We start from the raw sequence: 57,671 nt of genomic DNA on the forward strand, positions 1-57,671 counted from the left end.
GCGCACGCCGCGCGAGGTCAGGACGGGCAGCACCCAGTCGGCGCCGGGAATCGTCGCGGCCCGCAGCAGCAGGTGCACCTCGCGGCCGAGCCCGCCGCTGGAGACGAGCACGAGCCGCTCGCAGCGCTCGGGGAACTGGTAGGCGAACTGCATCGCCACGCCTCCGCCGAGGGAATGGCCGACGACCGTGACCCGATCGTGACCGAGGGCGCTCAGCAGGTCGCGCACGCCGCTGGCGTGCGCGCCGAGCGAGTAGTCGCCGCGCGGGGTCGCGGAGTGGCCGTGGCCGAGCAGGTCCGGCGCGACGATGGTGAACCGGCCGGCCAGCGCGTGCACGATCGGCTCCCACGTCTCCGACGAGTTCGTCACGCCGTGCAGCAGCAGCAGGACGGGCCCTTCACCGGCGGTGCGGTAGGTGACCGTATGCCCATGGACGGCCATCTCCCGGCACTCGAGCTCCACGCAGAGAAGTACACCCGGGCGGCAGGAGGTGACGCGGAGCCGTCGGACCCCGGACCGTGAGCGGGGTCTGCCCGCTAGCTTCGACGTCGAGATGCGCGGGGCATGGCGGCTGATCACGCCGGGCCGGAGATACCACCCGCCGGTGGCGGCAGACGATCCGGTGGCGCGCGAGCTGCGCGCGCTGGCCGAGCGCGACCGCGCCGCCGGGACGACGATCGGCGACTGGTCCCAGCAGGAGCGGGAGCGCTGGCTGAAGGGGTTCGCCGGCTGGCGGCTGGTGAGGGCCCACTACGACCCGGTGCGCCACCCGGAGAAGCTGGATGCTCCGCCCGCCTGGACGGACGAGCTCGTGCTGCTGCTCGTCGTGACGCTGGTGGCCGCGTACACCGACCGGCTTCCGGACGCCGCTTGGACGATGGTGGTCTTCGGCCCGCTCTGGCACGCGATGACGGCGCTCGAGGAGGCGGCGCGCCGGCGCAGCGCGCGGCGGCTCGGGCTGACGCCGGAGACCTTGCCGCGGGCCGCCACGGTCTCCGGCGCGGCGTTCTTGGTGCCGCTGACGTTGGGGCCGTGGACGTGGCGCAAGCTCCGTGGCGAGTCCACACGGCGCGACCGCCAGACGTGGGCGTTCTATCTGGCCGCGCGGGTCATCGCCGTCGTCAACGAGCGTCGCTCGTGGCGTCAGGCGACGCGCCCGCGGTGAGCCGCGCGAGCGCGGACAGCAGCGTCTCCCGCTCGTCCGCGCCGAGGACGCTCAAGATCTCGTCCTCGACGCGCCGCACGTCCCGCTGGATGGCGGCGTGCTTGGCGCGGCCCTCCGGCGTGAGCTCGATCACCCGCGCGCGGCGGTCCGCGGGATCGGGCGCGCGGGAGATCAGGCCGTCGGCCTCCAGGCCGTCGAGGATCTTGATCAGCCGCGACTTGTCGTAGCCCATCGCCTCGGCGAGCGCGAGCTGCGTCGGCGCCGAGCCGCGCGCGAGCAGCGTGAGCGCCACGTAGGCCCACATGCTCACGCCGTGCGCCGCCAGCAGCGGCCGCTCGGCCTCCATCATCCGCCGGGCGCCGCGGGCGAACAGCGCACCGAGATCCTCACGATCCATGCGCTGAGAGTACGCGTGGACAAATCGTATGTAACTGCTTATGATCTACGAATGCATACGAATCGGTCGGTCACCAGCTCGATCTCCATCCGCGCGACGCCGGAGGCGGTGCTGGATCTGGTGGGCGACGCGCACGCGCTGCCGCGCTGGGCGCCGGGCTTCGCCCGGTCGGTACGCGCGGCCGGCGAGCACTGGGTGGTCGACACGGGCGCCGGGGAAGCGCTCATCGACCTGCGCGTGTCACGCGAGCGCGGCACGGTGGACATCGTGTCGGTCGATCAGCCCGCACGTGCCGTCTTCACGCGCGTGCTCGCCAACGGCGAGGGCGCCGAGTACCTGTTCACCCAGTTCTTCCCCGAGTCGGTGAGCGAAGCCGACCTGCGGCGCCAGGTCGGCGTCGTCGAGGGCGAGCTGGAGACGGTCCGGCGCCTCGCCGAGGCCTGAGGCGGCTACTCGAACAGCTGGCGGCCCTCTTCGATCAGCGTGATCACCGACAGCACGCCGAAGAACCCGGCGGAGAAGAGCAGGACCACGACGCGGGCGCCGCGCACGCGGATCGCCTCGGGCAGCGAGCGCCGGTTCATGATCAGCAGCAGGATCGAGTAGACGAACATCATCACGCCGCCGACGCAGGCCGAGATCACGAGCAGGATCAGCGGCTGGTCGAGCCCGACGAGCAGGATCAGGCAGCCGATGATCACCAGGCCCCAGACGAGCCCGAAGTACAGGCGGCTCTCGCTGAGCCCCGAGTTGCGGAAGTAGTTGACCTTGAGCGTGTCGGCGGCGACGCGGCTCGTGTAGTCGACGATGCCCATCGACGCCGCGAGCAGCGAGAACGCGCCGATGCCCCAGAACAGCGGCCCCATCCACGAGCCCGCGAGCTCGTTGAGGCGGTTGCCCTCGACCTCGAGGAAGCTGATGTCGTCGGTCAGCCCTTCCTGGCCGAACACGGTCGAGTAGGCGAGCATCGACGTGAACGTGATCGTGATCACCGTGATGGCCACGAACGTGCACAGCTGCTCGAGGTTCGCGAACCGCCACCACGCGCGCCAGCGGGAGAGGTTGCGCTCGGTCGGCTCGAACACGAAGCCCGTGCTCGGCGCCGCCTCCTCCTGGCCCGTGACCGGGCTGACCAGGCGCGGGACGTACTTGCCCATGCCGAAGCCCTTGTCGCGGATCCAGTTCGACTGGCACAGGTTCTGCCCGCCGCCGGCGCCGGCGAAGGCGAGGGCGCCCAGCAGGACCGCGAAGTCGAGCTCGCCCGGGAACGTGCCGAAGCTCGTCACCACGTTGCTGACCTCGCCGGCGGCCTCGCCCGAGATGGCGGTGAAGGCCGCGACGCCGAAGAAGATCACGATCAGCGCGACCTTGAGGAAGATCACGCGCTCGACCGCGTCATAGACGACCGGGGCGAGCGTCAGCGACAGGCCGACGAGGACGAGGATGCCGATCGCGATCGGCACGGGATCTCCGCCGCCGAACAGGTAGGTCATCAGCGTCGCCGAGCTCGTCGACCAGCCCGGCCACAGGTTCGCGAAGTAGATGAGGATCACGAAGAACAGGCCCCAGTGCCGCCAGAGGCGGCTGAAGCCGGTCAGCGCCGTCTCGCCGGTCGCGAGCGTGTAGCGCTCGATCTCCATGTTCAGGAAGAACTGGACGATCACGCCCACGAACGCGGCCCACAGGAACACGAGGCCGACCTGCGAGGAGATGTACGGCCACAGGATGAACTCGCCGGACGCGAGGCCGACGCCGGCGCCGACGACGCCCGGGCCGATGATCCGCCACATCGACTTCGGCGGCTCGGGCAGCTCGCGGACCTCGACCTCGGGCAGGTGCGCGCTGGCGGGCGGGGAGGTGAAGGCGCGATCGCTCATCGCCTTCGCATACCCGGGATCACGCAGAGAGAACGTCCATGAGGTCGAACGGCTCCGGGCGATCGAGCTGCGCGTAGCCGCACGTCTGCGGGTCGCGGTCCGGGCGCCAGCGCACGAACTGCGGCGGATGCCGGAAGCGCGCGCCCTCGAGGTAGTCGTAGCGGACCTCGACCACCCGCTCGGGGCGCAGCGGCACGAACGACAGGTCCTTCTTCGGGTTCCAGCGGCTGCCGCCCTCCGGTGCGACGGCCAGCTCGGCGGCCCAGTGCCACGGGTGCTCGGCGAAGTCGACCACCAGCGGCTGGAGCTCGGCGAACAGCGCCCGCCGGCGGGCCATCGGGAACGCACCGATGACGCCGACCGAGGCGAGCCGGCCGTACTCGCTGCTCCAGGGCGAGGGCGGCGCGGCCTCGTCGATGTAGAGGCCGAGCAGCAGCGAGCCGATCGCGTCCTCGGCGCGCTTGTGCACGCGGTAGCCGGCGAGCACGCAGTCCGCGGTGCGCACGTGCTTGACCTTGGTCATCACGCGCTTGTCGGGCTGGTAGGTGAGGTCGGGATGCTTGGCGATCAGCCCGTCGAGCCCGGCGCCTTCGAAGCGCTCGAACCAGGCGTGCGCCGTGGCCTCGTCGGCCGTGATCGGGGTGACGTAGACCGGCGGCGCGGCGTCCGCCAGAGTCGCTTCCAGCCGCGCGCGGCGCTGCGCGAACGGCTCGCCGGTCAGGTCTTCGTCGCCGAGCGCGAGCAGGTCGAAGGCGATGAAGCTCGCCGGCGTCTCGCCCGCCAGGCGGGTGACGCGGCTCGCGGCGGGATGGATGCGCTGCTGCAGCGCCCAGAAGTCGAGCCCGCCCTCACCCGCGATCACGATCTCGCCGTCGATGATCGCGCGCGACGGGAAGTTGGCCTTGACCGCCTCGACGATCTCCGGGAAGTAGCGCGTCATCGGCCGCTCCTTGCGGCTGCCGATCTCCACCTCGTCGCCGTCGCGGAACACGATCGAGCGGAAGCCGTCCCACTTGGGCTCGTAGAAGTGGCCCGGCGGGATCGTCGCCGCCGGCTTGGCGAGCATCGGCGCGACGGGCGGCGTCAGCGGCAGCTGCACCTAGCGACGCCGATGACGGCGCAGCTGCTCGGCCTGAGCCCGCAGCGCCTGCGCATCCGAGCGGCGCTCGGCGGCGGCCTCGCGGGTCATCCACAAGTCCGCGCGCCGTATGTCGAGCACCATCCGGTGCATCGAGAGGCCGCTGAGGATCGCTCGGCGATGCGCGAGGATGCTCGGCGGGCCGTCCGGGGCACCGCGCATGGCCCGTGCCTGCTCTCGCAGAAGGGCGGCAGCCCGACGCGTCTCGGTCGTGCGCAGGCGCAGCTCCAGGACGCGGCGGGCGGGGCGGCCGGCGGCGAAATCGGCCGCGTCGGCGGTCTCGGCGGCGTCGGCCAGGCAGCGCAGCATGATCTCGCGGTCGAGCAGCGCGCGGGCGGGGAGCGGCTCGGTGACAGGCACGTGACTGACGCTAGGACGGGCGCGCGTGCCGTTCAACCCGGGTGGGGAGGAATCGGACCATGGCATCACAGCTGAGCGCCGAGCGCGCGGCCCGGAACGAATCAGTCTTCCGCAACGCGAACGAGCGGATCGAGCAGCGGCTCGGCGAGCTCTCGCTGCTCGACGGCCGCTCACCGTTCCTGTGCGAGTGCGAGGACCCGTTGTGTGCGAGCCCGGTGCGGCTCTCGGCGGAGGAGTACGAGGCGGTCCGCGCGCACCCGCAGCGCTTCATCGTCGTGCCGGGCCACGGTGCGGGTGAGGCCAAGGTCACGCGCTCCGAGGGGTACGACATCATCGAGAAGCACGGCGCCGAGGGCCGTGTGGCCGCGGACCTGGATCCACGCCAAGGAGGAGCCGATGAGTGACCGCGCACGCCGGATCGCCGACAACGAGCGACGCTTCCGCGTCTTCAACGAGCAGGTGCGCGAAGTGGGGGCGCAGCTGCGGACCGCGCCCGCCTTCATGTGCGAGTGCGGGGACCCGCAGTGTCAGGCGGCCGTCACGCTCAGCGCCGAGGAGTACGCGCGCGTGCGAGCGGACCCACGCTGGTTCGTCGTCCTGCCCGAGCACGAGCGGCTCGGCGTCGAACGCGTGGTCGCGTGCCACGACCACTTCCGGATCGTGGAGAAGATCGGCGAGGGCGCGAAGCTCGTCACGTGACCCACACGGCCTTGATGCCGCCGCCCGCGGACGTGTTGACGATCGCGGCGCGCGGGTCCGTCGGGTAGCGGCTGACGCCGCCGGGCGGGACGACCCAGCCGGCCGGGGTGCGGACGGCGAACGCCCGCAGGTCGACGGGCCGGAGCTCGAGCGCCGGGCCGGTCGGGTGCAGCGACAGCGGCAGGTAGCGCTGCGCGACCCAGCGGTGCGGCGCGCGCCGGAGCTCGGCGGTCACGGTGGCGATCGCCTCTGACGACGCGGCCGGGCCGACCACGACGCCGCGGCCGCCCGCGCCGTGGCTGGGCTTGAAGACGAGCTCGCGCGGGTCCAGCTCGAGGGCGTCGGGGCCGAGGAACGTCTCCGCGGTGGCGAGCCTCGGTGTCTCGCCGAGGAGGTCGCGGATGAGCGGCTCGGCGTCGGCGAGCAGCCGCTTGTCCTCGACGACGCCGCAGCCCGGGCGGTTGAGCACGCGGACCTCGCCCGCGAGCAGCGGCTCGAGCAGCCGGTCGCCGAGCGGGGTGCGGTGGCCGGCGTCGTCGAACACGCGGTCCTCGGCGGTGCGGTACCAGACCGTGCGCGGGAGCGGGTCGTGGGGCTCGAGCAGCGGGAGGCCGAGGAAGCGCGCGAGCCACGCGGTCTCCCAGCTCGGCGGGTCATTGGGCAGGATCGCGGCGTCCTCCCCGAGTGCCGCCTTCAGCGCATCACGCAAGGGCGCCGCCGTGTCGCGCGGCGCGTGCGCGACGTGCTCCCACAGGCGCGCGACCTCACGCGCGGCGGGCAGGGCGACGTGGCCCGGCGTGAGGACGTTGGCCTCGAGCAGGACGAACGCCCCGTCCGGGCCGCGCGCGACGTCGAAGCCGACGACCGCGAGCGGTGGCCCGGGCAGCTCGACGCCTTCGAGCAGGCGCTCGCGGTAGTGCGACGTGGCGGTCACGGGGTGCGCGCCCGGGCCGGCGAGCAGCAGCGCTTCCAGCAGGCGCGCGCGCTGTTCCAGGCCGGCCGCGAGCGGCTCCCACTCGGCCGCGGTGAGGATGCGCGGAAGGCCGTCCACCGGAAGCGGGCGCGCCTGGGCACCGCCGCCGATCGCGATGCTGGTGTCGTGCAGGCACGGGCCGTGCTCGGCGAACGCGTCCAGGGCGGGCGCGTAGGCGGCGCGAGGGGAGCCGTCGGGCGCGAACGCCTCGTCGTAGGCGGCGGTGGCGAGCGCGGTCACGCCGGGACCCAGGTGTCCTTGCCGCCGCCGCCCTGGGAGGCGTTGACGATCAGGTTGTCGCGCTCGAGCGCCACGCGCGTGAACGCGACCGGGAGGACGACGTGTCGCTCGCCGTCCCAGCAGGCGAACGGGCGCAGGTCGACGTGCCGCGGCTCCAGCCGCCCGCCGACCACCGTGGGGTGCGTGGAAAGCGCGACCGGCTCCTGCGCGATCCACTCGCCGGGGTCGCGTTCGACCGCGGCGCGGACCTCGTCCAGCTGGTCGCGCGTGGCGTGCGGGCCGATGCACACGCCGTAGCCGCCGGAGCCCGAACGCGGCTTGAGGACGAGCTCGTGCGCGCGCTCGAGCGTTGAGGCGGCGTCGAAGGTCGGTACCGAGCGCAGCAGCGGCTCCTCGCACAGGAAGAAGCGGATCACGTCCTCGACGTAGGGGAAGACGCGCTTGTCGTCGGCGATGCCCGCGCCGAACGCGTTCACGACGGCGAGCGTCCCGGCTTCGATGGGACCCAGCAGCGCGCGGCCGAGCGCGTTGAGCTCGCCGGCGTCGTCGCGCAGGCGTTCCTCGGACGTGCGCCGCCACAGCACGTCGATGGCCCGACCGTCGGGGCCGATCAGACGATCGCGTTCGGTGCGGACGTCGTCGAGCTCGAGCAGCGGGACGCCGAGCAGCTCGGCGGTCGCACGCAGCTCCCACCGCAGCGCGCTCCGGCCCAGGTCGCCGAGCACCGCGACGTTCGGATCCGGCGCGGGCGACGCCGCCCGCAGCATCCGCCACAGCGTCTCGCGCACGCGGGTGGCGAGCGCCTGCGGGTCGGGGCCGCCGTCGACGTGGCGTGCGACGAGTCGCCGCAGCGCGAGCGCGAACAGCACCATCGTCGGTGTGCGCACGTTGTCCTCGAGCACGACGAGCCGTCCCTCGCCGTCGCGCACGACGTCCGGGCCGGCGAAGCCGATGTACCGGTGCGGGACGGGCAGCGCGGGCTCGAGATAGCGGCTCGTCGCCAGCACGTCCGCGGGCACCACGCCGGCGTGGACCGCGTGGCGCCCGCCGTGCGCGTCCGCCGCGAACGCCTCCAGCGCCCGGACGCGCTGGACCATGCCCCGGCTGAGCGTCTCCCACTCGTCCACGGCGAACGCGCGCGGGACCGGGTCGACGTGGAACAGGTGCTCGTCGGGGCCGGCGCCGTGCACGATTCGCTCGCGGGCGACGTCGGCGCGGAGCGCTGCCGCCGCGGCGAGTGCCCGCCGCGGCTCGACGGCCGAGGGCTCGGCGATCACGCGGCGACGCGGGCTCGTCGCAGGGCCGCGGCGGCGACGAACTCGCCCTGGGCGGGATCGGTGACGTCGAACCCGAACGGCGCGTTGGCTTCCAGCGCGAGCAGCCGCCCGTCCTCGGCGATCAGCACGTCCACGCCCATCAGGCCGCCGCCGAGCGTCTCGACCATCCGCTGCGCCAGCGCGGCCATCTCCACCGGTGGCTCGTACACGCGCGGATAGACCGTCCCGTGCGTGATCAGCGCACCCGGCTGCCGCGCCTTCTCGTATGCGAGCGAGGTCCGCTCCGGCGTGGCGAACAGCCGCACGCAGCGCGGCTCGGGCACCCACTCCTGCAGCAACGCCGTTCCGCGTCGCTCCCCGCCGCGCGCCTCGTCCTCGCGCCAGGCCCGCACGTGCGCGCGCGCCTCCTCGAAGGAGTGCACGAGCGCGATGTGGCGCGCCCCGTCGCACAGCGCGGGCTTGAGCACGAGCGGCCCGTCCGGCCACTCCGGCAGCTCGTCGAGCGCCCACGTCGCCGGCTGGGGCACGCCGTGCGCGGCCCAGATCGCGTGCGTGACCAGCTTGTCCGCTGACGCGACGATCGCCGCCACCGGGTTGGTCAGCGGGACGCCGCACGCTTCCAGCAGCGTGGCCGCCGCGAGCGTCGGCGCGAACGCCGCGACCTCCTCGACCAGCACGTGCGCCACCGCGAGGTCGTACGCCGGCGGTCCGCTCATGCCCCATCCCGGCGGCACCTGAGCGACCCCCTCGACGCTCGCCCCGTGTTCTTCGAGCGCGCGCGTCCACGCCTCGGCGAACCCGGTGCCCGCGTAGAAGTCCGCGTCGGTCATGACGAGCGCTACACGCACGCCGGCTCCTCGACCACCGCGCGCGGGCGCGCGGCCGCTTCGAGCGCGGCCAGCACCGCCGCGTGCGACTTCGCCGCCGGGAACGCCGCGGCGGTCTTACGGCCCGCCGCCACGAGCGCGCGGCGCAGCGGCGCGTGCTCGGCCAGCGCGCGGACGGCGGCGGCGGTGGCGGCGACGTCGCCGGACGGGGCGAGCAGCGCGTTCTCGCCGTCGCGCAGGTACTCGGCCGAGCCGCCGCGGCCCGTGGCGACGACGGGGCGGCCGACGGCCATCGCTTCCAGCGGCACGAGGCCGAACGGCTCGTCCCAGCGGACCGGGAACAGGACGGCGTCGGCGGCGGCGTAGCGCTCGCGCAGGGCCTCGCGCGGCACGGACGCGGCGAACCTGACGCGGCCCGCCACTCCCGCCGCGCGGGCCAGCGCGCGCAGGTCGGCGAGGTAGTCCGGCGCGCCGTCGCCGACGATGTCGAGCCGCATCCCGGGGAGCTGCGCGAGCGCGCGGATCGCAACGTCGATGCCCTTCAGCGGCGAGACGCGGCCGGCGTAGAGCAGGCGGCCGTCCCACGCGCGCTCGTCGGCGGGCGCGAGCGGCTCGATGCCCGCGTGCACCACGCGCCCGTCGCCGCCGACCCGCGCGCGCAGGTGCTCGGAGACGAACAGCCAGCGGCTGCGGTGGAACGCGGGCGCGCGCCGCGTCATGCGGGCCCATGGATCGCGCTCGGGGCCGTCCAGCATCCAGCCGTCGCACACCACGCCGACGGTGGGCACGTCCGCGCGGCGCAACAGTGACATCGACAGCTCGCCGAGCCGCCACCAGCACACGACGTCCGGGCGCACCCGCTCCAGCTCGCGTTCGAAGGCGCGGGCGTTGTGCGCCTCGGCGCGCCAGGCCTCCTCGGGCGAGGTCGGCTGGGGGACGACGGGGAACCGCCGCAGCGTCCGTGCGACGTCGCCGTCGCGCTCGCCGCGCCCCGCGCACAGGACGCGCGCGACGTGGCCGTGCGCGCGGGCGTGTGCGGCGAACCCCGCGCACTGTAGCTCGTACCCGCCGCGCCGCTCGGGCGGGTAATCGGTCCCGACGCACAGGATCCGCATCAGGCGACGGCCACCAGCTCGGCCGCGGTGGGCTCGAAGCCGAGCGCGGCGTCGTAGACCTCGAGCACGCGCTCGGCGAGCCCGTCCCAGCCGTAGGCCCGCGCGCGCTCGCGCGCCAGCGCGCCCAGGCGCTCGGCCTCGTCGCGATCCTCGAGCACGCGGTTGACGCCCGCCGCGAACGCGACCGGATCGCCGGGCGCGACGAGCACGCCCGCGTCGCCGAGTGCGCCCGGGATGCCGCCCGTGTCGGACGCGACGATCGGGAGCCCGGCCTGCATGCCCTCGAGCACGACGGTCCCGAGCTCCTCGTACACCGACGGCACGACGAGCACGTCGGCGTGCCGCATGATCGCGCCGATCGCGTGGTGCGGCCGGAAGCCGGCGAAGTACACGCGGTCTCCGATTCCCGCCGCGCGCACCGCGGCCTCGGCCGCCGCGCGCTCCGGTCCGTCGCCGACCACCACCAGCGGCCCGCGCAGCGCCGCAGCCGCCTGGATCAACGTCTCGATCCCCTTCTGCCGGTGCAGCCGTCCGACGAACAGCGCGCGCGGCCGCGGCACCTGCGGAAACGGGTCGGCCACGTCGCCGGCGAACTCGGCCGGAACGACCCCCGACGGGATCACCCGCACCCGCTCGGCCGCAACGCCGCCGTCGATCAGCCGCTCCGCCAAGCGCGGCGTGAGCCCGATCACCTGCGCGCAATGCCGCTCGGCCCAGTCCTCGATCCGCCCGCCGACGGCCTTCAGCGCCCGGGCCCGCAGCCCGGCGGCGACGAACGTGTGGTGCAGGCTCGTGTGGACCGTGATCACCAGCGGCGCGCCCGCGCGCTCGGCCGCCATCCGCGCGAGCGGCAGCACCGCGAGGTCCTCGCCGACGTGCGCATGCACCAGGTCGAGGCCTGGCGCGTGCCGCCACGCGGACCGCGCGGCACCCACGCAGTAGAGCTGCCGCGCGGCGCGCAGGCGCAGGCCGTGGCGCAGCACCACGACGCCCGGCGACGGCGCGTCGCGCCGCGGCGCCCCGGGCGGGCGGCCCGTCACGACGGTCTGCCGCACGCCGCGCGCCGCCAGCGCGCGGGTGAGCTGGCCCGTGTGGTTCTGCATCCCGCCGATGGGGTCGAAGCGCGCCCCGTGCGCGAGCACGGCGTCGGGCGGCTCGAACACCGAGCACAGTCGCAGGACGTGTGGACGCTTCACCGCAACGCCTTACCCCCGCTGTCCGCGAGCCGGATTTCCGACCCGTCCGGGCTCTGACGGTTGCCTCCCCGCCGCCAGACCCGTGGGTAGGGGCGCAGCAATGACGCCCCTGGGCACCGTCGAATCGGTCGCGATCCTGCGGGCTCGCACCGGTCTCGGCGACCTGCTGTGCGGGGTTCCGGGGCTGCGCGCGCTGCGGGCGCGGCTGCCGCACGCGCACATCACGTTGATCACCTACGCCGAGATGGCGCCGGTCGTCGAGCGGATGCGCACCTACGTCGACGAGCTGCTGCCGTTCCCGGGCTGGCCGGGCATCCCGGAGCGTCCCGTGGACGAGCAGGCGCTGCCCGCGTACCTCGCGGACGCCCGCGCTCGCCGCTTCGACCTCGCGCTGCAGGCGTACGGCGCCAACCCCGCCGCCAACGAGGCCACGGCCGCGCTCGGCGCCCGCCGTACGGGCGGCTTCTTCATCACCGGCACGATCGAGCCCGACCTCGCCGTGCACCTGCCGTACCCCGAGCACCGGCACGAGATCGACCGCCACCTGGACCTGATGGCGCACCTCGGCGCGCCGCCCGCGGGCCGCGCGCTGGAGTTCCCGCTCACGCCCGAGGACGAGGCGAGCGCCGCCGCGGTCAAGCCGGACGGGCCGTACGCGCTGGTGCACCCGGGCGCGACGTCGCCGAGCCGCCGCTGGCCGGCGGAGCGCTTCGCGCGCGTCGCGGACGAGCTGGCACGCCGCGGGCTGCAGGTCGGCATCACCGGCGTGCCGTCGGAGGCCGAGCTGGTCGCGGAGGTGCGCGGGCACATGCGCGCGCCGTCGCTGGACCTGTGCGGGCGCACGTCGCTCGGTGGCTTCGCGGCGCTGCTGCGCGACGCCGAGCTGATCGTCTCCAACGACACGGGCGCGGCGCACCTGGCGGCGGCGGTGGACACGCCGTCCGTGACGCTGTTCCTCGCCGGCGACCCCGTCCGCTGGGCCCACCCGCGGCCGCACGCGGTCGTGCGCGTGCAGGTCGAGTGCAACCCGTGCCGGCACCTCGTGTGCCCGATCGACCACCGCTGCGCGCAGCGCCTCGAGGTCGCGCACGTCCTCGCCGCCGTAGACGCGTTGTGATCTCGGTCCTCATGCCCGTGTACGCGCAGGCGGCGTTCCTGCCGCGGGCGCTCGCGTCGCTGCACGCGCAGGACCACACGGACTGGGAGCTGGTCGTGATCGACGACGGCTCGCCCGAGCCGGTCGACGTGGACGGCGCACGGCTCATCCGCCACGTGGAGAACCGCGGGCTGGGCGCCGCGCTCAACACCGGCCTGGACGCGGCGCAGGGCGACGTCATCGCCTACCTCCCGGCCGACGACGTCTTCCACGCCCACCACCTCAGCACGCTGCTCGCGCTCCTCGACCGCGCCGCGCTCGCGCGGACCGGCGAAGGCCCGCTGCAGCTCGTCCAGGTCGCGCACCGGCGCACCGGGCACCGCTGGGTCGAGCGCGCGGAGCTCGAGAGCGACGACCTCGAGCGCCTGTTCTTCGCTCGCCTCCAGCCGCGTGCGAGCGACCCCGCGCCCACCTCCACCTGGACCGAGCACCCCGGTCAGCGCCACCGCGTCCTGCGGCCCTCGCAGGACGGCGGCCTGAACACCTTCCGCCGCCGCTATCGCGCCCGCGGCCCGCTCCACCTCGAGGCGGAGGGCAGGCTCGTGGCGGACGAGCGCCGCCGCTATGCGCCGTTCGCGCACCACGAGCCCGCGCCGCCGAAGCTGCGCGTCCTGCTCGCGGGCGAGCTCGGCTACAACCCCGAGCGCATCCTCGCGCTCGAGACGCGCGGCTGCGACCTCAGCGGCCTGTGGATCGACGACCCGCTCGGCTTCATGGCCGTCGGCCCGCTCGCGTTCGGCAACGTCACCGACGTCGACGACTGGCGGGACGCGAAGCCGGATGTCATCTACGCGCTGCTCAACTGGCGCGCCGTCCCGCTCGCGCACCGGCTACTCGACAACGGCGTCCCGCTCGTCTTCCACTTCAAGGAGGCGCCGCAGCGCTGCCTCGCGCGCGGCGACTGGCCGCTGCTCGTCGACGTGCTGGCACGAGCGGACACCGTGATCCTCGCCAGCCCGGAGGAGCGCGACTGGCTGCTGGCCTCGCTGCCCCAGCTGGACCCGGCCCGCTTCCACGCGATGGACGGCGACCTGCCCAAGCGCGAGTGGCTGGACGCGACGCCCAGCACGCCAACCGGCGACGGCCTGGACACCGTCCTGCTCGGGCGCCCGTACGGCTTCGACGCCGCGCTCTACGAGGCGCTGGCCGCGCGCGGCATCCGCGTTCACCACGAGCAGACGCTCCAGCCCCACGAGTGGGTGAGCGCGCTCAGCCGCTACGACGCGGGCTGGCTGCACCCGGTCGCCCCGCGCAACGGCGGCGACCCGCACGCCGCCGCCTGGGACGACCTCAACCTGCCCGCACGGCTGCCGACGCTCGTCGCCGCCGGCCTGCCGCTGATCGCACCCCGCGGCGGCCAGCACGAGATCTCCGCCGTCGGCCGGCTCGCCACCGAGCTCGGCTGCGGCGTCCTCTACGAGGACCTCGACGACCTCGCCGCGCAGCTGCGCGACACGACCGCCATGCAGGGGCGGGGCGCCGCCGCCTGGGGGGCGCGCGAGACGCAGACCTTCGACCACCACGCCGATCAGCTCGTGCGCTGGCTCCAGGCCGCGGCGGGACGGACCCCATGACGCGTGCGAGCGCCTCGGCGGGGGTTCGCCGAGGCGCTCGCGTGTGCGACCTACGGTGTCGTCGTCGACAGCGTGAAGGTCAGCGTCTTGCTGTAGGTGCCCGTGCGCAGCGCCTGATTGGCGCCGATGCGCTGCTTGAAGCCGATCGTGACGGGATCGTTGGACACCGGGCCCGTCCAGGCCGACTTCGAGAACGCGATCTCCAGCGGCTCGCTGAGCACGAACGCGCCGTTCGCGAGCCGGCCACCGTCGACCGACAGCGCGGCGTCACCCGCGGTCGAGGTCACCTTCGCGCCGGTGGTGGTCTCGTACGTGCGCTCCACGCCCGGGACGAACGGGGCGAACGGCTTCGGCGTCTCCAGCTGCAGCGACAGCGTCGCGGGGACCGTGCCGCCGACGGGGACGTCGACGGACGTGCCCTGCAGGAAGGTGACGTCACCCGGGGCGACGTCGTAGACCTGGTAGCCGTTCTCGTAGCGCAGGTGCTTCGCGTCACCGCTGCCGGTGGCGACGAAGGTCTGCGCCGCGCTGGTGGCGGGGACGTAGACGGTGGCGCGCGTGTTGGCCGGCACCGTCACGTCGTAGCGCGTGATGCCGGTCGCGTTGCGGCGCCATTCGCTGCGCGCCGTCCCCTGCGGGGTGGTGTAGTCGCCCTTGGCGCGGGTGAGCGTGCCGACCGGCGTCGGCTTGAACACCAGGTCGCGGTAGGCGATCGAGCTCGGCGCCTGCTTGATGCCGGCCACGCCGGTGTCGAACCACTCCTCGATCTGCAGCAGGATCACGTGGTTCTGGGAGTCGCCGAGCGTCCAGCGCTCGGGCATGGTGGTCATGCCGTTCGGGTGCGCCGCGGTCGGCTGCAGCATGAAGCCGTAGCCCGGCCGCGTGTTCTCCTGCATCACGTCCCACAGCACGTCGGAGCGACCGCCCTCCAGCAACGCCCGCACCACCGGGCCGAGGCCCACGTGACCGGCGCTGAAGTGCGGGCCGCCGCCGAACGGGGCGTAGGCGTAGATGTTGTCCACCAGCGCCTGCAGGATGTACGGGCGCTCGCTCTCCGGCGCGAGGCCGGCGTCGAGCGCGAGCGCCTGCGCGGCCTGGGTCGCGCCGGTGGTGCCCGCGTTGCCGGCCGCGGTGTAGCGGCGCAGCGTGGTGTTGTAGAAGCGCGCGTTGAACGCGGTCTTGATGTTCGCGGCGAGCTCCGAGTAGGTGGCGGCGTCCGCGGTGCGGCCCATCAACGTCGCCATGTCGGCCATGTTCTTGGCCGAGACGTAGTAGCCCCAGGTGCCGAAGATCTGCTGCGAGGTCTGCTCGTTGGAGACCCAGTCGGCGAGCAGCGCGGTGACGATGTAGTCGGTCGCCTTGCGCCGCGCGACGAAGTCCATGTAGGTCTTCATCGCGTCCCAGTGCTCACGCATCGTCTGGGTGTCCCCGTAGAGCTTGTACAGCTGCCACGGCACCTGCACGATCGAGGAGCCCCAGTTGATCTCGTCGCCGAACTGGCCGCTGTAGCCCCAGTCGTAGACCGGCGTCTTGAGCGCGACGTTGCCGGCGTCCGGACCCTGCTTGGACTGGCCCTCGACGAGCTGGACCTCCATGTTGCGCAGGTAGGCCGCGAAGTCGTAGTTGACGTTCAGCGAGCCCATCGGCTGGACGTAGTCGGCGCCGTAGGGCAGCTTCTCGCGGCCCGGGCAGTCCGTGAAGACGCTCATCATGTTGCTCTCGAGCGAGTGGACGGACATGCGGTGCAGGCGGTTGATGCGCGCGTTGTCGGTCTCGATCCCGCCCGCCCGCGGCGTGTCGGCGAACACCTGCAGCCCGCGGATCATGTCCGTGGTCGGGGTCAAGCCCGCCGGCAGGCCGGTGACCTGCAGGTACTGCATGGCGAAGTAATTGAACTTCGGGTGCCACGTCTCGCCGCCGGCCGCGCCGCGCGTGGTGTAGGTGGCGAAGATGTCCGAGCCGCGGCCGCCGACGCCGATCGAGCTCTGGTTGACGGTGCCGTTGGCGTTCAGCGTCTCCGCCGGGAGCATCTTGATCACCGTGCCGGCGGGGAGCCCGTCCGGCACGCGCACTTCGGGCCAGCCCGCGAAGTTCTGGCCGAAGTCGAACACCCACACGCCCGGCTGCGGTTGCGTGAGCTTGACCGGCGTCCACGTCCGCTGGACCTTCACCGGCTCCGCGCGGCGCGCGGCGAGCTTGGTGGTGAGGTTCGGGGCGGGCGCGATGCCGGCGCTGCGCCACTGCATCGGGGACCCGTCGCGACGCGTCGCCGAGTCGCTCACGTCGCTCGCATCGGCGGGCTCGCGCCGCGCGTCATAGTCCGTGCCACCGAACCAGTGGTCGGTGACGTTCGCGCTGAACGCCGCCTTCCAGTCGCGGTTGGTGACGATCGTCTGGCTCGTACCGTCGGCGAAGCTGATCTCCAACCGGCCGATCAGCCGGGGCGTGACCTGCGCGCCGGCGCTCGCGTCCAGCGCGGCGATCGGGTTGCCGGAGCCGGTGACCAGCGAGCCGGCGGCGTGCGCGTTCTCGAGCGCGGGGGTGAACGTGATGCCGGTGCCCGGCGTGGTGATCGCGGTGCCGGAGGCGTAGGCGCGGTCGAGCCCGGCCGAGACCGTGACGCCCGAGCCCGAGTTGACCACCGTGGCGTTCTGCGCGTGGGCGGCGTCCAGCGCGGGGGTGAACGAGACGCCCGTGCCGTCGTAGCGCACCGCGGTGCCGCTGGCCGCTTCGGCCGCGAGCGGCTCGGCGAGCGTCAGGCCGGTCCCGTTGGCGCCCTGGGTGCCGACCGCCGTGATCCGGGCGGACTGCGAGCCGATCGTGATCGTGCTGTCGGGGACCAGGCCGGTGACGCTGGCGACGCGGACGTTCGTCGCGCCCGCGGCCGCCGCGGCGGCGAGCGTCGTGGCGCGGCTCTGCGTGCCCGCCTCGGTGACGGTGCGGGTCTCGCCGTCGACGATCAGCGTGTTGCCGGCCAGGATGCCGGTCACGGACGCGAGCTTGACGTTGGTGGCCCCCGCGGCCGCGGGCGCGAACAGCGTGGTCTGGGAGCGCGCGGTGCCGACCGCGGTCACGGTCGCGCTGCCGCCGCCGTCGAAGCGCAGCGTGTCTGCGACGCCCAGGCCGGCGACGCTGGTGACCTTGAGGTTGGTGTCGCCTGCGGCGGCGGGGAAGGCGAGCGCGGTGCTCGAGGGCGCGGTGCCGATCGAGGTGATCGTGCGTGACTCCAGGCGCTCGCCGCCGTCGCCGGTGTCGATGTTGATCGCGCCGCCGACGTAGTAGCTCGCGACGCTGGACACGCGCACGTTCGTGGCGCCGGCCGGCGCGGCGTCGAGCAGCGTGCCGCTGCCGACCGCCGAGCTGTTCCACCACGCGAACGAGTTGGTGCGGTTCACGCCGGGGGCCGGGTTGGCCATCTTGACGTTGTGCGCGGTGCCCTGGCCGAGCTCGACGCCGATCGTGTTGGCGCCGCCGCGGAGCTTGTCGGTGACGTCGTAGGTGCGGTACTCGGCCGACAGCTGGTAGTTCGAGTAGCCCGGCGCGAGCACCTCGTCGGTGATCGGCGCGCCGTTGACCTTCGCGTCGAACAGGCCGAGGCCGCTGAGGTACAGGCGCGCGCTCTTGACCGGCTTGTCGAGCGAGAAGCCGCGGCCGAACATCGGCAGCGGCTGCGCGTTGGTGCGCCCGGCGAGCTCGATCCACTTGGCCGAGCCCCAGTCGGACTGCTCGAGCAGTCCGGTCTCGAACGCGGCGGGCGCGCTCCACGCCGACGCCTCGCCGCCGGCGTCCCACACGCGCACCTGCCACACGGCCGGCTGCCGCGACGGCAGAGGAGCGCCGCCGAAGACGACGTCATTCGACTTGTCGGACGCGACCTTGCCCGACTCCCACAGGTACGGCCCGGAGGCCAGGCGCGCCTCGGACTCGGCGACGCGGATCTCGTACGCCGACTGCTGCGCGGCCCGGCCCGCCCCGCTCAGCTTCCAGCTGAAGTCCGGCGTGCTGTCACCGATGCCGAGCGGCTGCGCCAGCGCGTTCGTCTTGAGGGCGCCCGGCGTGAGCGCTGGACTCGCGATGGCGGGAGGCGCCCACAGAGCCGCCGATGCTACGACAGCGAGCGCGATCCCGCGCCGCCGCCGGCGGTGCTTTACGACCATTTCCTCTCCTCCTTATGACCAATGGATCGAGATCGATCACGGGCGACTCTACGGTCGGTCCTGGGAGGTTCGCGCCCGGGAAAAACCCTGGGAAGCTGAAACCTAGGGGTTTTCCCGGGCGCGAAGCCCGTGCTGCCTGCTCTAAACACCACACCCGAACACAAACGAGCAGGTGAGGAGAGGTTTGTGAGGAGAACACCTACGGCGTGGCTGTCGTTCGGGCTGGCCATGCTCGTCGCGGCTCCCGCCGCCGCGCAAGGACCCGTGGAGCTGTCGAGCGCGCCCGTCCCGGAGAACCAGGCGTGGAAGGGGCAGGTGCTCGGCACCGGCGAGGCCACCGCCTTCCCGGTCCGCATCAACGCGACCATGGGCGACGTCACCAACGCCGAGGGCCTCGTCGACCCGTCGAAGGGCCCGGCGAAGCTCACGTACTCGGGCACCGGGCAGCCGCCGGTGATCATCCTCGACTACGGCCGCGAGGTCGGCGGCCTGCCGTTCTTCGTCGCGAGCGCGGTGCCCGCGAGCGGCGCGACGCTGCGCGCCGCCTACAGCGAGGCGCGCGAGTTCCTGTGGACGCCGGGCAACACCACCCTGTTCAGCCCGGCCGCCGCCGGCGACACCAACCTCAAGGTCGCCGCGGTCGGGAACTTCGTCGTCGGCGACACGCTGACCATCGCCGGCTCGGCGGTGAAGATCACGGCCGTGGGCACCCAGGGCCGCGCGACGACGCTCGCGGCCGCGGCCGACGCCGGCGCGACCAACCTCAAGGTCGCGAGCGTCACCGGCCTGGTCGCCGACAGCACCATCACGGTCGCCGGGCAGCCCGTGCAGATCGCGACGGTCGGCACGCAGGGCGCCAACGGCACCGGGATCACGCTTGCGGCACCGCTGCCGGAGGCCGCCGCCACCGGCGCCGCCGTGCGCTACGAGGGCACCGGCATCACGATCGACACGCCGTTGACCGCCGCGCAGGCCGCCGGCGTCAACGTCCGCAGCACGCCGGGCGCCATCACGGGCGACCGCGTCGGCTTCAACGGCGTCGGCATGTCCGGCAGCCGGGCCGAGAACCACACCTTCACGGCGCCGGGCCGCGTCGGCAACGCGCCGAACATGATGCAGGGCGGCCAGCGCTTCCAGACCGTGTCGCTCACGACGCCCGGCACGCTCGAGCTCAGCCGCGTCGGCATCGACTTCCGCCACCCGAACTCGGGCGCGGAGGACTACCAGGGCTACTTCCTCTCCAGCGACAGCAAGCTCAACAAGGTCTGGTACCAGGGCGCCTACACCAACGACACGAACTCCGTGCCGATCGGCGCCGTCCCCGGCCAGACGATCCCGGTGATCCTCGACGGCGCCAAGCGCGACCGCCGGCCGTGGAGCGGCGACCTCGATCTTCAGGGCCGCACCGCGTTCACGAGCCTCGGCCTCGGGGCGAAGGGCTCGGACTACATCAAGGGCACGCTGCACGCCTTCGGCGGCACCCAGCAGCCCGACGGCCGCATCTACGGCCACATCCAGAACTGGACGGTGTGGCCGCCCAGCGGCGGCTTCTACTCGACGAGCTACTCGATGTACCACGTGCTGAGCGTCGCCGGCCTCTACCACTACACGGCGGACCTCGAGTTCGTGCGCTCGCAGTACGAGATCATCAAGCGCCAGCTCGCATACAACAAGAGCCTGGTCGACCCGGTGAGCGGGTTCCTGATCACCAACGCCGGCGGCGACGGCCGGGACTGGGACTTCTACGACGGCGGCAAGCCCGGCGCCGTCACGGCGTACAACGCGATCTACTACAAGGCGCTCACCGACGCCGCGTATCTGGCCACCGAGCTCGGCAACAGCGCCGACGCGGCCACCTGGACCGCGGAGGCCGCGGCGCTCAAGACGCGCATCAACGCCGCCCTGTTCGACCCCGTCCGCGGCGTCTACAAGCTGGCCGACCGCAACAATGGCAACACGTCAGGCAATGCCGTCCCGCAGGACGCGAACGCCGAGGCGGTCATGTGGGACATCGCGCCCGACAGCGCGAAGCCCGGCATCCTGAGCTGGCTGCGCACGAACCTGTGGGGCACGTTCGGCCCGCAGCCGTACTCGCCGGAGGCCAACTACTCGACCGTCATCAGCCCGTTCATCACGGGCAAGGAGGTCGACGCCCGCTTCCACGCGCGTGACACGCAGGGCGCGTTCGACCTGATCCACCTCATGTGGGACCAGATGGTCGATCCCGACGGCCCCTACTACACCGGCACGGTCTGGGAGAAGCTCAACCGCGACGGCACCGACGTGGACGCCAACGCCAGCCTCGCGCACGGCTGGGGCAGCGGTCCCGTCTCCAGCCTCAGCCACTACGTCGCGGGCGCGCGCCCGGTCACGGCGGGCTACAAGACGTGGATCGTCGACCCCCAGCCCGGCCCGCTGGAGTGGGCGCAGGCGACGCTTCCCACCCCGCACGGCGGCCTCGCCGCGCGCTGGGTCCGCGGCGAAGGCAACCGCTCGTTCAGGCTCACCGTCTCCGCGCCGCAGGGCACGTCCGGGACGGTCCGCATGCCGCTGCTCGGCCGCTCGCGCACGATCGCCATGGACGGCGCGGTCGTCTGGCAGGACGGCCGCGCGCTGGGCGGCGTCAGCGCCGTCGAGCGTGACGGCGCGGTCGAGTTCAGCGGCGTCACCGGGACGCACACGTTCGCGTTCGGGACCGTGACGAGCGAGACGCCCGGCACGGTCGGCGGCACGGTGCCGGCGACGCTGTCGCTGAGCTTCGACGCTCCGGCGCGCTTCGACCCGTTCGTGCCCGGCGTGGAGCAGGTGTACGACGCGTCGACGACGGCGCACGTCATCTCGACGGCCGGGGAAGCCACGCTCTCGGTGAGCGACCCCGGGCACCTCACCAACGGTGCGTTCTCGCTGCCCGAGCCGCTCCAGGTCACGTTGTCGAAGTCGTCGTGGACCGCCCCGGTCTCCAACGACCCGGTGACGATCGCGTTCAAGCAGAAGATCGGTGTGCGCGATCCGCTCCGCACCGGGACGTACGCGAAGACGCTGCCCTTCACCCTGTCCACCACGACCCCGTAGGCCCGCCATGATCGCCGAAGCGCGCAGGGAGCAGATCCGCGAGCTGTTGATGGCGACCGGTGAGGTCACCATCGGACAGCTCCAGGCGCGCTTCGGCGTGTCACCCATGACGGCGCGGCGGGACCTCGTCGTGCTCGAGGCGCAGGGCAGCGCGCGCCGCACGCACGGCGGCGCCGTCCTGCCCTCCAGCCACGCGCCGGAGCACTCGTTCGCGCAGCGCGTCGAGGTGGCGGCCGCGGCCAAGCTCAGGCTCGCGGACGCGGCCCTCGAGCTGCTGCGCCCCGGCGAGACGGTGCTGCTGGACTCGTCGTCGACCGCGTACTTCCTCGCGCGCCGGATCGCCGAGACCGGGCTCGCCGTGCGGGTGCTCACCAACAGCGCGCCGGTGATCCAGGCGCTGGTCGGCTCGCTCGAGCAGGTCGAGCTCTACCTGCTCGGCGGCCGGCACCGGCCGCTGAGCGGGTCGTTCGTGGGCCCGTCGACCGTGCGCATGATCCGCGAGCACTTCGTCGACTGGCTGTTCTTCAGCGTCACCGGCGTCACGGCCGGGGGCGTGCTGACCGAGAGCGACGACCTCGAGGCGGCGGTCAAGCGCGCGATGCTCGAGCAGACCTACCAGTCCGTGCTGCTCGTGGACGCGTTCAAGCTGGGGACGCACGGGCGGCAGGCGATCGTGCCGCTGCGCGACGTGTCACTGGTGCTGGCCGAGGGCGACGATCCCCGGTTGCACGCGGACGGAGTGAACGTGCGGCTCGTCTGAGCTATCTGTTTGGCAGTGGAGACGACGCGGGCCTTCGTGAGCCGGGACGACGAGATGGCGGCGCTGAGCGAGGTGTTCGAGGAGGTGCTCGCGCAGTCCCCGCGCGCGCTGCTCGTCGAGGGAGAGGCGGGGATCGGCAAGACGACGCTGGTCGAGCGCTTTCTGGCCCGCCACCCGGACGCGCGCGTGCTGCGCGCCGCCGGCGACGAGTCCGAGGCGGACGTGCTGTTCGCGATCGCCGATCAGCTGCTGCGCTCGGCCGCGCCCGGCGAGGTCGACGTCCTGGGCGCCGACAGCCACCTGACGGTCGGGATGGAGCTGCTGGAGCGGCTGGGGTCCGCGGAACCGACGATCGTCGTCGTCGACGACGCGCACCTCGCGGACGCCGGCTCGCTGCGCGCGCTGCTGTTCTGCGCGCGCCGGTTGGCGGAGAGCGCCACGCTGCTGTTGATCGTCGTGCGCGGCACGGCGGAAGCCACGCTGCCCGAGGGCTGGCTCAAGCTCGCCGACGGCGCGGTGGTGTCCCTGCGGCCGCTGGGCGTCGAGGAGACGCGCGCGCTCGGCGCGCAGATGGGTACGCCGCTCACGGCCGCCGCCGCGGCCCAGCTGAGCGCGCACACCGGCGGCAACCCGCTGCACCTGCGCGCCGTGCTGCGCGAGCTGGCCGGGGCGGGAGGCTGGGTCGACGACACGCGGCCGCTGCCCGTGCCACGCCACTACGCGCAGATGGTCGAGGCGCGCTTCGCGCGCTGCGACGCCGAGGTCGCGTCGCTGCTGGCGGCCGCCGCGGTGCTCGGGACGCGCGTGCCGCTGCACGCCACGTCCCAGCTGGCGTCGCCCGCCGATCCGCTGGCGGCGGTCGACCGGGCCGTGGCCACCGGACTGATCCGGCTGGCCGACGCCGAAGACGGCACCTGGCTCGAGTTCACCCACCCACTGACGCGCGCCGCCGTCTACGCCGCGCTTGCCCAGTCCCGCCGCTCGGAGCTGCACCTCGCGGCCGCCCGGCTCGCCTCGGGGCCGGACGCGGCGCTGCGCCACCGCGTCGCCGCGGCCGCGGTACCGGACGACGCGCTGCGCGAGGAGCTCGAGGCGGCCGCGCAGGCGCAGCTCGTGCGCGGCGGCTGGGCGGTCGCGGTGCGGCACCTGCTCGCCGCCAGCCGCATGACGAGCCGCGCGGGCGAGCGCGAGCGGCTGCTGCTCGACGCGATCGAGGCGCTGATGTACTCGGGTGACGGTGGCGCCGCGCGCCGGCTGGCCGAGCGCACGGACATCGCCGAAGGGCCGCGCCGCGACAGCGTGTGGGCATACCTGGCCATGTTCGCCGGCGACGTCGCGACCGCCGAGCGCCTGCTGGAACGTGCGTGGCGGCATCCCGGCCTCGGTCCGCGGCTGGCTTCCACCGTCGCGCAGCGGCGCGCGTTCCTGGCCGCGTCGCGGCTGCGGGGCGCGGAGGCGATCGAGTGGGCCGAGCGCGCTACGCAGCTCGCGCCCGAGGACCGGACGACGGCGCTGCTGGCCGCTCCCTCGCTCGCGATCGGGCTCGGGCTGGAGGGCCGGATCGACGAGGCGCACGCGGCGCTCGACCGCTGGCTCGACGACCACAGCGGCTTCGTCCTGCTGGCGCTGAAGGCCAGGCTGCTGGAGGCACAGGGCGACACGGCCGGCGCGGCGGACCGTTTCCGCCGCTCGGCCGACGGCGCGCTCGCCGACAACCTGCTCGTCATCGCCGGACTGTCGCTGGCCGGGCTGGCCCGCACGCAGTATCGGGCGGGCGCGTGGGACGACGCGGTGGTGTCCGCCGAGCGCGCGGTCGCCGTCGCCACCGAGTCCGAGGACCGCTGGGTGCTCGCGCACGCGCTGTGGTCGGCCACGTTCGTCCCGAGCGCGCGCGGCGATCACGCCGGCGCCGCGCAGCTCGGCGCGCGGGTCGCGGCCGAGCCCGCCTCCTTCGAGCGCCACACCGCACTGGCGCACCTGGTCGCGGCGCAGCTCGCGGCGGCGCGCGAGCGCCCGGCGGAGGTGCTCGAGCACCTCGCGCCGGTCGCGGCGCTCGGCGCCGACTACACCGCGCTGCCGTGGCAGCACCTGCAGGCGCACGCCCTGGTGGACGCGGGCCGGTGGGAAGCCGCGGAGCGCTTCATCAGCGAGGCGAGCGCCCTCGCGCAGACGCGCCGGCACCGGCTGCTGGTCGTCCACCTGCACCACGCGCGGGCCCGGCTCGCGCTCGTCCGCCGGCACGTCGAGGCCGCGGCGGAGGCGTTCGAGCAGGCGCGGGCCGGCATCGAGCCGCTGGCGATGCCGTACGAGCAGGCGCTGCTCGAGCTCGAACACGCGCAGCTGCTGCGCCGGGAGGGACGGCGGCGCGCGGCGTCGGAGCTGCTGCTGGACGCACGCGAGCGGTTCGCAGCGCTGGCGGCGCTGCCCGCGGTGCGGCGGTGTGAGCGTGAGCTGACCGCGTGCGGGCTGACGCCGACGGCGCGCTCGGTGCGCGATCACGCGCTGCTCACGCCGCAGGAGACGGCGGTGACGCGGCTGGTCGTGGCCGGCATGAGCAACCGCGAGGTGGCCAAGGAGCTGATGCTGTCCACCAAGACCGTCGAGTTCCACCTCAGCAACATCTACCTCAAGGCCGGCGTGCGCTCGCGCGCGGAGCTGCGCACCCGCGCGCGGGCGGACGAGCTCGAGCTGTAGCCGGCGGGCGCGTGAGCGCCGGCCGTCAGCGGAAGGTCAGCGGATCGTCAGCGGGTGCTGGTCGTATCGCACCGACCACTCCCCTCCCGGAGGACCCGCTGCATGATTTTCTCGCATCGCCGCCCACAGGCGCACCACCGGTCACGCTGGACGTGTCCGCTGCTCGTCTCGTCCCTGCTGTTCGCCTCCGCGCTCGTCGCGGGACCGGCGAGCGCGGCCGAGCCTGACCGCTCGCGCCTGCGGCCCGCGACGCCGAAGCAGGCGAAGAGCGTGGCCGCCCAGCGCGTGCAGGCGTTCGACGCCGCGGTGGCCGGGACGCCGCGCGGCTACCCCGGGGTCTCCATCGGCGCGGACCCCGGCAACGTCTTCGGCTACATCCCGCTCACCGCGTTTGGTAGCAACACGGTCCTGCCCGTGGGCGACGAGCAGACGGTCAACATCGACACGCCCGCGTTCGTCTACAACGGCGAGACCTTCACGCGGCTCGGCATCAACAGCAACGGCTACCTGATCCCGGGCGGCGGTGAGGCCGAGGACAACCGCTCCGACCCCGCGTTCGGCACGGCGCGCCCGAACGGCGTGCTCGCACCGTTCTGGACCGACCTCGACGGCACCGGGAAGCCCGGCGTCCTCGTCAATGTCCTCACGGACGGCGTGTCGTCCTGGTTGGTGGTCGAATGGCAGGTCGACGTCGCCGGCACCGACAGCGAGCGGGTGTTCCAGGCCTGGATCGGCGTCAACGGAGCGCAGGACGTCCAGTACGCCTACCGGTTCGACACGATCGCCGAGAGCGGGCTGGACCTGCTCGTCGGCGCGGAGAACCTCGACGGGACGCTCTCCGCCGGCCTGCCCCGCAACGCCCTGCCGACCACCGACCTGCGGGTCTGGAGCGCCGAGCCCACTCCCAACCAGGTGCCCGTCGCGCACGCGGACGCGTACACCACGGCCGAGGACACCGCCCTCTCGGTGCCCGCGCCCGGCGCCCTTGGCAACGACACCGACGGCGAGAGCGACGCCCTGACCGCCGAGCTCGTCAGCGAGCCCGAGCACGGGACCGTGTCGCTCGACGCCGACGGCGCGTTCACCTATGCGCCCGACGCCGACTACAACGGCCCGGACTCGTTCACCTACCTCGCCCGGGACCCGTTCGACCCGTCCGAGCCCGTCACCGTCACGCTCGACGTCACGCCGGTCGACGAGCTGCCGCCGGCCATCGCCATCACCGGCGGGGTCGGCTGCGGCAGCGACGACCGGTCCGGCACCTTCCGGCTGCGGCTGACCGACGGCGACACCCCGGCGACGGCGTTGATCCTGAGCGCGCAGTCGAGCAACCCCGCGCTCGTGCCGGTCGCCGACGTCGCGTTCGCGGACGGCACCGCGCGCATCACCGCGCAGGCCGGCCGCACCGGCAGCGCGACCGTGACGCTCACGGTGTCCGACGGCACCGCGACCGCCTCCGTGCCCGTCACCGTGCGGGTGGGCGGAGGCGGCTCCGACCTGTTCGCCGGCACCGCCGGCTCGGACCTGCAGATCGGGCAGGGCGGGCTCGACAGCCTCAACGGGCTGGGCGGCGTCGACGTCCTGTGCGGCGGCTCGGCGAGTGACGTGCTGACCGGCGGCAACGGCGACGATTTGCTCGACGGCGGAGCGGGCCACGACCTGCTGTTCGGCGGGGCCGGCGACGACGTGCTGCACGGCGGCACCGACAACGACGCGCTGCTGGGCGAGGCGGGCGACGACGCGCTCGACGGCGCCGGCGGCCTCGACGCCTGCGGGCAGGGCTCGGGCAGCGGCCCGCGGACGGGCTGCGAGGTGTGATCGGACGAGGGCGCGCCCGACGATCTCGTCCGGCGCGCCCTCACCCGACGGTGCTCAGTCCGCGGCCGCGCTCGGCAAGCTCGCCTCGACGTGGCGGCGCATCAGGTCGGCTGCGCCGGCGCGGTCGCCGGCGAGGATCAGGTCCCTGAGCTGGAAGTGCTGCTGGAAGTCGGCCGTGCGGATGGCGCCGGTGCCGCGGATCCTGCCCTGTACGGAGCGGCGAACTGAGCTCCATCCCGCTCTGCTGGGCGCCCGGCCTCTTCGGGTCGCCTCGGCGAGAGCCGCGACGCGGTCCTGGAAGCACGCGCCGAGCGGAGGCGAGGCAGGCGCCCCACAACGGCTCACCGAGGGGGGAGGTAGCTGGCGTTTCGCTGACCGGGCGGGGAGAACGGCGCCTTCCAGGCTCCGCGCGGCGGGGAACATCGCCGTGCTGGCGTACCGACAGTTACGGGCTACGGAGACAGCGTGGAGCGCCGCCTTCTCCGCCGGCCTCCTGCGGATCTCGCGAAAACGAACACGCGACTGCAGAGGGTGATGTACAAACGACGCCCCTGGGGACTCGTTTGTTCATCACCCCTCGTGCGTGGTGCGCGATTGGGCACGGACGTGGTTGTTTCTCGTCCGGAGCTGGCCGAAGCAACCACTTCCGCCTCACGTGACTTCCGTAGCCCGTAACTTGACGGTACGGAGCACGGCAGAGTTCTTGCCGCGCGGAGCTCGGAGGCGCTGAGCTCGAGCGCGCGGCGGAAACGCCGCTCCTTCCCCCCTCGATGCGGGTGTAACCGCTACGAGCCCAGCGCGGGCCGCGGAGAGAGCTCCCGCAACTCCTCCGGCAGGAACGGCAGGTCCGGCAGGCTCAGCTTCACCTGGTTGCGCCGCTGGTAGCGGTCGCTGTCGAGCCGCACGACCTGCCCCGCCCCCGGCGACAGGCGCACGTCCAAGGCCCCGCCCGCACTCGCCTCTCCGACGACGAGCCCGTCGACCTCCACGGCCGCAGCCCCGCTCTCCGGAAGCAGCTCGAGCCGGATCGGCTCGTCGGCAGAGACCACCATCGGACGGCTGATGCCCGCCATCGGCGCCAGCGGCGCGACGATCAGCGCGTCCAGCTTCGGAGAGACGACCGGGCCGCCGGCCGCGTCGGCGTAGGCGGTGGAGCCGATCGCGGTCGAGACGACCAGCCCGTCGCGGCGGTAGCGGCCCATCGGCTGCCCGCCGACGGAGAGCACCGCTTGGACGGCCCCGTTGCCCGGGACGCGGACGATCGCAACGTCGTTGAAGCCGACCGACTCGTCGTCGCCGATGCCGACGAGCAGCGCGCTGTGCGGCTCGACGGTGAACTGCTCGGCCTCGAGGCGGTCGAGGGCCTCAGGGAGCTCGTCCGGGTGGATCTCGACCAGGAAGCCGAGGTGGCCGAGGTTGACGCCGAGCACGGGGACGGGGGGCGGTGGGCGACGAGCCGCAGGGCGCCGAGCATGGTCCCGTCGCCGCCGAGGCTCACGAGCGCGTCGACCTGCGTCTCGAACTCGTCGTCGGACACCGGCTCGACGCCCGGCGGACAGCGCCCGGCATCCCGCTCGCGCACGAGCACGCGGCAGGCGCGCGAGGCCGTCCAGCGCACGCGAAGGCCGTAAGGCATTCGCGTGCGAGGTGGAGGGTGACGGCGTTAGCCGTCACCCGGAGCAGTGTCTCCGTGACGGCGTGGTCGTCACGGGACGGGTGCGGCACGAGTCCGATCACCTTGGCGGTGCCCACGCCGCTGACCTTACTCGCGCGACCCGTCCCGGCTACGCGGCGATGCCGTTCTGGATCGCGCGGTCCACAGCCTCGGGCGACAGGATGTGCTCGATGACCATGATCCCGGCTCCGATCGCGCCCGCGCGGTCGCCCAGGCGGGAAGGGACGATCCGCAGGTCGCCCGTGGCGAGCGGCAGCGAGCGCTGGAAGATCACTTCGCGCACACCCGCGAGCAGCTGCTGATGGGCTTCGGCGATGTCGCCGCCGATCACGATCGCGCCCGGGTTGAAGAAGTTCACGCAACCCGCGAGAACCTCGCCGAGGCAGCGGCCCGCGTCGCGGACGGCCTGGATCGCCTGCGGCTCCCCCGCGCGCACGAGCGCGACGACCTCGCGCGAGGACTCGGCCTCCAGGCCGAGCGCCGTGAGCTTCGAGGCCAGCGCGCGTCCGCCGGCGACGGCTTCGAGGCAGCCCGTGTTGCCGCAGCGGCAGACGGTGTCGTCGTGCCCCGCCAACCGGACGTGGCCGATGTCGCCCGCCGCGCCTTGCGAGCCGCGGTGGATGCGCCCGCCGGCGACGATCCCGCAGCCGATGCCGGTGCCGATCTTCACGTACAGCAGGTGCTCGTTCTGCCGCCAGTGCGTCCAGTGCTCGCCGAGCGCCATGATGTTGACGTCGTTGTCGACCAGCACCGGGCCGGCGTAGTGGCGCGCGAACCAGTCCGGGATCGAGAAGCCGTCCCAGCCGGGCATGATCGGCGGCGCGACCGGCTCGCCGCGCGTGAACGCGACCGGCCCGGGCACGCCGACGCCGATTCCGCGCACGTCCTCCGGCCGGCGTCCGATCTCACTCAGCAGCGCCTCGAAGCACTCGTGCACGGTGGCGAGCACGGCCTCGGGGCCCTCGCCGATCTCCATGTCGAACTTCGTCTCCGCCAGCGGGGCGCCGGCCAGGTCGGACACGACCAGGCGCGAGTGCGTGGCACCGAGGTCCGCGACCAGGACGACCCCCGCGCCCTGGTTGAACATCAGCACCGTCGGCGGACGCCCGCCTGTCGAGGTCGTGCCGCCGGCCTCATAGACGAGCTGATGGGCCCGCAACGCCTCCAGTCGCTGCGCCACCGTCGAGCGCGCGAGGCCCGTGCGCCGCACCAGGTCGGCGCGCGTCACCGCCTCGCCGCTCCGGATCAGCCGCAGCAGTGATCCCGCCCCCGTCACGACCGCAATTCCTTCGCCTCTGCCCGCATGCGGGCATCTAACCAGAGCGGTGCGCGAAATGCGCACCGTTTGGGACCAAAGTACGCCCGCATTCGACACTCGGGCCTTCCAATCTGCACAAAGTGCGAGATATCCGCCCTCATACGACCGTGTGGGCGCGGGCGTTCGACGCCGGGAGCTCGCTCTGCACGGCACGGTCGATGACCGCCGGGTCGAGCACGTGCTCGAGCACCATGATCGCCGCGCCGACGACGCCCGCGCGCTCGCCGAGCTGCGAGTGGCCGAGCCGCAGGTCACGCGTCGCCATCGGCAGCGAACGGCCGAACGACATCTCGCGCATGCCCGCGAGCAGCTGCTGGTGGACCTCGGACAGGTCACCGCCGATGATCACGCAGCCGGGGTTGAAGAAGTTGATGCACTCGGCCAGGACCTCACCGATGCAGCGCCCGGCGTCGCGCACGGTCTGCGCCGCCTCCGGATGTCCCGCGCGCACGAGCGCGACCACGTCGCGCGTGTTGCGCGCGTCCAGCCCCGCCTTGCTGAGCTTGGCGGCGAGCGCCCGCCCGCCGGCGACCGCCTCGAGGCAACCCGTGTTGCCGCAGCGGCACACGACGTCCTGGTGGCCCGCGAGCCGGACGTGCCCGATGTCCCCGGCCGCGCCCTGCGCGCCCCGGTGGATCCGGTTGCCGGAGATGATCCCGCAGCCGATGCCCGTGCCGACCTTGACGTAGAGCAGGTGCTCGCAGTCGCGCCAGTACGCGTGGTGCTCACCCAGCGCCATGATGTTCACGTCGTTGTCGACGAGCACCGGCACGTCGTAGTGCTGCGCGAACCAGCCCGGGATCGAGAAGCCGTCCCAACCGGGCATCATCGGCGGCGCGACCGCCTCGCCGCGCGAGAACGCGACCGGGGCGGGGATGCCGACGCCGATCCCGCGCACGTCCTCGTGGGAGCGGTCGACCTCGCTCAGCAGCTCCTCGAAGCGCTCGTTGACCCAGAACAGGATCTGTTCTGGAAGGCGCGCGATGTCGGTGTCGTACCCGTGCTCGGCCAGCGGCTCGCCGGCGAGGTCGGTGACGGCGAGGCGGGCGTGCGTGGCGCCGAGCGCGGCGACCAGCACGACGCCGGCGGCCTTGTTGAACGCCAGCACGGTCGGCGGGCGCCCGCCCGTCGAGGCGGTGCCGCCCGCCTCGTAGACGAATCGGTGCGCCATGAGGGCCTCCACCCTCTGGGCCACCGTCGAGCGGGCTAGACCGGTGCGCCGTGCGATGTCTGCGCGAGTGACCGCCTCCCCGTCCCGGATCAGCCCCAGCACACGACCGGCTCCCACCGGTGCGCCGGGGCTTTGACTCTCTCCTGCGGTCAGCATGAGCGCGAGTTAACCAGAGTCGCGACACAAAATCGACACAACTCTGGAGCGAGTCAGGTAGAAGAAGACGGGTCGTCGAACTTAGGTTGCGATCTTTTGCCTGACAGGCGGGGAAAAGCGTCGATTCGGCCGGGCCGCCCCCGAATTTCGCGCAGGTTCCGGTGCTGACACGTTTCAGCCACCATTATCGCGATGCGCGGCGCGGTCGACGTACTCCTCCGCCAGCACGTGCTCGATGGCCATGACGGCGGCCCCGATCGTGCCCGCGTCGGCACCCAGCCGCGCCGGCCCGACGACGAGGTCGCGCGTGGCCATCGGGAGCGAGCGGGCGAACGCGGTCTCGCGCAGCCCCGCCAGCAGGTGGTGCGAGGCCTCGGCCAGTTCGCCGCCCAGCACGATCGCGCCCGGGTTGTAGAAGTTGATGCACTCGGCGAGCACCTCGCCGACCGACCGTCCGGCGCCGCGCACGGCCTGCACCGCGGCCGGGACGCCTCCGCGCGCCAACGCGGCGACGTCCGCGGCGGTCTGCGCCTGCAGGCCGGCCGCGCGCAGCTGCTCGGCGAGCGCGCGCCCGCCCACGACGGCCTCCAGGCAGCTCGTGTTGCCGCACGGGCACAGCACGTCTTCGTGACCACGCACGCGGATGTGGCCGATCCCACCCGCCGCCCCGCGGGCGCCGTGGTGCACGCGCCCGCACGAGACGATGCCGGAGCCGATGGTCTCGCCGACCGACACGTAGAGCAGGTGCTCGACCGAACGCCAGTGGGTCCACTGCTCCGCGAGCGCGAGCAGGTTCACGTGCCGGTCGACGAGCACCGGCGCGCCGGTGAAGACCGTCGGGTCGGGCGGATCGACGTCCTCGTCGTACCCGATCCCGACGGCCCACACCTGCTCGGTCGGCACCGCCGCGCGCTCGAGCGCGAGCGCGAGCCGGGAGCGCAGGGCGCCGGTGTCAAAGCTCTCATCCTCGACCGCGAAGCTGTGCTCGCTGAGGGCGACCGTGGCCAGGTCGCGGATCGTCACTCGACAGATGGTCGACGACACAGCCGCCGCGAGAACGACTCCGACGCTAGGGTTGAACTCCAAGGTGGCCGGAGGGCGGCCACCGGTCGACGCGCCATTGGCCTCGTTCACGAGGCCGAGGCTCAGCAAGGACTGGACCCGTTCCGCCAGGGTGGAGCGGGACAGGCCCGTTTGCAGGGTCAGTTGGCTTCGCGTCGTCGCGCGCCCGTCGCGGATGAGCCGCAGAACGGCGCCTGCGCCGGGGGAGCCCTCGACCATGTCCGCGAGTTAACCAGACTTGCGTCGGTTACGGGCGGAAGTAGCCAGGTTGAGTTCGTGTTTACTCGATGTCCTCGGACAGAAAGCGTCACCCTTTTGCTTGACATTCGGGCGAAGCCGAACTAGCGTGCGGCTCCATGCTCGGAGGAGAAGTTCGCGTCGCCATTGCGGGGACGGGGTTCATGGGTGCTGTCCACGCTCGATCGGCGCGGCTCGCCGGTGCACGCTTGGTCGGCGTCGCCGGGTCCTCGCCTGAGAAAAGCTCGCGCGCTGCCGCGGACTTCGGCGCCGAACGCCCCTTCGCCACCGCAGAGGAACTGGTCGAGTCGCCAGACGTCGACGTCGTCCACGTCTGCACGCCCAACCACCTGCACCGGCCGCTGGCCGAAGCCGCGCTTGCCGCCGGCAAGCACGTGATCTGTGAGAAGCCGCTGGCGGTCGACGACCGCGGCGCCGAGGAGATGCTCGACGCGGCGATCGCGTCCGGCAAGGTCCACGCGGTGCCGTTCGTCTACCGCTACCACCCGATGGTCCGCGAGGCGCGCGAGCGCGTGCGCAGCGGCACGTCCGGCGCCATCCGCCTCATTCACGGCGGGTACCTGCAGGACTGGCTGCTGAAGGCCACCGACGACAACTGGCGCGTCGACGAGACGCTGGGCGGCGCCTCCCGCGCGTTCGCCGACATCGGCTCGCACTGGTGCGACCTGGCCGAGTTCGTCTCGGGTCACCGGATCACGCGCGTGTCCGCGCGCACGTACGGGTCCTTCCCGGAGCGGCCCACCGAGGACGCCGTGATCATGCAGTTCGAGACCGACAAGGGCGCGGTCGGCAGCACGGTCATCAGCCAGATCTCGGCCGGCCGCAAGAACATGCTCACGCTGGAGATCGACGCCGCCGACGAGGCCCTGCACTTCAACCAGGAAGAGCCGGAGAGCCTCTGGGTCGGCAAGCGCGAAGCCGTCACGCTGCTCAAGCGCGACCCGGGCCTGCTGTCGCCGGCCGCCGCGCGCTTCGCGACCGTCCCCGCGGGCCACCCGCAGGGCTACCCGGACGCGTTCAACGCCTTCATCGCGGACGCCTACGCCGCGACGTTGTCGGGCGAGGCCCCCGATGGGCTGCCCGATTTCCGCGACGGGCTCCGCGCCGCGCGCATCACCGCGGCCGTGCTCGCGTCCGCGGAGACCGAGACCTGGGTCGACGTGCCGAGCGCGGCGGCCCTGACCGCGGAGACCGCCGATGTCTGATCAGCTGCTCCTGCAGATGCAGGGCATCAAGAAGTCGTTCGTCGGCGTGGAGGTCCTCCACGGCGTCGACCTGGACCTGCGCGCCGGGGAGATCCACGCGATCGTGGGCGAGAACGGCGCCGGCAAGTCCACCCTGATGAAGACGCTCGCGGGCGTGCACATGCCCACCGAGGGCAAGATCCTCATCAACGGTGAGGAGCAGACCTTCCACCACCCCGCCGCGGCTCAGGCGGCCGGCGTCGGCATCGTCTACCAGGAGTTCAACCTCCTGCCCGAGCGCAATGTCGCCGAGAACATCTTCATCGGCCGCGAGCCGCGCAAGGGCCTGATCGTCGACGCCAAGCGCATGGAGCGTGAGACGCAGGCGCTGCTCGACGAGGTCGGCGAGGACAGCTTCGGCCCGCGCACGCCGGTGCGCTGGCTGTCGGTCGCCCAGCAGCAGGTGGTCGAGATCATCAAGGCGCGCTCGCTGAACGCGAAGATCCTCGTGCTCGACGAGCCCACCGCGGCGCTGGCCGAGGGCGAGGTCGAGCTGCTGTTCAAGCTCGTCCGCCGTCTGCAGGAGCTCGGCGTCGGAATCCTGTACATCTCGCACCGCCTGCGCGAGGTGTTCGCCCTCTCGCAGCGGATCACGGTCATCAAGGACGGCGGCGTCGTCAAGACGCTCAACACCGCCGAGACCAACCAGCGCGAGCTCGTGAACGCGATGGTCGGCCGCGAGTTGGACGGGTACTTCCCGGAGAAGGGCCTCAAGGAGGACCTCGGCGACGTGCGGCTCGCCGTCAAGAACCTCACCACTCCGCTGCTCAAGGACGTCACCTTCGACGTGCGCGCGGGCGAGATCGTCGGCCTCGCGGGTCTGCAGGGCTCGGGCCGCACGGAGATCGCGCGTGCCATCTTCGGTGCCGACCCGATCACGTCGGGCACGGTGGAGATCGACGGCAAGGAGCGGCGCTTCAAGCACCCGCGCCAGGCGATCCGCGCCGGCATCGGCTTCATCACCGAGGACCGCAAGGCCGAGGGTCTCGCGCTTGCGCAGTCGATCCGCGACAACATGCTGCTCGCCGTCCGGACGGTCATCCCTGCGCGCAAGCGCCGGTCGATGGACGGCCTGATGGGCGTCAAGGAGCTCGCGCGGGTCACCGAGCTCAAGGCGCAGGGCCCCGAGCAGGAAGTGCGCTTCCTCTCGGGCGGCAACCAGCAGAAGGTCGTGCTCTCGAAGTGGCTGGAGACGCAGCCGAACGTCATGATCTTCGACGAGCCCACGCGCGGCATCGACGTCGGCGCCAAGGCCGGCATCCACGACCTGATCCGCAAGCTCGCCAAGGACGGCAAGGCCGTCCTGATGATCTCGTCGGAGCTGCCGGAGCTGATCGGCATGAGCGACCGCATCCTCGTCATGCACGAGGGCAAGCTCGCCGGTGAGCTGCCCGCCGGCGCGAGCGAGCCGGAGATCATGGAATACGCGACGGGTTCGCACGAGGAGGTGGCGGCGTGAGCGTCGTCGATTCGCCGGGTCAGTCGCCCGGCGCGCGCGCGGCCGCGCGCAGGGAACGGGTCGCCGGCTGGCGCGTGGGCGTGCTCGCCTCCCCCGCCGCGCCCGTCTACGGCGCGCTGATCGGCATCGTGATCCTGTCCTGGATCATCGTGACGATCGACGGTGGCAACTTCTTGACCACCGGCAACATCGTGAACATGCTGCAGCGCTCGGTGGCGCTGGGCATCGTGTCGCTCGGCCAGACCATCGTGATCCTGCTGGGCTCGCTGGACCTCTCGGTCGCGGCGCTGATCTCGCTGTCGTCGCTGGTCACCGCGCAGCAGATGCAGGACGGCTCCGTGGTCTCGGCGATCGTGATCGTGCTGCTGATGGGTGCCGGCATCGGCCTCGCCAACGGCCTGATCATCACCAAGCTGCGCGTGAACGCGTTCATCGCGACGCTCGGCATGGCGCTGCTCCTCGGCGGCCTCATCCAGAACGGCTGGACCGGCCCGCAGGGCGGCGTCACCGACAGCTTCTCCGAGAACCTCGGCTACACGCGCTTCGGCGTCATCCCGATGTCGTTCATCCTGTTCGCGGTCGTCGCGGTGATCATCTGGTTCGTCCTGCGGCACACGCGCTTCGGCTACCGCGTGTACGCGGTCGGCGGCTCCGAGGACGTCTCCAAGCTCTCGGGCCTGCGCACCCACCGCACGATCATCGTCGCGCACGTCCTCTGCTCGCTGACCGCCGTCATCACCGGCATCTTCCTGGCCGCGCGACTGAAGGCCGGCACCCCGACCGTCGGCAGCGACGGCGGCTACGACCTCGAGTCGATCGCCGCCGTGGTGCTTGGCGGCACCGCCCTGACCGGTGGCCGCGGCGGCGTGATCGGCACCATCGGCGGCGTCTTCATCCTCGCCGTCCTGGACAACGTCTTCAACCAGCTCGAGTTCAACTCGTTCCTGCGTGACGTCGTGCGAGGCGTCATCATCATCGCGGCCGTCGCCGTCTACGCGCGACGCACGGAGAAGAAGGCATGAGCACCGAGAACGCCACCGTGTCGGGCTTCGGCGTGGCCTCGGGCGGCCGAGGTGGCCGCTTCCTGAAGGCGCTGTTGAGCACCGGGACGATCTTCGTCCTGCTCATCGCGCTGTGGGTCTGGATCGCGATCATCAACCCGACCTTCGCCGAGCCGGGCCCGTTCCTGGCCTACCTGAAGCGCTCGGCCCCCCTGGTCATCCTCGCCGCGGGCGCGTACTTCGTGCTCATCAGCGGCAACTTCGACCTGTCGGTCGGCTCGCTGGTGACCGTGATGGTCGTCTTCGCGGCGAAGATGATCGACGGCGAAGACAGCCGGATGTGGCCGATCATCGCCCTGATGCTGCTGATCGGCGTCTTCGTCGGCTTCGTCAACGGCTTCATCTCGACGGTCCTGCGGGTGCCGTCCTTCATCACGACCTTGGGAACGCTGCTCATCCTGAACGGAGCGGTGTTCCTGTGGACGGGCGGCGCCCCGACGGGTGCGCTGTCCGAGAACTTCCGCTCGATCGGACGTCAAGGGATCGACGGGATCCCGTGGATCGAGCAGCTCCCGTGGTCGGTGATCATCATGGTCGTCATCGGCGTCGGATCAGTGCTGCTGATGCGTGCCGACTTCGGCCGTCAGCTGCTCGCCACGGGTGACAACGAACGAGCCGCCCGCCTCTCGGGCGTGCGCGTGGACCGCGTGCGGATCCTGGCCTTCGTCCTGTCGGGCGTCCTGGCCGCCGTCGCGGGCATTCTGCTCGCAGGCTTCGGCGGGGTTTCGGCCCAGGCCGGTCAGGGCCTCGAGTTCGACGCGATCACCGCCTGCGTGCTGGGCGGGGTCGTGCTCGGAGGCGGCCGCGGGTCGGTCGTCGCCGCGATGGCCGGCGCCCTCACCCTGGAGGCGCTGTTCACGTGGCTCAACCTGCAGGGCGTCTCGGGCGCGCTCGAGGACACCGTGCAGGGCGTGATCATCATCGCCGCCGTCGGCTTCGCCGCGTACCGGCTCCGGGGCGCGCGATGAGCGCTAAGCAACACCAACGAGGAGGAAGCATGATCTGGAGGAGACTGGCTGGCGGTGTCGCCATGCTGGCCTGCTGTGCCACCGTTGCCGCGTGCGGCAGCAGCGATGACCCCGAGACGACCGGCAGCAGCGAGACGCCCGTCGCCACGGAGACCACCGACGCCCCCAAGAAGAGCCTGGGTGAGGACTCGGAGTTCTTCAATCAGGAAGAGATGGACAAGCAGCTCGCGCAGCGCTCGGCGACCCCCGAGGGGCCCGCCGACAAGCCGTGGCTGCAGATGATCGAGCCGGAGATGAAGGACACCTCCGAGTTCAAGTCCGACAAGAGCTCGGGTTGGAACGTCTGCTTCTCGAACGCCGCGTCCGACAACCCGTGGCGCCAGAACGGCTTCAAGACGATGAAGGCCGAGGCGGACAACACCAAGGAGATCGCCAAGTTCACGGTCGTGGACGCCGAGGCGAAGGACGACAAGCAGATCTCCGACATCGAGGCGTTCGTCTCCGGTGGCGAGTGCGACGCGCTGATCGTGTCGCCGAACACCACCGCGACCCTGACGCCGGCCGTCGAGAAGGCCTGCGAGTCCGACATCCCGGTCATCGTGTTCGACCGTGGTGTCACCACGGACTGCCCCGTCACGTTCGTGGCCCCGATCGGCGGCTACGCCTACGGCGCTGACGGCGCGGAGTTCCTCCGCGACAACGTCAAGGAAGGCGGCAAGATCCTCGCCCTCCGCATCCTGCCGGGCGTCGACGTCCTGGAGACCCGCTGGTCGGGCGCCAAGGGCATCTTCGAGGAGGCCGGCCTGAACGTCGTCGGCGTCGAGTTCACCGACGGTGACCCGGCCAAGACGAAGTCCATCGTCTCCGACTACCTGCAGCGCGAGGGCAGCCTCGACGGCGTCTGGATGGACGCCGGCGCGACCGCCGTCGCCGCGGTTGAGGCGTTCGAGGACGCCGGCCAGGAAGTGCCTTTCATCACGGGTGAGGACCAGAACGACTTCCTCACCAAGTGGAAGGAAGATGGTCTGAAGGCCATCGCCCCGACCTACTCCAACTTCCAGTGGCGCACCGCCGTCATCGCGGCCGTCAAGGTCCTCAAGGGCGAGGAAGTCCCGAGCCCGTGGGTCCTGCCGCAGCCGAAGGTGACGCAGGAGACGCTGGACCAGTACGTCAAGCCGGACATGGGCCCGCTCTACTACGCGCTGTGCGGCTGCGAGGACCTGCCGGGCTTCCCGGAGAAGTGGCAGTAGGCCAAGCGCGATGAAGCTTGGCGCCAACACATGGATCTGGGTCTCCCCGCTCACCGATGAGCGGCTGACCCAGCTCGCGCCGCGGGTGCGCGACATGGGGTTCGACGTGGTCGAGCTCCCGGTCGAGCAGCTAGGGGACTGGAGTCCAGAGCACGCCGCTGAGGTGCTGGCCGAGCACGGGCTCGGCGCCTCGATCGCGGTGGCGATGGCTCCGGGGCGTGAGTTGTGTGGCGCCGACGCTGACACGGTCGCGACGACCCAGGCCTTCCTGCGGGAATGCCTGGACGTCGCGGCCACGGTTGGGGCCGGCGCCATCGCCGGCCCCATCTACACCTCGACCGGCCGGACGTGGAGGATCACGCCGGACGAGCGGGTGAAGCTGTACGCGGAGCTGCGGGAGAAGCTCGCGCCCGTGGCCGAGTACGCCGGCGAGGTCGGCGTCAAGATCGGCATCGAGCCGCTCGTCCGCTACGAGACGAGCCTCATCAACACCGTCGAGCAGGCGCTGGAGGCCATCGACCCGCTCCCCGAGTCGGTCGGCCTGCTGCTGGACACCTACCACGCCAACGTGGAGGAAAAAGACTTCGCCGGTTCCTTCCGGATGGGCGGTCCGCGGCTCGTGCACGTGCACGCGTCCGCGAACGACCGTGGCGCCCCGGGCGCCGACCACATCGACTGGACCGGCTTCCGCGACGCGATCCGTGACACGGGCTACGACGGTCCGGTCGTGATCGAGTCGTTCACCGCCGAGAACGAGACCATCGCCACCGCGGCTTCCGTGTGGCGACCCTTGGCGGCCTCGCAGGACGCGATCGCGACCGAAGGCGTCAAGTTCCTGCGCGAGCTGTTCGCTTAGCCGGTCAGCGTTTCCCCCATATGGGCGCATTCTGTCGCCCAAGCCGACAAAAGTCCTTGACACGGCCGCAGAAACCTGGGTAGGTTGCTGCGGCCGTTTCACGTTTGAGAGTGCAACGAACGCGTATCCGGGGTCTGAGGGGGCCTCGGGGGAGGAGAAATCAGTGGTAAGAGGGTTGGGTATCGGCGCGCCCGGACGGCGCGTCTTCCTGCTCGGCATGACGATGGCCCTGTTGCTGGGTCTCGTGCTGCCGGGCCTGGCCGCGGCACAGGGCGAAGGCAAGCGGATCATGCTCTACACGGGCACGACGGGCTTCCGCCACACCGACGGCATCAACGGCGGCGTCCCCACGCTGACGTCCAAGCTGCAGGCGCTGGGTTACACGGTCGACCGTGAGGACTGCGTCGACAACGGCGGGGCGACCGCCGTCGCGACGAACTGCGACCACGCCGACAAGAACCCGCGCATCTTCACGGACGCGAACCTCGCCCGGTATGACGCGGTCGTGTTCCTGAACATGTCGTGGTCGTGGGCGGGCGGCAACAAACCGGGCCCGCTGCTCGATGACGCGCAGAAGGCCGCGATCATCAAGTACACGCAGAACGGCGGCGGCATCGCGGCCATCCACAACGCCACCGACGCGGCCGCCGGCCGCTCGGCGTGGGACTGGTGGGACGGCGGCCCGAACTCGATGGTCGGCTCGACCATGCCGGGTCACTCCGCCAACAACATCGTCGCCACCGTCCAGACGGCCGACAAGAACCACCTGTCCACGAAGGACCTGCCCGACACGTGGACGCTGTCGGACGAGCACTACAACTTCCTGCGCAACGTCCGCGGCACGCACCACGTGCTCGCGACGTTCGACGAGCGCACCTACAACCCGGGCCCGAACGCCAAGGGCCAGGATCACCCGATCACGTGGTGCAAGCTCTACGACGGCCGCGGCATCAACGACGGCACGTCGACACCGAAGGACTACACCGACGGCCGCACGTGGGTCACCGGCATGGGCCACAACGGCGCCCGCTACACCGAGAACGGTGGCGACGGCCCGATGGTCAAGATGATGCTCGGCGGCATCCGCTGGGTCGCCGGCGAGGGCAAGAAGACCGACTGCTCCGGCACGGTCTGGTCGAGCTTCCGCCGCACGGTCCTGGTCGCCAACGCGAACCAGCCGATCGGCATCGACATCGCGAAGGACGGCAAGGTCTACTGGACCGAGATGGGCCTGATCGGCAACGCGAACAGCTCGTGGAACTCCGAGGGCTCGATCGTCATGCACGATCAGAAGGGCGCCCCCGGCAACAAGACCACGGTCGTCACGATCCCGACCCGCGCCGACCACGGCAACTCCGAGGACGGCGTGATGGGCTTCACGCTCCAGCCGGGCTTCGACCTCGCCGACCCGAACAAGCGGCACGTGTTCGCGTACTACTCGCCGCGCCCCCAGGTCGGTGACAACTGGCCGATGTCCAACGCGGACGCCCGCATCGCGGTCGGTTACAACGTCGTCTCCCGCTGGACGCTGACCGCGGACGGCAAGTCGGTCGAGCCCAACTCCGAGCGCATCATCCTCCGGGTCCCGAAGGCGAAGATCGGTGGCAACCCCGCCGGCTTCCCGGGCGGTCCGACGGACGGCGGCCCGGGCCACGTGGGTGGCGCCGGCCTCGACTTCGACTCCGAGGGCAACCTGTACCTCGGCGTCGGCGACGACGTGTCCCCGAACGCTCCGGGTCACGACCGCTACATCCCGATGGACTACCGCGCCTCCGAGCGCTGGGACGCGCGCAAGACGTCGGCCAACACGGGCGACCTGCGCGGCAAGGTGCTGCGCATCAAGCCGTCGCTGGCCGACATCCCGTCGTCCGCGTCGCCGGGCGTCGACTCGACGTACTCCATCCCGGCGGGGAACCTGTTCCCGGTCGGCACGGAGAAGACCCGTCCCGAGATCTACGCGATGGGCTTCCGTCAGCCGTTCACGCTCCACACCGACGCCAAGAACCCGGGCCTGATCGGCGTGGGCGAGTTCTGCCACGACAACAACACCGACCGTGCGCAGCGCGCCCCGGCCGGCGTGTGCGAGTGGAACCTGGTCGGCAAGGCCCAGAACGCGGGTTGGCCGTTCTGCGTGGGCGACAACTCGCCGGCGAACACCGCGTGGCGCTGGAAGTACACGGGCACGGCCGCGGCTCCGAGCACCGGCGTCCCGACGGGCGAGCAGTACGACTGCTCCAAGGAGCAGATCCCGTCCGACATCAACTGGGCGCCGGAGGGCGAGACCGCCGCTCCGCCGACGTTCCCGGGCCTGGACATGATTCCCAAGCCCGAGCCCGCCACGATCTGGAAGAAGTACCCGACCGTGGGCAACCAGGGCATGCAGCGCGTCGCCGACTTCGGTGATCTGCAGGCCGGCGGCATGCAGCCGCTCGCCGGGCCGATCTTCCGCTACAACTCGGCCACGGCCAGCAGCGGCGGCTTCCCGGCCTACTACGACGGCTCGTGGTTCATCAACAACCGCGGCTCGACGGACGGCTTCTGGAAGGAAGTCAAGCTCCGCAGCGACAACAACCAGATGCTGCGGGTCAACGACTGGCTCCCGTACAACCACGCGGGCAACGCCGCCAACCAGCTCAACGGCTTCGTCATCGGCACCCAGTTCGGCGACGACGGCGCGCTGTACATGGCCCGTTACCCGGTCGGCTGCTGCCGCACGGGCACCAGCGCCAACTCGCAGGTCCAGATCGTCAAGATCTCCTTCGAGGTCTACGACGAGACGACGGCGCCGGAGGTCACGGCGACCCTCGACCCGGCCACGCCGGGCGCGGGCCGCACCTACACGGGCCCGGTCACGGTCAACTTCTCGGCGACCGACCCGGCCAACCCGGACCCGAGCCAGCCGCACGCCGGCATGGACTACATCGAGTACCGCCAGGTTCTCAACGGCGTCGCGGGCCAGTGGGTCCGCACCAGCGCGGGCAACCTGCAGGCCTCGCTGACGGCCGCGGGCACGTTCACCGAGCAGGGCTCGTACACGATCGAGTACCGCGCCGCCGACAAGGGCGGCAACATGGGCGCGGCCAAGTCCGTCTCCTTCTGGATCAACACCCCGGTCACGGCCGAGGGCACGGTCAAGGCGGCGGTCCCGGCTTCGCTCGGGCTCTCGATCGGTGAGATCCGGTTCGACCCGTTCGCCCCGGGCGTGACCGCGACCTACCAGGGCCGCGGCACCGCGACCGTGACGAGCTCCTGGCCGGCCACGCGCCTCGCCGTCCATGACGCGAGCGCCACCAACACCGGCCGCCTGGTCAACGGCACGTCCGTGATCGGCCGCAACATGCAGGTCGCGGACTGGTTCGGCAACTACCAGGACGTCAGCAACGCCACCAACGCCCGCGTCGTCGCCCTCTGGTCGGCGCCGCTCGCGAGCGCCGCGGTGCCGCTCAACTTCCGTCAGTCGGTCCTGAACACGGACGCGCTGTCGGCGGGCGAGTACACCAAGACGCTCACGTTCACGCTGTCCAGCCCGACGCCGTAGTCGACGTCGAGCTGATCTGAGACAAAGCGCGTCGCCACGGTCGTGGCGGCGCGCTTCGTCGTTGAGGGGGCGTCCGCCGCGCCGGCGCCGCTCGGACTCAGCTAGCGGCGGACGGTGACGCGGGCGCGCGACGCGGCCTTGGCCGCGTTGCCCGCGAGGTCCTTCGCGCTGACCTGCACGCGGTAGCTGCCGGCCTTCAGGCCGCGCAGGCTGAGCGACCCGGTGCCCTTGGCGACCTCGACGGTGCGGGTCCTGACGACGCGCTTGCCGCGGGTGAGCTTGACCGTGACCTTGCCGGCCTCGGACAGGCGGAACCGCACGCGCACGCCGCGATCGACGCGGGTGGCCTTGACGCGGTCGAGGGTCGGGACGACGGTGTCGCGGACCTCGACGCTCGTGAGCGGCGGGGTGTCGTTGGCGAACGGCTGCTCGCTCAGGGGCGGCGGCGGAGGCGGAGGCGGTGGGGCGCCGGTCTCGTCGGAGACGAAGACGTCGCCGAACATCGTGCTCTCGTGCAGGAAGCAGATGTAGCGGTAGGTGCCCGGCTGCTGGAAGGTGAAGGAGCGGTCAGGGCCGGCGACGGCGACCTCGGACTTGAACGTGTCCCACGCGGCGGGCGTCTTGCCCTGGACGTTGTGGGGCGTCGCGGTGCCGGCGAAGGACCAGGTGACGGTCTCACCGACCTTGATGCGGACCTCGGTCTGCGACCAGACGTTGGTGCCGTCGACGGCCTGGACCTTGACCTCGGCGACCGCGACCGCGGGAAACGCGAGGGCGGTGGCGGCAAGCGCCACGGCCGACAGCGGCGCGCGCATCAGACGATCTCCATCTGCAGCATCATGGCCTTGTCGGCGTGCTCGAGCGCGTGGCAGTGGAACACGTACTTGCCCTTGTAGGGGGCGAACCACGCGAGCACGGTGACCGTCTCGTTGGGCAGCACTCCGACGGTGTCCTTCCAGCCGAGCCGGTCGGCGAGCTCGACGGGCCCGCTGGTGCGCTCGAGCACGCGGAACAGGAACCCGTGCAGGTGCATCGGGTGCACGCGGCCTGAGTTGTTGACGAACGTCCAGACCTCGGTGCTGCCGAGCCGCGGCCGCACGTCGATGCGGTTCGGGTCCCAGGACAGGCCGTTGATCTGCCAGGCGGCGCTGCCGAGGGCGAGGTCCCAGCGGCGGCGAACGGTCGGCGCGGGGAGCGGCTCGGGGTCGCGCAGGCGCGTGGGAACGCGGAAGTCCTCGCTGGCTTTCCCGCCCTGGATGTCGAAGCGCATGATCGGGGTGGTGCCGCCACCGGCTTCGGTGTCGACGTTGTAGAGGGTCAGCTCCTCCCCGGGCCCGTACTGGGAGAAGTCGATCACGACCTCGACGCGCTCAGCGGGGTGCAGCGGGATGTTGGTGCGCGGGACGGGGCGCGAGAGCAGGCCGCCGTCGCCGGCGATCTGCACCATCGCGCGCGCGTTGCCCAGGCGCAGGGCGTAGGAGCGGGCGTTGGACGCGTTCAGGAAGCGCAGCCGGTACCGGCGGCGCTGCACGGCCATGCGCGGGGAGATCGCGCCGTTGACCAGCAGCGTGTCGCCGCGGAAGCCGATGTCGACGTTCTCGGCGTACCGGAACGAGCCGTCCTTGTTGAACGCGTGGTCGGCCAGCACGAGCGGGACGTCGAACTCGCCCTGCGGAAGCCCCAGCTCGGTCTCCAGCTCGTCCTCGAGCAGGTACATCGAGACCAGCCCGTAATAGAGCGTCTTGGACGTGCGGCCGTGCGCGTGGTCGTGGTACCAGAGCGTCGCCGCGTCCTGCTCGTTGGGGTAGTGGTAGTCGAACGAGCCGCCGGCCGCGATGACGTCCATCGGGTGCCCGTCGTGCGCGGCGGGCACGTAGCCGCCGTGCAGGTGCACGTTGGTGTCGAACGGCAGCGCGTTGGTCTGGCGGACGACGACCTCGCGCCCCTTCTTGGCCCGGATCAGCGGGCCGGGGTAGACGCCGTCGTAGCCGTAGATCGGCGTCTGGAACCCGGGCAGCACCTCGGCCAGGCCCTCGCGCACGGTCATCGCGTACGTGTCCCGCGTGCGCGTGCTGATGTTCGGCACCAGCTCCGGGATCCGCGGCAGGTCACGCTGGAACGGCGCGAACGGCGACTTGGCCTGCGAGCGGATCGCGGCCGAGGTCACCGTCGCCTTGCGCGGACGCAGCACGTCCGGCGCGGCGATCGTGCACAGCAGCGCGATCGAGCTGAAGCCGTTGACCATGAAGTCCCGACGCGAAGACCCGGCGTCGGCAGGCGCTCGAAACCCCGTCATCACTTCACCTTCAGCGTCGTCGTGCCCGCGAGGCTCTTGTTGGCCATCGCGTCGACGGCGCGGTACTCGATCGTGTACGTGCCCTTCGCGCGCAGGCTCTTGCTGCGCAGGACCACCGAGCGGGTGCCGAGGCCGACATGCAACGTCGCCGTCGTGAGCGTGCGCTTGGAGCCCTTGCGCCGCGCGCTGACCTGCAGCGTCGCGGGCTCGGAGATCCAGAAGTTGAGCTTGGCGCCCTCACGGACGGTCTTCGCGCGCAGCTGCTGGAAGCGCGGCGCGGTCGTGTCGGCCTTGGCGACCTTCCCGGGCGCCGGCGTGTTGAGGTGATCGTCCGGCGAGGCGGTCGCGCGGGGCGAGGGTGACGGCGTGGCCGAGAACGTCGGCGTCTCCTCCGGCTCCTCGGTCGGCGTCTCCTCGGGCTCCTCGGTCGGGGTCGGCTCGGGCGTCTCCACCGGCTCACCCTCGACCGTGATCGTGCCCACCATGGTCGGGTGGACGGAGCAGAAGAACTGGTACTCGCCCTCTTCGCCGAACGTCCACGACGTCGTCCCGCCCGCCTGGATGTCGGTGATGCCGTCCTTCTTCGGTCCCCGCTCGTTCCAGGCCTTGTTCGCGGGCGTCGAGCTCTTCGACGCCGCGTTGTGCGGCATGCCGTTCGCGTTCTTGAAGTTCCAGACGACCGTGTCGCCCGTGCGGATCGTCAGATCGGCGCGCTCACCGGTCTCACACGTCGTCTTCTCGGTGTTCGAGAAGCACTTGTCCTTGATGCCGTTCTCGACCGAGAAGATCGTGCGGTTCTCTCTCGCTCCGGCGACGCCGACGCCGCCGATGATCCCGGCGACCGCGAGTGCAGCGACCGCGGCAGCCATGCCAGGCCGGCGTAGCCGGCTCCGATCCGTCCTCATTGACACGTTCTCCTCAACGCTCCACGACCGAGAAACGAGGTTTCGGTCGATCGGTGACCGAAGCTAGCACGGTTCTGCACAACGATCGAGCAAACCCACCATTCCTCGACGAAAGTGTGAGGACCCAGCGTTCAGAAGTCATTGTCATCACCGCGCGTGCTTGCTAGCTTCGGACCCGTGAGGAAGAGGTGGTTGCTCGCCCTCGCCTGCGTTGCCGTGCTCGCTGCCGTGAGCATCGTCATCGCGGCGCGAGGCGGCGAGGAGGAGACGACTACGAAGCAGGGGACCAACCTGAGCGCCATCAGGTGCCCCCTGGAGCCGACGGGCAAGACCGACGCGAGCGGTCAACCGGAATTGAAGCCCGCCAAGGACGCGTTCGACACCGCCGAGTTGGTAGGGATGCCGCTCGCCGACGCTCAACAAAAGGCTGGGCAGAGCGGGTGCGAGATCGTCGTGTCCATCCAGGACGGCGTCGGCCAGCCGGTCCCGATCGAGCTCAACCCGAAGCTCATCTACGTCTACACGGAGAAGGGCCGCGTCACCCAGATCGAAGGCGTCGGCGGCGGCATCTAACCGATGCCCCGCTGGGCCGTAATCGGCGCCTGGCTGCTGCTTGCCCTCGCGATGGTCCCGCTGCAGGGGCCGCTGCAGACCCGCGCCGCGGACGAGAGCGACACCTTCCTCGCCCGCGGGTCGGAGTCGGCCGGGGCCAAGCGGGTCATCGACGAGCGCTTCCGCGCGGGCAGCGAGAGCGTCGCCGTCATCGCCTACCTCCGCGAGGGCGGGATCACGAGCGCCGATCGCCAGCGCATCGTCGACGACGGCGCGCGCATCTGCTCCGCCGGGACGATCCCGAGCCTGAAGCTGGTCGGCTCGGCCTACGGCCTCTCGTGCGGTGACGAGGACCCGCTCGACCTGAGCCCGGGCGGCCCGGGCCTGCTCACCTCGTCGGACGCATCGGTCGCGCTCGCGAGCGTGGCGCTGACCGACGACAGCACGCCGGTCGCCGAGCTCGCGGTCAAGACCATCCGCGACATCGTCCCGCCGCCCGCCGGCGACGAGACGGGCCTGCGCGCGTGGGTGACGGGCGAGGTCGGCTTCGAGGCCGACCGCAGCGAGGCGGTCAAGACGATCGACGAGACGCTGCTGATCGTCACCTGCGTCGTGTTGATCGTCCTGCTGCTGCTGATCTACCGCTCGCCGCTGATGGCGCTGGTGCCGATCTTCGTCGTCGGCGTCGCCTACATCATCGCCGGCGGGCTGACGTATCTGCTGGTGCGCGCGGGCGTGACCACGGCCAGCGGCCAGAGCACCGCGATCCTGATCGTGCTGATGTTCGGCGCGGGCACGGACTACTGCCTGCTGCTCGTCGCGCGCTACCGGGACGAGCTGCGCCGGACGGCGGATCCCGACGAGGCGATCCGGCGCGCGAGCGAGCGCACCGCCCCGGCGATCCTGTCGGCCGGCGCGATCGTGATCGCCGCGATGCTCGTTCTGGTCCTCGCCGACTTCAACGCCACGCGCGAGATGGGCCCGATCCTGGCGCTCGGGATCGCGGTGATGGTCGTCGCCGGCCTGACGCTGCTGCCCGCGCTGCTGGGCGCGTTGGGCCGGCGCGCGTTCTGGCCCGCCGTCCCGCGCGTGGAGGCGACGCCGCGCCCCGTCGCCCCGCTGTGGGCAAAGGTCGGCCGGTTGGTCGACCGGCGCCCCGGCATCATCGCCGCCGCCGTCACGCTGCTGCTGTTGGCCGGCGCGCTCGGCGCCGTGGGCGGCCGCGAGCCGATGGACTTCTCGGAGGCCTTCCGGACGCCGCCCGAGTCGGTGGGCGGCGAGCAGATCATCAGCGAGCGCTTCATCCCGGGCCGCGCCGCGCCGGTCGAGTTCGTCATGGACTACGACGACCGCGAGGCCGTGATCGCCCGTCTGACGGAGGGGATGGCCACGCCGATCGAGGAGATGTACCTCTCCGCGGCGTCGGTCCCGACCAATGGCCAGGACTCAGAGCTTGCGGTCGCGCAGGCCTATCTCAAAATGGATCCGTTCTCGGATGCGGCGACCGACTCGATTCCCGAACTACGACGTGCCGCCAACGCGGCGGCGAGCGGCTCCGTGCTGCTCGGTGGCGAGGTCCCCGAGGCCTACGACACCCGCCAGGCCATGGCGCGCGACACGTGGCTCATCCTGCCGATCGGCCTGGCGCTCATCCTGCTCATCCTCGGCGTGCTGCTGCGCGCCGTCGTCATGCCGCTGTACGTGATCGCGACCGTGATCCTGTCCTTCGGCTTCGCGCTCGGCGTCAGCTCGCTCGTGTTCACGCACGTGATGGGCCAGCCTGCAAGCGACCGCACCCTCGAGCAGTTCGCGTTCATCTTCCTGGTTGCGCTCGGGGTCGACTACAACGTCTTCCTGCTCGCGCGCATCCGGGAGGAACGCGCCCGCGCGGGCACCACCACGCGCCAGGCCGTCATCACGGCCCTGGAGCGGACCGGCGGCGTGATCACGAGCGCCGGCCTGGTGCTCGCGGCCACGTTCAGCGTGCTGATGGCGCTGCCGCTCGAGTCGCTGTTCCAAGTGGGATTCGTCGTGGCGCTCGGCCTATTGGTCGACACGTTCCTCGTCCGAGCCCTGCTCGTGCCGTCCGTCGCCGTAATTCTCGGCGAGCGGAACTGGTGGCCCTCCAAGATGAGCACTTAGGTCGGCCGCTACTACAAAAGCCTTGACAGCGAAGATTGAAGTGGAGTAGCTTCGCTCAAGGGTCTGTGCCGAACTCAGGAAGAGTCCGCCGCAGAAGGCGTAAAGCAAGAAAGCCAGCGACACAGTCCGGGGGAGAGGAATAGGCCCCGGGGAGGAGGAGTTCGAGGGATGATCCACCGAGGTCACCTGGGCGTGCCCGGACGGCGCGCCGTCTTGTGGTGCGCCACGCTCGCGGCACTGCTCGCGACGATGCTGCTGCCGGCGCTCGCCGGCGCGCAGGAAAGCAAGCGCGTACTGCTCTACACCGGCACGACCGGCTTCCGCCACACGGACGCCATCGACAACGGTCGCCAGCCGGTCCAGAACGCGATCCAGGCCGCCGGCTACACGGTGGACTGGGAGAACTGCGTCGGCAACGGCGGCGCCGCGAACAACTGCGACAACCCGGACAAGAACCCCCGCATCTTCACGGACGAGAACCTCGCCAAGTACGACGCGATCGTTCTATTGAACTCCTCGGCCGGGCCTCCCGGCCCGTTGTGGTCGGACGCCCAGAAGGCGGCGATCATCAAGTACGTCCAGAACGGCGGCGGCATCGCCGGCGTCCACAACGCCACCGACATGGGCACCACGGTCGAGACGTGGGACTGGTGGGACGGCAACAACGGCAACTCCGTCGTCGGCGCCACGATGCGCGGCCACGCGATCACCGACCGCAACAACGTCGGCCAGATCCAGGTCGCCGACAAGAACCACCTCGCCACGCGTGATCTTCCCGACACCTACGGGTTCGGCGACGAGCACTACAACTTCCGCCGCAACGTGCGCGGCTCGCACCACGTGCTCACGACGATCGACGAGAGCACCTACACGCCGGGCGGCAACGGCATGGGCCAGGACCACCCGCTGACGTGGTGCAAGCTCTACGACGGCGACGCGATCAACGACAACACCACCATCCCGGGCTCCAACCCGCCGCAGCCAAACCTGAAGGCCTACAACGACGGCCGCACGTGGGTCACGTCGATGGGTCACTTCGGCGCCTCCTACACGGAGAACGGCGGCAACAACAACCTCATCAAGACGATCGTCGGCGGCGTCCGCTGGGTCGCGGGTGAAGGCAAGAAGTCCGACTGCGCCGGCACCGTCTGGTCGTCGTACACGCGCGAGGTCGTCGTCGCCGACGCCAACAACCCGATCGGCATCGACGTCGCCAAGGACGGCAAGGTCTACTGGTCCGAGATCGGCAACCCGATCGGCATGGAGTCGACGGGTTACATCAAGATGCACGACCCGACCAAGCCGGCCAACAACAAGACGACGGTCGCCTCGATCCCCACGCGCGCCGATCACGGCAACTCCGAGGACGGCGTCCTCGGCATGGCGCTGCAGCCGGGCTTCGACCTCTCAGACCCGAACAAGCGCCACCTCTTCGTCTACTACTCGCCGCGCAACGCGGCGTGGCCGACGTCCGGCAACGCGATGGTCGTGGGCTACAACCAGATCAGCCGCTTCACGCTGACCGAGGACGGCACGGCCGTCGTCCCGGGCTCCGAGCGCAAGATCCTCGAGGTCCCGAAGGCCAAGATCTCCGGCTCGCCGGCCGGCTTCCCCGGCGGTCCGTCCGACTCCGGCCCCGGTCACGTCGGCGGCGCCGGCATGGACTTCGACTCCGCGGGCAACCTCTACCTCGGCATCGGCGACGACGTGTCCCCGAACGCCGGCGGCCACGACCGCTACGCGCCGATGGACTTCCGCGCCAAGGAGCGCTGGGACGCGCGCAAGACGTCGCAGAACTCGGCCGACCTGCGCGGCAAGATCATCCGCATCGCGCCCAAGCTCGGCGACATCCCCGTCGACGCGACGCCGGGCGTGGACACGACCTACGGCATCCCGACGGGCAACCTGTTCCCGGTCGGCACCGCGAAGGCCCGCCCCGAGATCTACGCGATGGGCTTCCGCCAGCCGTTCACCCTGCACACCGACCCGAAGAACCCGGGCATCGTGGGCACGGGCGAGTACTGCCACGACAACGGCACCCCCAACGCCACCCGCTCTCCGGCGGGCACGTGCGAGTGGAACCTCCTCAACAAGGCGGGTAACCACGGCTGGCCGCTGTGCGTGGGCGACAACTCGGCCGCGAACTCGATGTTCAAGTGGAACTACGCCACGAGCACCTCGACCGGCGAGCGCTACGACTGCAACGGGTCGACCGTCTCGTCCGACATCCGCTGGGCGCCCACGGGCCAGACGCCGGTGGAGCCGACGTTCGACGGCCTCGACACGCTGCCCGGTCCGGTCGAGAAGGCGACCGTGTGGAAGAACTACCCCGGCACGCAGCCGGCTGCCTTCGGCAACCTGGCCTCCGGCGGCATGCAGCCCGTCGCCGGTCCGATCTACCGCTACGACGCCGCCACGGCGGGCCAGGGCGCGTTCCCGGCCTACTACGACGGCTCGTGGTTCATCAACAACCGCGGCGACTCCGGCTTCTGGAAGGAAGTCAAGATGCGCGCGGACAACAACCAGATGCTGCGCGTGCAGGACTGGCTGCCGTGGAACGGCGGCGTGAACCCGAACAACGCCAACTCGGGCTTCGTCATCGGGACGCAGTTCGGCCCTGACGGCAACCTGTACATGGCGCGCTACTCGGTCGGCTGCTGCCGCTCGGAGACGAACGCGGCCCAGCAGAACCAGATCGTCAAGATCTCGTTCAACGTCCAGGACGAGTGCCTGACCGACACCAACGCGCCGAACACGTCGGCGACGGTGACCGGGCAGGCCTATCCGGACCGCCCGAACACCTACGTCAACTCGGCCAAGCTGCGCCTGGCCGCGACCGACTCCGGGTGCGCCGGCGTCAAGAACATCGAGTACCGCGAGGTCGGCGCCAGCGAGTGGCAGCCGTACTCGAACGAGGTCACGTTCGAAGAGGGCAAGACCTACAACATCGAGTTCCGCGCGACCGACCGCAAGGACAACGTCGCCACGGTCAAGACGACCACGTTCGAGATCCTCAAGATCAACGACACGACGGCTCCGGTCGTCACGGCGGCCACGGCCGGCAACAAGGACCAGCGCGACTTCTTCGTCGGCTCGGCCACGCTCACGCTCACGGCGACCGACAACGAGGTCGGCGGCTCCGGCGTCCAGACGGTCGAGTACCGCACCAACGGCGGCGCCTGGACGGCCTACACCGCGCCGGTCGCGTTCAACGCCGCGGGCAACTACACCGTCGACTACCGCGCGACGGACAAGGTCAACAACACGTCCGAGGTCAAGTCGGCCACGTTCCGCATCCTCGCGGGCGCGGGCTGCACGCCGGGCCGCTCGGACGAGTTCGACGGCAGCGCGCTCAGCTCCCAGTGGCTGCGCCACACGCGCAACGGCGGCACGCCCGAGACGGGCGCGTTCGCTCCGACGCTCGCCAACGGCAAGCTGACGCTGCCGACGCACAACTTCGAGCTCGACTCGAACTCCACGACGACGGCCGTCGGACCGGTGAACTTCATCGGCCAGGACCTCGCGTCGCTCGGCACCAACTGGACCGTGGAGACCCAGCTCACGGTGCAGTTCACCGGCGGCTGGCAGCACACGGGCCTGATCGTGCACAACGGGGACAACAACTTCTTCCGCGCCACGATCACGCACGACCTCAACCAGGGCCGCTCGTTCGTCGAGCAGTCCAAGGACAACCCGAGCAGCACGGAGGGCGCGCGCGTCCAGGCCGGCGGCTCGGTGGGCATCGTCACCGACCAGTCGCAGCCGGTCACGATCCGCATGCGTTACATGCGCGTGGACGGCTCCAACACGGTCCAGGCCCACTACCGCGTGATCGCTCCGGCGAGCGCCGCGAACCCGGACTGGGTCGCGTTCCCGGGTGCGGCCACGTTCAACGACCTCAACCCGACGTCCGGCGCTCGCCGTGACGCCGCGGGGTCGCGCATCGGCATCATCGCCGGCGGGAACTTCCCGGGCACGGCCGGCACGCACCCGTACAACGGCACCCCGGCGAACGTGGTCGTGGACTACTTCCGCGTCAGCCCGGACCCGGTGACGTGCGAGACGGCGGCGCCGGTCACCACCGCCACGCTCGACCCGGCCGCTCCGGCGACCGGCGACACCTACGACCGCGCGGTCAAGGTCAACTTCTCGGCGGCCGACTCCGGCGCGAGCGCGTCCGGCGTCGAGAAGACCGAGTACCGCTTGATCACCAACGGCGTGGCCGGCCAGTGGACGACGAAGGAGAACTCGGGCTCCGAGAACCCCTTCGCGAACCAGCTCACGGTCTCCAGCAGCGGCACCAACGTCGTCGAGTTCCGCTCGACCGACAAGGCGGCCAACACCGAGGAGACCAAGTCCGTCACGTTCAAGGTCCAGTTGCCGGTCTGCGACCGCTCGGACGAGTTCGACGGCACGGAGATCCTGCCCCGCTGGATCCGTCACACGCGCAACGGCGGCACGCCCACCACGGGCCCGCTCGCGCCGACGGTCTCCGACGGCCAGCTCCACCTGCCGACGAACGACCTCGAGATCGACAACTCCACGAACCCGACGTCGTTCGGCCCGATCAACTTCCTCGGCCAGGACCTGCCCTCCCTGGGCACCGACTGGTCGGTGGAGACGCAGTTCACCGCGCAGTACCGCGGTGGCTGGCAGAACATCGGCCTGGCGGTGTGGAACGGTGACAACAACTTCATCCGCTCCACGCTGACCCACAGCCTCAGCAACAGCTCGATCTACGTCGAGAGCTCGAAGGACAACCCGGCCGCTTCCAACGGCACGCCTTCGCCCGAGGGCGTGCGCGCCACGGCCGGTGGCAACCGCAACATCCTGGCCACCAACACCGGCCCGGTCACGATCAAGATGCGCTTCCGGCGCGTGGACGGGGCCAACACGATCCAGGCCCACTACCAGGTCGTGGCGCCCGCCAGCGCCGCGAACGCCGACTGGGTCGCCTTCCCGGGCAACGCGTCCTTCTGGGACCTGAACCCGGCCAACGGCCCGCGCCGTGACGCCACCGGCTCGCGGATCGGCCTGATCGCGCAGGACAACTGGCCCGCGGGCGGCACGTTCCCGTCCAACGGCCAGCCGGCGATCGCGCACGTCGACTACTTCCGGGTCACCCCGGACAACTGCCCGACGGGCGCGGACACCACGGCTCCGACGACGACCGCCACGGCGGCGCCGGCGGCTCCGAACGGCTCGGCCGGCTGGTACACCTCGGACGTCAACGTCACCCTCGCGGGCAACGACGGCGCCAACGGCTCCGGCATCGAGCGCACCGAGTACAAGGTCAACGGCGGCGCCTTCGCGCCGTACACCGCGCCGATCGCCCTCACGACGACCGGTACGCACACGATCGAGTTCCGCTCGATCGACAAGAACAACAACACCGAGGCCACCAAGACGGCCACCTACAAGGTCGACAAGGCGGCCCCGACCTCGACGGCGACGCTGCAGCCGGCCACGACCCCGTCGACGGGTCCGGTCACGCTCACGCTCGCCGGTGAGGACCAGGCCGCGGGCTCGGGGCTGGCGAAGCTCGAGTTCCAGGTCAACAACGCCAGCGTCTTCGGCGCCCTGACGGCCTCGGCCGAGTGGGTGACCTACGACGCCGCCAACAAGCCGACGTTCTCGGCTCCGGGCCTCTACAGCGTCGACTACCGCGCGACGGACGCGGCGGGCAACGTGGAGGCGGCCAAGACGATCGCGTTCACGATCACCGCGCCCAACAACGACAAGACCGCTCCGGTCACGTCGCAGTCGCTGGACCCGGCTCAGCCGGGCGCCGGCAAGACCTACAGCGGTCCCGTCACGGTCAAGTTCTCGGCGCTGGACCCGCTTCCCGCGGGGCCGGCCGGCAAGACCGTCGCGGTGACCGCCGCGGGCGACCGCTGGGCGCCGGACGCGATCAGCCTCGTCTCGGGCGACACCGTGCGCTGGGACTTCCCGGCCGACGGCCACTTCCCGCACGACGTGTGGCTGGTGGCGCCGGGCGGCGACTGGGCCAACCCGACGAAGGAGTCGGAGTGGGTCAACCCGGGCGGCCCGTCCGTCACCAAGACGCTGAACACGGTCGGCACCTACACGTTCATCTGCAAGGTGCACGCGTTCCCGGACCCGAACGAGGGTCGCTGGATCGGCATGGTCGGCACGGCCACGGTGACGGCGGCTCCGGCGGGCGAGCAGCCCTCCGGTGTCGACTACACCGAGTACCGCGTCAAGACGGGCGAGACGCAGGGCGACTGGGTCAGGGCCAACAACACCGGCACGGCGAACCCGTTCGCCTCGCAGGTCACGGTCGAGGCCGAAGGCCAGCACACGGTCGAGTTCCGCTCGGTCGACAAGGCGGGCAACGCCGAGACGGCCAAGTCGGTCGCGTTCGGCATCGACATCCCCGAGCCCGGCACGCCGGTGATCGAGGCGTTCGCCGATCCGACCTCGGGCAAGGCCCCGCTCGTGTCCCGCTTCTCCGCCTCGGGCTATGACCCCGACGGCGGCGAGCTGAGCTACAAGTGGGAGTTCACCGACGGCCCGACGGTCCTGGGCCCGATCGTGACCCGCACGTTCACGCAGGCGGGCACGTACACGGTCAAGGTCACCGCCACCGACGACGAGGGCGACAAGAGCTCGAAGGAGCTCACCGTCACCGTCAGCGGCACGGGCGGCAACCCGCCGACGGTCGACGCCACGGCCGACCGCACCACCGCGGTCGCGCCGGCGCTGGTCGCGTTCACGGCCACGGGCACGGGCGAAGGCCTGCGCTACTCGTGGGAGTTCGGTGACGGCGAGCGCTCGGTGAACCCGACGCCGGAGCACGTCTACCTGGAGCCGGGCGACTACACCGCCCGCGTCACGGTGACCGACAAGTACGGCGCCACCGCCACGAAGACCGTGACCATCAAGATCACGGCCCCGGCGGCCAACCTGGCGCCGGCGTGGACGACGGACGGCACCCCGGTGGGCCATGTCGGCTTCAACGGCGACCCGATGCAGGTGCAGTTCACGGCCGAAGCCAAGGACCCCAACAAGGACACGGTCAGCTACGAGTGGGACTTCGACGACGACTCCGCCAAGTCGACCAAGCAGTCCCCGGTGCACACCTACACCCAGCCGGGCACGTACGACGTGACGGTCAAGGTCACCGACGGCAAGGGCGGCGAGCTCACCAAGACCATCCAGGTCACGGTCGCGCGCAAGGCCAACACGCTGCCCGAGGTCACGATCGAGGCCGATCCGAAGCAGGGCCCCGGCCCGCTGACGGTGCGCTTCAGCTCGCAGATCAGCGACGCTGACGGCGACGGCTGGAAGTCCGCGTGGAACTTCGGCGACGGCTCCGGCTCCGCCGAGGACCACCCGACGCACGTCTACAACGCGCCGGGCGTCTACACGGCGACGCTGACGATCACGGACGCGCAGGGCGGCGTGACCACCAAGTCGGTCCAGATCACGGTCACGGCGGTCCAGGGTGGCGGCACGCAGTCCGCGCCCAAGACCAACGCGGCCGCCCCGGCGCCCGAGCAGGCGGCGTGGTTCGGCGTCGGCGAGCCGGTCAGGACCTCGGTCAGCGCCTTCGCCAAGAGCGGCCTGTCGGTCAAGGTCACGGCCACGGAGGCGATGAGCGGCACCGCCAAGCTCGTCGTCACCAAGAAGGTCGCCAAGGCCCTCGGCCTGAAGTCGACCACGCTCGCGAGCGCGAAGGTGTCCTTCACGGGCGCCGGCAGCAAGGCCGTGAAGTTCACGGCGAGCAAGGCCGTCAAGCGGGCCCTGGCCAAGGCCAAGGGCTCCGTGAAGGTCACCCTCTCCGTGAGCCTGAAGGCCAGCGGCGAGGCGGCGAAGAACTCGTCGCGCTCGGTGACGCTGACGAAGTAGCAAGACCGCAGTGCCCGAGTGATCACAAGGCGGCCGCCCCTGGTCAGGGCGGCCGCCTTCGGGCGTCTCAGACCATCAGCACCACAGGCGTTGTGCGAGGGGAGAGGGATGGCACGGAAGTGGATCGGGCTGGTCGTAGCGCTGCTGACGCTGGGAGCGATGGCTCCAGCGGCGGCGTCGGCGCAGGACACGGCCAAAGTCCTCATCTATTCGGGGACGACGGGCTACAGACACGCCGGAAGCAGCGAGGCGATCCAGCCCGCGGTGGTGGAGCTGATCCAGGCCAAGCTGCAGGCCGCCGGCGTCGCGAGCGACTACCGCACCTGCAGCGGGCACGGCACCGGGAGCGGGACACTGCCCGGCTGCCGCAACACGACCGTCGGCAACCCGGCCATCTTCACCCCCGCGAACCTCGCGCAGTACGACGCGATCTTCTTCTGGCAGGCGTCGTCGCTGAACCGCGGCGACACGACCAGCCCGCAGCTGTTCACGGTGCCCGAACAGCAGGCGATCGAGGCCTTCGCCCGCGCGGGCGGCGGCATCGCCGCGATGCACGCCTCGGTGACCATGGGCGCCGGCGCGGTCACGTGGCCGTGGTGGGACGGGCCGGGTGACAGCGCGATCGGCGCGCTGATGCCGGGCCACTCGGCGACCGACTCCAGCAACATCGCGACCGTCGAGGTCTCCGACCGCCACCACCCGTCGACCAAGGACCTGCCCGACTCCTACCGCTTCGGCGACGAGCACTACACGTTCTCCTCCAACGTGCGCGGCACGCACCACGTGCTGATGACGCTCGACGAGGAGAGCTACAACGTCGGCAACGGCGTCACCCGCATGGGCGCGGACCACCCGATCGCGTGGTGCCGCATGTACGAGGGCGCGCGCATCTGGTCCTCGAGCCTCGGCCACTTCTCCGCCGCCTACCTCGAGAACGGCGGCGACAACAACCTGCTCAAGCACCTGGTCGGCGGCGTGCGCTACGTCGCGGGCCTGGCGGGCAAGGACTCCGACTGCGGCGCCACGGTGTGGACGAACTTCTCGCGCACCGTGCTCGCCGACGACCTGCGCGGCGCGATCGGCATGGACATCGCGCGCGACGGCAAGGTCTACTGGACCGAGATCGGCAACCAGGCGATCAACTCCGAGGGCCGGCTGCGGATGTGGAACCCGCAGACCAAGGCGACGAGCACGCTGCTGACGCTGCCCACGCGCGCCGACCACGAGTCCTCCAACGACGGCGTGCTGGGCATGGCGCTCGACCCCGACTTCGCCACCAACCGGCGCCTGTACATCTACTACTCGCCGCGCCAGGACCCGGGCTGCAACAGCTGCCTCGTGGTCGGCCACAACGTGATCAGCCGCTTCACGCTCAACGCGGAGGGCACCGGCG

The 57,671-nt window shown here is 71.6% G+C and carries 39 protein-coding genes and 1 pseudogene (2 of these 40 only partly in view); 22 read left to right on the forward strand and 18 right to left on the reverse strand.

What is annotated here, in order from left to right:
- Window positions 1-462: the 5' portion of an alpha/beta fold hydrolase gene (locus tag OJ962_RS13925; protein ID WP_270006406.1), read on the reverse strand. It extends 429 nt beyond the left edge of the window; only the first 462 of its 891 coding nucleotides appear in the window; its start codon is at window positions 460-462; its stop codon lies beyond the left edge, outside the window.
- Between the two features lie 91 nt (window positions 463-553).
- Between OJ962_RS13925 and OJ962_RS13930 the strand changes: the two genes are divergently transcribed.
- Complete coding sequence (locus OJ962_RS13930) at window positions 554-1,165, forward strand: hypothetical protein (RefSeq protein ID WP_270006407.1); 612 nt, start codon at window positions 554-556, stop codon at window positions 1,163-1,165.
- Here the strand turns inward: OJ962_RS13930 and OJ962_RS13935 are convergent.
- On the reverse strand, window positions 1,122-1,562 hold the full coding sequence (locus OJ962_RS13935; protein WP_202955285.1) for a MarR family winged helix-turn-helix transcriptional regulator: 441 nt from the start codon (window positions 1,560-1,562) through the stop codon (window positions 1,122-1,124). The two genes, OJ962_RS13930 and OJ962_RS13935, sit on opposite strands and share 44 nt — an antisense overlap.
- Before the next feature lie 51 nt (window positions 1,563-1,613).
- Between OJ962_RS13935 and OJ962_RS13940 the strand changes: the two genes are divergently transcribed.
- Window positions 1,614-2,006, forward strand: a complete 393-nt coding sequence (locus tag OJ962_RS13940) for an SRPBCC family protein (RefSeq protein WP_202955286.1) — start codon at window positions 1,614-1,616, stop codon at window positions 2,004-2,006.
- A 5-nt stretch (window positions 2,007-2,011) separates the two neighbouring features.
- Here OJ962_RS13940 and OJ962_RS13945 read toward each other — a convergent pair whose 3' ends face one another.
- The 3 genes from OJ962_RS13945 to OJ962_RS13955 are packed head-to-tail and all read right to left on the reverse strand — an operon-like array spanning window position 2,012 to window position 4,937.
- Entirely contained in the window at window positions 2,012-3,439 is a 1,428-nt protein-coding gene (locus OJ962_RS13945; RefSeq protein ID WP_202955287.1) for an Nramp family divalent metal transporter, read from the reverse strand.
- Between the two features lie 19 nt (window positions 3,440-3,458).
- The gene (locus tag OJ962_RS13950) at window positions 3,459-4,538 is read right to left on the reverse strand and encodes an ATP-dependent DNA ligase (RefSeq protein WP_202955288.1); all 1,080 of its coding nucleotides are present in this window, start codon (window positions 4,536-4,538) and stop codon (window positions 3,459-3,461) included.
- The gene (locus OJ962_RS13955) at window positions 4,539-4,937 is read right to left on the reverse strand and encodes a hypothetical protein (RefSeq protein ID WP_202955289.1); all 399 of its coding nucleotides are present in this window, start codon (window positions 4,935-4,937) and stop codon (window positions 4,539-4,541) included.
- A 59-nt stretch (window positions 4,938-4,996) separates the two neighbouring features.
- Between OJ962_RS13955 and OJ962_RS13960 the strand changes: the two genes are divergently transcribed.
- Window positions 4,997-5,341, forward strand: a complete 345-nt coding sequence (locus OJ962_RS13960) for a hypothetical protein (RefSeq protein ID WP_202955290.1) — start codon at window positions 4,997-4,999, stop codon at window positions 5,339-5,341.
- Entirely contained in the window at window positions 5,334-5,636 is a 303-nt protein-coding gene (locus OJ962_RS13965) for a hypothetical protein (protein WP_202955291.1), read from the forward strand. The genes OJ962_RS13960 and OJ962_RS13965 overlap by 8 nt, the downstream gene beginning before the upstream one ends.
- On the opposite strand, the gene OJ962_RS13970 is transcribed toward OJ962_RS13965, so the two are convergent.
- Genes OJ962_RS13970 through OJ962_RS13990 form a run of 5 tightly spaced genes read right to left on the reverse strand, consistent with a single transcriptional unit; the run spans window position 5,629 to window position 11,264 of the window.
- Complete coding sequence (locus OJ962_RS13970) at window positions 5,629-6,849, reverse strand: circularly permuted type 2 ATP-grasp protein (protein WP_202955292.1); 1,221 nt, start codon at window positions 6,847-6,849, stop codon at window positions 5,629-5,631. The two genes, OJ962_RS13965 and OJ962_RS13970, sit on opposite strands and share 8 nt — an antisense overlap.
- The gene (locus OJ962_RS13975; RefSeq protein WP_202955293.1) at window positions 6,846-8,126 is read right to left on the reverse strand and encodes a circularly permuted type 2 ATP-grasp protein; all 1,281 of its coding nucleotides are present in this window, start codon (window positions 8,124-8,126) and stop codon (window positions 6,846-6,848) included. The genes OJ962_RS13970 and OJ962_RS13975 overlap by 4 nt, the downstream gene beginning before the upstream one ends.
- Window positions 8,123-8,974 (reverse strand): ATP-grasp domain-containing protein, encoded by an 852-nt coding sequence (locus OJ962_RS13980; protein WP_202955294.1) that lies wholly within the window; start codon window positions 8,972-8,974, stop codon window positions 8,123-8,125. The genes OJ962_RS13975 and OJ962_RS13980 overlap by 4 nt, the downstream gene beginning before the upstream one ends.
- Window positions 8,965-10,068, reverse strand: coding sequence for a glycosyltransferase family 4 protein (locus OJ962_RS13985; RefSeq protein WP_202955295.1), 1,104 nt, complete (start codon window positions 10,066-10,068; stop codon window positions 8,965-8,967). Before OJ962_RS13985 ends, OJ962_RS13980 begins: the two co-directional genes overlap by 10 nt.
- The gene (locus OJ962_RS13990; RefSeq protein ID WP_202955296.1) at window positions 10,068-11,264 is read right to left on the reverse strand and encodes a glycosyltransferase family 4 protein; all 1,197 of its coding nucleotides are present in this window, start codon (window positions 11,262-11,264) and stop codon (window positions 10,068-10,070) included. The genes OJ962_RS13985 and OJ962_RS13990 overlap by 1 nt, the downstream gene beginning before the upstream one ends.
- A gap of 100 nt (window positions 11,265-11,364) precedes the next feature.
- Between OJ962_RS13990 and OJ962_RS13995 the strand changes: the two genes are divergently transcribed.
- The gene (locus OJ962_RS13995; RefSeq protein ID WP_202955297.1) at window positions 11,365-12,381 is read left to right on the forward strand and encodes a glycosyltransferase family 9 protein; all 1,017 of its coding nucleotides are present in this window, start codon (window positions 11,365-11,367) and stop codon (window positions 12,379-12,381) included.
- Window positions 12,378-13,994 (forward strand): glycosyltransferase family 2 protein, encoded by a 1,617-nt coding sequence (locus tag OJ962_RS14000; protein ID WP_202955298.1) that lies wholly within the window; start codon window positions 12,378-12,380, stop codon window positions 13,992-13,994. The genes OJ962_RS13995 and OJ962_RS14000 overlap by 4 nt, the downstream gene beginning before the upstream one ends.
- 50 nt (window positions 13,995-14,044) lie before the next feature.
- Here OJ962_RS14000 and OJ962_RS14005 read toward each other — a convergent pair whose 3' ends face one another.
- Entirely contained in the window at window positions 14,045-18,151 is a 4,107-nt protein-coding gene (locus tag OJ962_RS14005; RefSeq protein ID WP_202955299.1) for a family 78 glycoside hydrolase catalytic domain, read from the reverse strand.
- A gap of 186 nt (window positions 18,152-18,337) precedes the next feature.
- On the opposite strand from OJ962_RS14005, the gene OJ962_RS14010 reads away from it, so the two are divergent.
- From OJ962_RS14010 to OJ962_RS14030, 5 genes are all read left to right on the forward strand, one after another.
- Window positions 18,338-21,223: an alpha-L-rhamnosidase C-terminal domain-containing protein gene (locus OJ962_RS14010; RefSeq protein ID WP_202955300.1), complete on the forward strand. Its 2,886-nt coding sequence runs from the start codon at window positions 18,338-18,340 to the stop codon at window positions 21,221-21,223.
- A 7-nt stretch (window positions 21,224-21,230) separates the two neighbouring features.
- Window positions 21,231-21,983: a DeoR/GlpR family DNA-binding transcription regulator gene (locus tag OJ962_RS14015; protein ID WP_202955301.1), complete on the forward strand. Its 753-nt coding sequence runs from the start codon at window positions 21,231-21,233 to the stop codon at window positions 21,981-21,983.
- A gap of 36 nt (window positions 21,984-22,019) precedes the next feature.
- Window positions 22,020-24,677 (forward strand): helix-turn-helix transcriptional regulator, encoded by a 2,658-nt coding sequence (locus OJ962_RS14020; protein WP_202955302.1) that lies wholly within the window; start codon window positions 22,020-22,022, stop codon window positions 24,675-24,677.
- A 102-nt stretch (window positions 24,678-24,779) separates the two neighbouring features.
- The gene (locus OJ962_RS14025; RefSeq protein WP_202955303.1) at window positions 24,780-26,495 is read left to right on the forward strand and encodes an Ig-like domain-containing protein; all 1,716 of its coding nucleotides are present in this window, start codon (window positions 24,780-24,782) and stop codon (window positions 26,493-26,495) included.
- 90 nt (window positions 26,496-26,585) lie between these two features.
- Window positions 26,586-26,723 (forward strand): hypothetical protein, encoded by a 138-nt coding sequence (locus OJ962_RS14030; protein ID WP_270006408.1) that lies wholly within the window; start codon window positions 26,586-26,588, stop codon window positions 26,721-26,723.
- Between the two features lie 557 nt (window positions 26,724-27,280).
- On the opposite strand, the pseudogene OJ962_RS14035 reads toward OJ962_RS14030, so the two are convergent.
- The 4 genes and pseudogenes from OJ962_RS14035 to OJ962_RS14050 form a co-directional block, all read right to left on the reverse strand.
- Window positions 27,281-28,131: pseudogene (locus OJ962_RS14035) on the reverse strand (NAD(+)/NADH kinase).
- Between the two features lie 148 nt (window positions 28,132-28,279).
- Window positions 28,280-29,446: an ROK family transcriptional regulator gene (locus OJ962_RS14040; protein ID WP_202955307.1), complete on the reverse strand. Its 1,167-nt coding sequence runs from the start codon at window positions 29,444-29,446 to the stop codon at window positions 28,280-28,282.
- A gap of 139 nt (window positions 29,447-29,585) precedes the next feature.
- A complete protein-coding gene (locus OJ962_RS14045; RefSeq protein ID WP_255525981.1) occupies window positions 29,586-30,815 on the reverse strand; it encodes an ROK family transcriptional regulator in 1,230 nt (409 codons plus the stop codon).
- A gap of 174 nt (window positions 30,816-30,989) precedes the next feature.
- Window positions 30,990-31,838 (reverse strand): ROK family protein, encoded by an 849-nt coding sequence (locus OJ962_RS14050; RefSeq protein ID WP_270006409.1) that lies wholly within the window; start codon window positions 31,836-31,838, stop codon window positions 30,990-30,992.
- A gap of 395 nt (window positions 31,839-32,233) precedes the next feature.
- On the opposite strand from OJ962_RS14050, the gene OJ962_RS14055 reads away from it, so the two are divergent.
- The 7 genes from OJ962_RS14055 (at window position 32,234) to OJ962_RS14085 (ending at window position 42,511) form a co-directional block, all read left to right on the forward strand.
- Complete coding sequence (locus OJ962_RS14055; protein WP_255525982.1) at window positions 32,234-33,340, forward strand: Gfo/Idh/MocA family protein; 1,107 nt, start codon at window positions 32,234-32,236, stop codon at window positions 33,338-33,340.
- Window positions 33,333-34,838: a sugar ABC transporter ATP-binding protein gene (locus tag OJ962_RS14060; protein WP_202955311.1), complete on the forward strand. Its 1,506-nt coding sequence runs from the start codon at window positions 33,333-33,335 to the stop codon at window positions 34,836-34,838. The genes OJ962_RS14055 and OJ962_RS14060 overlap by 8 nt, the downstream gene beginning before the upstream one ends.
- Window positions 34,835-35,860: an ABC transporter permease gene (locus OJ962_RS14065; RefSeq protein WP_202955312.1), complete on the forward strand. Its 1,026-nt coding sequence runs from the start codon at window positions 34,835-34,837 to the stop codon at window positions 35,858-35,860. Before OJ962_RS14060 ends, OJ962_RS14065 begins: the two co-directional genes overlap by 4 nt.
- On the forward strand, window positions 35,857-36,867 hold the full coding sequence (locus OJ962_RS14070; RefSeq protein WP_202955313.1) for an ABC transporter permease: 1,011 nt from the start codon (window positions 35,857-35,859) through the stop codon (window positions 36,865-36,867). Before OJ962_RS14065 ends, OJ962_RS14070 begins: the two co-directional genes overlap by 4 nt.
- Before the next feature lie 29 nt (window positions 36,868-36,896).
- Window positions 36,897-38,117, forward strand: coding sequence for a substrate-binding domain-containing protein (locus OJ962_RS14075; protein WP_202955314.1), 1,221 nt, complete (start codon window positions 36,897-36,899; stop codon window positions 38,115-38,117).
- Between the two features lie 10 nt (window positions 38,118-38,127).
- Window positions 38,128-38,973, forward strand: coding sequence for a sugar phosphate isomerase/epimerase family protein (locus OJ962_RS14080; RefSeq protein WP_202955315.1), 846 nt, complete (start codon window positions 38,128-38,130; stop codon window positions 38,971-38,973).
- Window positions 38,974-39,136: 163 nt separating this feature from the next.
- On the forward strand, window positions 39,137-42,511 hold the full coding sequence (locus OJ962_RS14085) for a ThuA domain-containing protein (protein ID WP_202955316.1): 3,375 nt from the start codon (window positions 39,137-39,139) through the stop codon (window positions 42,509-42,511).
- A 101-nt stretch (window positions 42,512-42,612) separates the two neighbouring features.
- Here the strand turns inward: OJ962_RS14085 and OJ962_RS14090 are convergent, their stop codons facing one another.
- From OJ962_RS14090 to OJ962_RS14100, 3 genes are read right to left on the reverse strand one after another with little or no spacing between them, the layout of a single operon-like run.
- Entirely contained in the window at window positions 42,613-43,326 is a 714-nt protein-coding gene (locus tag OJ962_RS14090) for a cupredoxin domain-containing protein (protein ID WP_202955317.1), read from the reverse strand.
- A complete protein-coding gene (locus tag OJ962_RS14095; protein WP_202955318.1) occupies window positions 43,326-44,807 on the reverse strand; it encodes a multicopper oxidase family protein in 1,482 nt (493 codons plus the stop codon). Before OJ962_RS14095 ends, OJ962_RS14090 begins: the two co-directional genes overlap by 1 nt.
- Window positions 44,807-45,676, reverse strand: coding sequence for a cupredoxin domain-containing protein (locus tag OJ962_RS14100; RefSeq protein ID WP_202955319.1), 870 nt, complete (start codon window positions 45,674-45,676; stop codon window positions 44,807-44,809). The genes OJ962_RS14095 and OJ962_RS14100 overlap by 1 nt, the downstream gene beginning before the upstream one ends.
- A 228-nt stretch (window positions 45,677-45,904) precedes the next feature.
- Between OJ962_RS14100 and OJ962_RS14105 the strand changes: the two genes are divergently transcribed.
- The 4 genes from OJ962_RS14105 to OJ962_RS14120 all read left to right on the forward strand — a co-directional run.
- Entirely contained in the window at window positions 45,905-46,285 is a 381-nt protein-coding gene (locus OJ962_RS14105; RefSeq protein ID WP_270006410.1) for a hypothetical protein, read from the forward strand.
- A 3-nt stretch (window positions 46,286-46,288) separates the two neighbouring features.
- Window positions 46,289-48,406 carry an MMPL family transporter gene (locus tag OJ962_RS14110; RefSeq protein ID WP_202955321.1) on the forward strand — a complete coding sequence of 706 codons (2,118 nt, stop codon included), beginning with the start codon at window positions 46,289-46,291 and terminating at the stop codon, window positions 48,404-48,406.
- A gap of 168 nt (window positions 48,407-48,574) precedes the next feature.
- Complete coding sequence (locus tag OJ962_RS14115) at window positions 48,575-56,278, forward strand: OmpL47-type beta-barrel domain-containing protein (RefSeq protein ID WP_202955322.1); 7,704 nt, start codon at window positions 48,575-48,577, stop codon at window positions 56,276-56,278.
- A 108-nt stretch (window positions 56,279-56,386) separates the two neighbouring features.
- Window positions 56,387-57,671, forward strand: partial view of an OmpL47-type beta-barrel domain-containing protein gene (locus OJ962_RS14120; protein WP_202955323.1) — the beginning only. Its footprint extends 4,775 nt past the window's final position; only the first 1,285 of its 6,060 coding nucleotides appear in the window; its start codon is at window positions 56,387-56,389; its stop codon lies beyond the right edge, outside the window.

Origin of the sequence: Solirubrobacter deserti (genome assembly GCF_027587175.1) — a bacterium.
Classification (GTDB): Bacteria; Actinomycetota; Thermoleophilia; order Solirubrobacterales; family Solirubrobacteraceae; genus Solirubrobacter; species Solirubrobacter deserti.

Bases quoted from the DNA above. Each gene is read 5' to 3' on its own strand.
- OJ962_RS13930 (WP_270006407.1), top strand. From the start codon at position 554: ATGCGCGGGGCATGGCGGCTGATCACGCCGGGCCGGAGATACCACCCG.
- OJ962_RS13935 (WP_202955285.1), bottom strand. From the start codon at position 1,562: ATGGATCGTGAGGATCTCGGTGCGCTGTTCGCCCGCGGCGCCCGGCGG.
- OJ962_RS13940 (WP_202955286.1), top strand. From the start codon at position 1,614: ATGCATACGAATCGGTCGGTCACCAGCTCGATCTCCATCCGCGCGACG.
- OJ962_RS13945 (WP_202955287.1), bottom strand. From the start codon at position 3,439: ATGAGCGATCGCGCCTTCACCTCCCCGCCCGCCAGCGCGCACCTGCCC.
- OJ962_RS13960 (WP_202955290.1), top strand. From the start codon at position 4,997: ATGGCATCACAGCTGAGCGCCGAGCGCGCGGCCCGGAACGAATCAGTC.
- OJ962_RS13965 (WP_202955291.1), top strand. From the start codon at position 5,334: ATGAGTGACCGCGCACGCCGGATCGCCGACAACGAGCGACGCTTCCGC.
- OJ962_RS13985 (WP_202955295.1), bottom strand. From the start codon at position 10,068: ATGCGGATCCTGTGCGTCGGGACCGATTACCCGCCCGAGCGGCGCGGC.
- OJ962_RS13995 (WP_202955297.1), top strand. From the start codon at position 11,365: ATGACGCCCCTGGGCACCGTCGAATCGGTCGCGATCCTGCGGGCTCGC.
- OJ962_RS14005 (WP_202955299.1), bottom strand. From the start codon at position 18,151: ATGGTCGTAAAGCACCGCCGGCGGCGGCGCGGGATCGCGCTCGCTGTC.
- OJ962_RS14015 (WP_202955301.1), top strand. From the start codon at position 21,231: ATGATCGCCGAAGCGCGCAGGGAGCAGATCCGCGAGCTGTTGATGGCG.
- OJ962_RS14025 (WP_202955303.1), top strand. From the start codon at position 24,780: ATGATTTTCTCGCATCGCCGCCCACAGGCGCACCACCGGTCACGCTGG.
- OJ962_RS14045 (WP_255525981.1), bottom strand. From the start codon at position 30,815: ATGCTGACCGCAGGAGAGAGTCAAAGCCCCGGCGCACCGGTGGGAGCC.
- OJ962_RS14055 (WP_255525982.1), top strand. From the start codon at position 32,234: ATGCTCGGAGGAGAAGTTCGCGTCGCCATTGCGGGGACGGGGTTCATG.
- OJ962_RS14060 (WP_202955311.1), top strand. From the start codon at position 33,333: ATGTCTGATCAGCTGCTCCTGCAGATGCAGGGCATCAAGAAGTCGTTC.
- OJ962_RS14070 (WP_202955313.1), top strand. From the start codon at position 35,857: ATGAGCACCGAGAACGCCACCGTGTCGGGCTTCGGCGTGGCCTCGGGC.
- OJ962_RS14075 (WP_202955314.1), top strand. From the start codon at position 36,897: ATGATCTGGAGGAGACTGGCTGGCGGTGTCGCCATGCTGGCCTGCTGT.
- OJ962_RS14080 (WP_202955315.1), top strand. From the start codon at position 38,128: ATGAAGCTTGGCGCCAACACATGGATCTGGGTCTCCCCGCTCACCGAT.
- OJ962_RS14090 (WP_202955317.1), bottom strand. From the start codon at position 43,326: ATGCGCGCGCCGCTGTCGGCCGTGGCGCTTGCCGCCACCGCCCTCGCG.
- OJ962_RS14095 (WP_202955318.1), bottom strand. From the start codon at position 44,807: ATGACGGGGTTTCGAGCGCCTGCCGACGCCGGGTCTTCGCGTCGGGAC.
- OJ962_RS14100 (WP_202955319.1), bottom strand. From the start codon at position 45,676: ATGGCTGCCGCGGTCGCTGCACTCGCGGTCGCCGGGATCATCGGCGGC.
- OJ962_RS14110 (WP_202955321.1), top strand. From the start codon at position 46,289: ATGCCCCGCTGGGCCGTAATCGGCGCCTGGCTGCTGCTTGCCCTCGCG.
- OJ962_RS14115 (WP_202955322.1), top strand. From the start codon at position 48,575: ATGATCCACCGAGGTCACCTGGGCGTGCCCGGACGGCGCGCCGTCTTG.